Raw genomic sequence first — 57671 nt, 5'->3', positions numbered from 1 at the left:
TATGCAGATATTCATAAAATGGCACGGATTGGAGATGAAGGTGTTCTGGTACTGCTTTCTGAAAGTACGAATGCAGAACGGAGCGGGTTTACACCATCAGAACATATGGTAGGTAACCATATGGATGAAGCATTCTTTAAAGCGCGTGGCAAGATCTTCGTTTCCACTTTCGCTTCCAATGTGAATCGTGTACAGCAAGTGGTGGACTCTTCCATCAAGACGAATCGGAAGCTGGCATTATTAGGTCGAAGCATGATTAATGTAGTATCTGTTGCAATGGATCGGGGGTATTTGACGGTTCCTGAGGGCATGCTGATTGATGCAGGTGAAATCGATGCGTTACCTCCAGAAAAAGTAGCCATTTTATGTACAGGGAGTCAAGGGGAAGCCATGGCTGCCCTCGGCCGATTATCGACTGGAAACTTCCGTGGAGTATCCATCTATCCCGGTGATACGGTCATCCTTGCAGCTTCACCCATACCCGGTAACGAGAAAGAAGTCTCCCGCATCATTGATAACCTCTTTCAACTCGGTGCCCACGTTGTTTATGGGAGTGGAAGCTCAACAGGGATGCATGTTTCCGGTCATGGTTATCAGGAAGATTTAAAGCTCATGCTGACACTGATGAAACCAACTTACTTTATCCCCATTCACGGGGAATATCGAATGCTCCACCATCATCGTTTACTTGCTGAATCGGTGGGCGTGGAGAATGGGAATACATTTATCATCAAAAACGGGGAAGCCGTTGATATTAAGAATTCCATCGCTCGTCAAACCCGATCTCATCAAGCGGGTGATACCTATGTGGACGGCTTGAGTGTTGGAGATATCGGCTCAATTGTCCTGCGCGATCGCAAGCAGCTTTCAGAAGATGGGATGCTGATAATCGTCGTAACCCTCAGTAAATCTGATCATACCATTATCTCCGGTCCAGATACGATTTCAAGGGGATTTGTGTTTGTTCGTGATTCAGAAGATCTTCTTAAAGATATTAACCTTTTAGTCAAAAAAGTAGTAGATGAATTGACTGAAGCGAATATTCGGGATTGGAAAGAAATGAAACAAGCAATCAAAAAAGACGTTGGTCAATTTTTATTCAAGCAGTTAAGAAGAAAGCCTGTACTACTGCCGATCATTATTGAGATTTAGTAAAGGTGCATAATAAAAGCACCCAGCTCATGCCGGGTGCTTCTCAAACCATTATTTTTCTACTTTAGTTCCCTCATAAATCTTCACGTCTAACGGAGCCGCTAAATACTCAGGTGCCCTTCCAACGAATGAAGTGAAATGTTCGCTGGAATTATGGCTCTCGACAGCAGATGGATCTTTCCAAACCTCTACCATCGTATATACACTTTCTCTCTCCGTATCCTTCATTAAATCATAAGAAATATTGCCTTCCTCCGCTCTGGATGAAGCTACCAGAGGGCGGATCTCTTCTAAAAATGCCTGTTCTTTCACTGGGTTGATCTGAAATTCTGCATGTATAATAATCATGTCTATTCTCCTCGTTGATTTATTTCCATTCCGCAATGGATTCGATTGGTAATCTGACTGATTTGTATCCCGCATCGGCAGCTTTCCCGATGGAAATCAACATGACCGGGTAATAACGTTCTTTGTCCATGCCATATGCTTCGGCAATTTGATCTTTTTCATATCCACCTATCGGATTGGTATCATATCCGTGGGCACGTGCAGCAAGCATCAATTGCATGGATACTAATCCTGCATCAATAAGGTTCATTTCCCTGAACTGATCTTGAGGCATCGTTTCAAGTAAACCTTTAATGGCTGGCAGCTGTCTGTCCCTTACTTCTGCAGGCATATATCCTTCTTCGACCGCTTTGTTGTAAATTTCATCTGCATAATCAAGGCTGTTCATATCAACAAATACTGCGATGACTGCAGAAGATGTTTTCACCTGGTTTTGATTGAATTTGGCAAGTGGTGCAAGCGTTTCTTTTCCTTCTGCACTGTCGATGACAACAAAACGCCAAGGTTGCAGATTAACAGAAGACGGTGCAAGTGTTGCCTCTGTAAGAATTTCTGTCATTTCTTCTTTGCTGATTTTTACGGATGGGTCATAGTTTCGGATGGAACGACGACCTGTGATAATTTCATTGAAATCATTGATTTTTGTTGTATTCATGATGCATTCTCCTTTATGTGTTTTTATTTAGTATTCGATGTCTTGGACATTATCCTGAATTCTGTTCAGCATTCCAGATAAAATCGAACGTTCTTCTTCAGTGAAGGTCTTGAAGACTTTAGAGATGAAAATCTCTTTCTCTTCCCTGTAAGCTTCAATCTTCATTCTTCCTTCTTCTGTCAGTCGAACATAAGTAAAACGGTTATCCGCAGGATTCTTACGACGGGAAACCATTCCTTTTCCTTCAAGCTGTTTCAGGTGCCTGGTCACGGCGGCACTGTCTATATTCACTTCACGCTGAAGTGCGGTCTGACTGATTTCTTCCACTTCAAACAGTCTGTGCAGCAGGTCCAGGCGAGATTGACTGATCCCTGTACAACGCTCGAATTTCGGACTCATTTGCTTATATATATCATTGAGTTGAACAATGATTTTCTCTTCTTCACGGCACGAGTTGGACAAAGCATCCTCCTCCTTGTATATAATTGATAGGTCAATTGTTGACCCGTCAATTAATATAATATATTTCATCCTGATAGTCAATCATTTGGTTTCCGACGTAATAAAAGCCGGCTAAAAGGATTTCTCCTGAGCCAGCTTACTTCGTTCCTATAGTAATGTCATTATATACGAATGTCAATTCCCTCAACTTCCTAATGATTTCCTCTTCATAATCACCCGTAAGAGGGATTTGTTCATCGGCAAAGCTCGAAAGTCCTTCATGGTACCCTATCATGACAGAATGTTTTGCTTTTTGGAACATATTGATGTCATTAGCATCATTACCAAATGCAATAAAATCTCCTTCATCCACTCCAAATTCCGAAAGCGCGCTCCATTTATGAATATTGGAAGGGCTGATATCCACTACGTTTTCATTTGTATGGATATTTACGACGATATCCAAGTCTTGCAATTCATGTATTAATTCTTGAAAGTTAGATGCTGATAACAACAATATCTTCACAATAGAAGTCAGTGAAGCGACTGGATGCCTCTGGGCAAGATTGTCGGGATCAAGGAAATCGAGGATTGGATGGTCGAGAGGACCTGTATATGCGTAATCCCACTCGCTATCGATCAAATAGGTTGACTTATATTGCTCGATAAGGCCATAAATTTTTTTAAGGTCTTTTTCATGAAAAGAAGTTGAATGAATCACTTCACCTTTATGATAAAGAAGAGAACCGTTCCCACCAATTAAAGGAAAGGAATGCAATCGTGCATCCAGTACAGGGAGCATATCACGAATCGGTCTGGCAGATGCAAACAATACTTCGTGGCCATCCGATTTCAACTCAAGTAAACATTGGACGATTCTTGTTGAAATCGGCTTCCCTTTAAAGCAAATCGTCCCATCTAAGTCAAATACAAATTTCAAAATGAACACCCTCTCAAAATATGTTTGATCAAAGGTACATGCAAGGAACCATTTAACACAAAAAAAGACTTACTCCTTTGGTAAGTCCAGTGCCTGATACGCAGCCTGAAATTTCCCGCCATCCGCTACTTCTGAATGATACAGGGCTTTGAGGGCAAATGTTCTCTCTAAATTCATTTCTTCCATCAATACTTTCAATCTTCCTTGTAATTCTTTATTGTCCCTGACTAACAGTTTCATTTGTGATTTCATATATCTCATACGGCTTTTTTTTCCCCTTTTCAACATGCTCATTTCATCAATTATATCACTGATCTCTATAGTACTAAAGGGATTTCTATTTGAGCATCTATTTGTAAACCTTCCTATTCCTCACGCTTCCCTTATTCCAGAAACAACCCAGTTACAATGATCCCTATCCCATTCAAAGCAAAAAAAGCGCCATAAATCATCATGAGCATTCCTGTTCCAAATCCATATGGATCAAATGGGCTTACAGATAAACCGGTCAAGAAAAAAACCACAGGTGTGAGCAATATACAGAATATTCCTGACCAAATTCTCTTCTTTTTATTTTTACCTGAAATCTTCATAACCAAAATGTTTGTCAAGGACAAGATGGTCATAATGATCAGAAATAAGAGAAACAAAACTCCCCAGTCAGACAACGCATTTCCTCCTCATCATCTTTAATGATACGCCATATAAAATGAAATCCCCCAGCTTAGTACTAGAAACAAGAAACTTGCAATCAAATAAGGACTTTTATTAGAAGTACTTGCGGATTCATAGTCATACTTAAATTGGTTATTCGTGATGAACTTAGCGGCCGTTGACGCCTGATTGATTCCAGCACGTTTTGAAATATTGGTAAACCACCCCAGCGCAAAAAAGCAAAGACTTGAAATGAATGCCGTATCCATCAGCCTGAACCCTGTTAATGAACTGATCATCAACGTAGCGGATGTCATGAGTGTAAATAGTATCAAGATGATCGTAAGGGTTAATAATTTTTTGGGGATCCACTTCTCTAGTTGTTTACTGAAATGATCAATGAAAAACGCCACTCCAGTTCCGACGATAAGGATGATAATCGTTAACAAGAGATTATAATAGTAATACATCTAAAGATTCCTCCCCTCATAATTCTAATAAAAGACTAGAGTTTAAATCTTCCTCCACAATTCCTAACCAAAAAAAAATCCTTTCTGTCTGTTCTTATCTTCTAGTACGAAAAAACAGACAAAAAGGTTTCAAATTATTCTAAAATTATCATTTATTGGAAAAATGATTAACGAAGTATTTTCCTAAATATACACCGCTTGCCGCTGCCTGGGACAGGGAATGGGTTTCTCCCGAACAATCACCAATCAAAAACAGATTTGATATTTCTGTTTCAAAGTTCTCATCCGTCGGTAACTTCGGTTCATGAAATTTCGCATCCAACCCGTACAGAAGGGTATCGGGGTGGATCGGTTCCCCAATAAGAGTTTCAAGAGAACCTAAAAACTCAGTAAGGGCCATCCCATACAATTCCGGGACCTCTTCTCGCATATTTCCGCATTCCCCATTGAGGGACGGACCTATCAAATTCCCCTCCAAAGATTCAGTACGTCTTTGGAGTTTAAAGTCCTCCCATCGCTGTACGACAATCCTCCCTCGTCCTTGATTGATTCCACCTATGATCTCCCCTGCATACTTCATTGCCTCATCATGGGATTGAAAATAACGTGGAACAAATAAACTGAAGTTCAGGTTCGCACTCGGTGTATCCTCTTCACGGGCATTTTGTCCATCCGGCATCACTAATCCATGCTGGTGCTTCCGGATAATCCTCCCATGTGGATTCATACAGTAAGTTGTGGCACTGAATGTGTCCCTTTCGATTTGCAGCTTTGTTTCAAAGGTGTCCTGTAGGATGGATTGAAGCTGATCACCTTTCATTTCTACGCGAATTCCCATATCCAGTCGCGTCTTTCCCGGAAAAAGGCCAAGTGATGCTGCTTGTTCCTTAAGCCATTTGCTTCCACTCATGCCCGTACCGATCACCAATTTTTCTGTGGTGAAAGGACCGCTTGTCGATGTTAAGTGAAAGGTCCCGCCCTTTTTAGAAATGGTCTCGACACGTGTTTCAAAACTGAAAGTAACACGGGTTTTCAGTACTCTATACATCTTCTCGAAAATCTCGCTCGAAAGAAGTGTTCCCAAATGACGGACCTCCGTGGAAAGAACCTTCAAGCCCGCCTCACTGCCTCTACTTGAAATCCCTTCATTTTTCGTACTATAGGAGTGTATGCTATCACCTCCAAATTTACAGAGAATATTGTCTACTTCCCTCATCAAATCAAGAGTGTTTTGCGGTCCGATTTTCCTGCCAAGTTCCCCGCCAAAATCATTCGTATAATTAAATTTGCCCTCGGATTTCCCAAGACCTGCAAACCCTATGTATTTACTGCACACACCTTCACATGTACAGATTCCTCCCTCATCTAAACCGCATGTACGTTCACTCAGTTCCTTCCCGAGATCAATCATGTGGATGGAAACATGTTCATTTTGGTTCATCAAGGTATAAGCGAGAAAAATACTGCTTACTCCTGCACCGATGATGGTGATGTCATGGTGATTTGTTTGCATCCCTTTTCCCCTTTCTGAGTCCTTTTATTTCATAATGAATAAAACCTTCATGTCTATACCAATAATATGCTACTCCCATCCTACCATAATGAACGTATGAGGTCCGTCCCTCTACTGATCTTTTAAGCTATGATGCAGGTATGGTATGGAGGCGAGTGTCGAGATCGCTCCGGCAAGTACGATGGTGAGGCTGGTTCCCATTGCTTCTGCTAGTATCCCTGCCAGAAATGCGGCGATCGGCATGAGGACCCACGTCATGAGACGGCTCGTTGCCTGCACCCTCCCCAATAAGTGATCGGGGGACAGAGTTTGTCGGATCGTAATGATGCAGGGACTCATCATTGAAGCACAAAAGGTCCCTACTGCGTTCATGACCACGAGCCAGAAATACGATTCCATCAATCCGAAAGATAGAATCGAAAGTCCGCCGACCACAGAGGCCGTAAATAATATGCTTCTATAAGAAAACCATTTCCGAAAGCAGGTAGACGTCACCGCACCTATAATGGCACCCACTCCGCCAGCTGACAACAACCAGCCTATCATAACCGTATTCATATTCACGGAATCTTTCAAGTGAAACACTATTAATGTGAGGAACAACGTTGTTCCAAATACGGAAGATACCATGGCAAGGTTTGTATACAAAATCGGTTTGGTCTTTAGAACGAATTCAAATCCCTCCTTGATCTCCCCCCATACGGAAGCTCTCGATGAATCTCTCTCATTCCTCTTCATCCTGAGACTTGCAATGGCAAGAAATGAGACGAGAAAACTGACGCTGTTCACCAACAGGGCATACCCTGGATTAAAAAAAGAAATGATCAACCCACCTATACCAGGTGCTAAAAATAGAGCTGAATTAAACATCCCGGAATTCAATGAATTCACGGCTTGAAGGTCCTTTCTTCTTACCAGACCTGGAATTGAAGCAAATTGAGAAGTATTATAGATTTGACTTAATGATCCAATACCAAAGACCACTGGATATACCATCCACATCTCAAGCGTACCCTTTATAAATAGAATCCCGATGATCCCGACAAGTATGCACCGCCCTAAATCGCAAAAAAGCAGCAGACGCTTCCGGTTGAATCGATCGGACAAAACTCCTGCGAAAGGCTGCAACAAAATCGGTAATCTCTCAAGTGCCGCTACAATTCCCATGCTCACAGGTGACCCCGTTATAGATAAAACCATAAGTGGAATGGCAATGAAATAGATCTGATCTCCGAAAAATGAAATCAAATTTCCACCCATAAACCTGAAAACAGGATAATTTTTCTTTAAAGGTGGGAAATCGCCCCATTCACTAAGCTTGACCGCACGCTCTCCCATTCTGGACACCCCTTTATTCCTTTGTTAAATAGTGCTTCAATTCATTGGATAATGATTGAACGGCATTCTCTTTCAGGCGATACTTCCCATCAAGGGTTTCAACAAGCCTAGCCGACCTGAGAATTTTCAAATGGTGGTGGACCGTTGATTTTCCCATGCCCAGTTCATTGGTGATTTCCTGGAGCGTCCGTTCTGACCCCTTCAAGAATTTCACCATTCGCAAGCGGGCTTCATCCCCAAGTGCCTTATGCTTCTGGACGAGAAAATAACTTGGCATATCCTTGTCATCGGGATAGATACTTTCGTTTGCGACAGGATAATAAAACACCTTGACTCCTTCAATATCCCCTTCGACATTCCAAGGACGGTAAATGGACTGGGGAATGAGGAGTACTGTGTGGACAGCCGGCTCGGGTAAATAGGTGATGCCGCCGGTGGCCCATTCCACCAAAGCCTCGGGACTCAGCTTTTTACTCATCTCCACCTTTGACTGTCTGTCCCTTGTCAATATTGCAGATAGCGTTTCTTTTTCAGGTAGAATCACTTCTTCATACCATCTGGACATTACACCCATTAAGTGCGTCTTAAGTTTGTGGACATTCGTCGTGCAAATGAATTCAATATAGCCTGGATAATATGGGTTATCATCCGTCTGGTCCTTTAATCTGTTCCGTGATGGCACATCACCCTTTGATGCAAGCATTCGAAGTTCTTGAAATTTAAGCCCTATGTAGGGAATGCAGAGGTATTTAATTTCTTCATCTTCCAAATCATCTAAAAACGTGATGAACTCTTGTAATGAACCAAATCCTCTTTGATGCAATAACAGGAGAAGGGATTTCCAAGTATTATTCTTTTCTACATAATCTAACTCCCGGATCAGGGATTTAGATAGAGACTTTTTTAATTTATCCCATGATGCTTTGGGTTTTTCCAGCGTATCAATGAGCCTAGTGTTAGTGATGGCGGCAATCCCTAAAGCACTCTCCCATAGAAGGGATGATTCGATTCTCACCTCGTATGTTTCTCTCTTCCGACTGGTCATATGAAGTACATCCATATTCAAACACCCCTTTTCCAAAAATTTCTTTCTACATACATTCTATAATTATAGAATGTTAAATTCAATATTAATCGAACAAAAGTTTCAACTTTTTAAAATCATAAAAAAAAGCACATAAATCCCCATTAGGAATTCATGTGCTCCATATATACATATTACGATTTTACTTTATCCTTCTTGATTTGTTTACTTCTCAACTGACCACAGGCTGCGTCGATATCTGTCCCCTGCTCAACACGTACGCCACAGTTGATGCCATGTTCCAGTAAGGTACCATAGAATTCAACGATGGCTTCTTTCGTACTACGTTGATATTGATTGTGTTCGTCGACCGGATTGTAAGGAATCAGGTTGACGTATGAAAGATGACGCTTATTCTTCAACAGTTTCGCCAACTGGAGAGCTTCTTCCTTATGATCGTTCACATCACTCAACAAGATATATTCAAATGTTATGCGGCGATTTGTTTTTTCTAAATAGTAATCAATCGCTGGCATTAACTTCTCGAGCGGATACGCACGGTTGATCTTCATGATCCTTGTACGCAATTCGTTGTTTGGTGCGTGAAGAGATACGGCCAAGTTGATTTGAATATTCTCATCGGCAAATTTGTAAATTTTATCAGCCAGTCCACTTGTGGAAACGGTAATATGGCGCGCTCCGATGGAAAGACCCTTCTGATCATTCACGACACGGAAGAAGTCCATCATATTATCGTAGTTATCAAATGGTTCACCAATCCCCATCACCACGATGTGACTGACACGCTCTCCATTTCCTGCTTCATCTAAATGATGTTGAACATTCATGATCTGTTCGACAATCTCGCCGCTTGATAAATCACGGTTCTTCTTCAAGAGTCCACTTGCACAGAATGTACATCCGATGTTACAGCCCACTTGTGTCGTGACACACACACTCAAGCCATAGTTAAAACGCATCAGAACGGTCTCGATCAGATTACCATCTTCAAGTTTAAACAAGAATTTGATCGTACCGTCCTTCGATTCCTGTTTAACCTCTTGTGTAAGCGTGTGAAGATAGAAGTGATCGTCCAGTAGCTGAACACAGTCAGCGTTCAAATTCTTCATATCCGCAAAGTTTGTCACTCTCTTTTTATATAGCCAATCCCACACTTGAGCCGCACGGAATTTCTTTTGTCCATTTTCAACAAGCCAAGTTGTCAGTTGATCTAATGTTAATCCATATATGGATTTCTTTTCCATTTAAAACCCTCATTTCGAAACTCTACAATTTTCTACTTATCTATACTACTTAAAGTATGGGAATGTTTCAAGGGATTTATAAGTGTTGAGAAGAATTGGAATTCCGTAATATAGTATAAAGATAAAAAAACATATGCCGGGAACTTTACCCAGCGTATGGTCTTAATGATTGATCCGTTGGATAAAATCATCCAATTTCTCTTTATCTTTCAGCTTTTCATTACATTCAACACTATCCTGACAAATATAATTCCCCTTCTTTACAAAGGTTCCATGAGCAGACGTTTTGGATTCGGAAAGGTAAAAACCAACACTTCCAAACGTGTTACATATCGTACAAAGCCCTTTCTTGCTGCTGTTTTTGAATGTCCCTTTAAAGCCTCTCAACTTCCCTTCGAATTCAGCAACGATATATTTCCTTTCCTGACCGTAGTCGTTCCAGCCTAGATAGGAAATTTCTTTTAACTCTATTTCATCCAATGCAGGTGTTTTTAACTTTTTTACCTTTGGGAATAATTTTTTCACTGCGGAATCACTCAATGCAGGAAAAGGGATTACGAATGGCTTTAGTCCAATCAGAAAATCCTCTGCTTGCTCTGTATCACGGATAGTAACAATCGATTGGAGTTCCTTTTGCTGCAATGGGGATAGGTCTTCGAATAGATTCATCACCTTATCGTACACGAGTCCCCTCAATGCTTCGAGAACACCAAGATCATTAACGGTTGAATACCCGTTAATCAGCGCCTGTGTTTGATACTTAATGAAATTATATTGATCATTTCGAATAAATGGATCCATCGTTATCGCTCCTAAATCTAAAACATTTTGCACTTTTTTCTGCCACGCAGATACGAATGTGCTCTCTTATATACTATATACCCTTATATGCTTTCTGGATATGTAGAGTTTCACTTAGAACTAATCTATACACTGAAAAAAGCACCGATACAACTCAGTGCTTTTTGTAGACAATTTTCTTGATTGTTTCACTTGAAAGATAATATTCACAGGCCAATTCTTGGATCGGCTTTCCATTTGAGAAAGCGGCTTTGATTTTGGCATTTCGTTCATCAATGATCCTTCTACTTCCGGAACGGCTCCCCCACTTTCGGTGCTCCGCTTTCGGTTTCGGTATATAAAGGGTTTCCCCCTGTACATATTTTTGGATCTCTTTTACCAATGATTGAGGTAACACACTTTCCGCTTTTACATATTTCATTTCAGTCAGCTCCTTATCTTCTATCTGAATTCAGTCAATAAGGTGCAAAGCCGACTTACTAGAAATGAACTTTCAGGGCGATCAAATTAGATACCATCCCATGCAAAGTGTCGCCTTTCTAATAATAGGCTTTGCATGAGACGCTTGGGACTCTGGCAAGATCGATCTCATTACCATGTCACCACCTCCTTCAACTATTTTCTACTATTATAAAATAAATCCCCTTTATATCCATACATTTTGTTCTACGAATCAACAAACATGGTATAATTTTCTAAATATTATAAAGGAGATGTTTCCATGTTTTCATTTACAGTAGATAAAGAGATTTCAATCGAGCTATTTCAACAGCACCATAAGGAGGAATTATATGAACTGATTGATTCGAACCGGGATCATCTTCGTCCGTGGCTTCTGTGGGTCGATAAACGCCGATCACCAGAGGATCTAGAGCCGGTCATCCCTATCTGGATCCGGAATTATGCGGATAACAACGGATTTGATGCAGGGATACGTTATCATGGAAGGTTGGTCGGTATGATCGGGTTGCATTATATCGATTGGAAAAATCGGAGCACGAGCATCGGATATCTCCTTACAGAAGAAGCACAAGGAAAAGGAATCATCACACGTTCTGTTTCTTCCCTGTTAAACTATTTATTTAACGAATTGGATCTGAACAGGGTGGAAATCCAATGTGCCCTCAACAATGGGAAAAGCATAGGGATTCCAGCCCGTTTAGGTTTTACAAAAGAAGGGATCACACGGGATGGGCAGTGGTTATATGATCATTATGAAGACATTGTAACCTATAGTATGTTAAAAAAAGATTGGCCGGTTTCATAAAATCAACGGAATAAAACAACCGGATTTTTTGAAGAAAACCGGTTGTTTTTATGTTCTATCCGCTTTAATCAATCCATATGCCTCGTTACCTCTTCCCCGATCATGTTCATGACTTTATCCAAAGCAGCTCATTTAACAGATGCATCCTCACAGTGAACCAACCCGTTCAATATCGGTTTAATTTCATGTCTTAAACCAAGTACCTTCCAAGGCGCTTACGTAACGTTGGGCAGACTCCTGCACTCTTTCATGTGCATTTTCCTTAACAATCCGATGGAAGGCATTATATAAACGGGCGAACTTCATTTCATCCACTTTTAACGCGATCTCTTTTACTTTTGAAGCCGGAAGGGGAATAAGGTTGGGATAACTGTACATGAAGCTGACCCACTCCCGGTCTGCGACTACCTGGATAATGTCCCCTGTTAGTAGGATGCCTTTACCATTGAAACCTGATTCCCATTCCAGGACGGAACCTCCTTTGAAGTGCCCACCAAGTCGATGGATGGTGAGTCCGTTATGTATATGAATAGATTCACCTGACCAATAAACGATGTGATCACTTTTCCTCATCACCCATTCCCGGTCATCCTCGTGAATATAGATGGGTACGTCAAAAACTTCCGCCCACTCTATTTGAGTAGAATAATAATGTGGGTGGGATAATGCAATGGCGTCCAACCCTCCCAATCTAGTGAACTCACTGATTGTTTCTTCATCAAGATATGAAATGCAGTCCCATAATAAGTTGAATCCTTCGTGTTGAACGAGATAAGCAGTCTGTCCGATCGCAAAATCCGGGGATGTTTTCACACTGTATAGACCAGTTTCTTCCAGAATGATCTTATTTCTGAAAGATTCAGCCTTCATGTTTTCCAATGTGGTCCAGGATTGACCAGTCGGGTTGACATATTGCCTCTCTTCCTCACAAATCATACAATGCTCTGGGATTTCAGACGTTTTTTCATACTGAACTCCACATGTTTTACAGATGTATTGTTGCATATGAAAACCTCCTTTTTGAAATATTGGAAATTATTACATTACCATTCTATAAAACGGTCTTTGCATTTGCAAAGGCACTCCATCATGTCATTCTGCTTCCGGATATTTTCCCATACACACATGTATCCGTTAAACGTTCTCCATCGACTGACAGGTCTTCATTTCGAAGGATTCCTTCCAATTCATAGCCGAGTCTTTCAGGAACCGCCCTGCTTTTGTCATTCTTGGATTCACATCTTATCTCGACTCTTTTTCCATTCAGCTCATTCAGAGCCAATTCGGTTAGCTTCCCGACCGCTTCAGCCATATATCCATTTCCACTCATCCTGGTGTCGATCCAATATCCGATTTCAAATTTCCGAACACTCCAATCAATATTGTGAAAACCTGTAGAACCGACGAATTCATCGGTATCTTTCAAAAAGATCAAATACCTTAGGCTTTCCCTGGTAATGAACTTGGCGTGTGCTTCACGGGTGTTCGTCTCCGTTTCTTCAACAGATGGGTTACTTCGGGCGAAGCCCAGCCACGGCTGTAATTCTGTTAAGGAAGCCTTGATCGCTGCATTGACTGCACGACCGTCACCCGGTTGAGGCATCCTTAGTTCCAGTCTTTCTGTTTCTATCATTGTAGGAACATCAATTAATACGGTATTCATTTCAAAACACTCCCCTGAATTAAATAAAAAACCCTCCTCCTAAAAGAACTGAATCTTACGGACGAGAGTCACCACCTCAGTTATCTTCATTGTACGATCCCAACCTTAATGGATTTTACTACACAACAGCTGCATAGACCATATTTTTACAATACATTGTTCGAATCGAATAAATTGGAAATATTATAAATTATTGAAATTATATGGTAAAATCTACTTCTTTGTCAATATACCTGGTATACTATTATTCACCTATACTAAATAGGCATAATACTCTATACTAAAGGAAAAAGATTCAACTGGAGGATGAAAATGACTCATCATACAATCACCACTTCCATTGGGGATCAATTGTTTGAAAGAAAATGGGAAATCGCCAACTCGATCTTCTCTGAACTTGCAACATCGTACCCCGACCTATATATAGAGGAAAGAAGAAATGACAGTCTGCCATATTTTGTTCAGCTCATTGAACTCATTGGGAATGGATTACTGAAAGGGGAAAGCTTTGAGAGTCATTCAAGGAACTGGGGAAAAGAGGTTGGAGGACTTGCTTGCGGTCAAGGAATCCCTCTCAATATGTCAATAAGTAAAGTCTCTTTGTATAAAAAAGCGATATTGGAAGATGTAATTCTTCAAAATGATGACACTCTGACAAAAGAGATCCTTCTGGAGATTACACATGATATCGACGAATCGTTCACAACGATGATTTCCGCTTTTTGTGAAGCGTATAGTGAATATGCAGATGAGCAGTTGAAGATCTCTGAGGAAAAATATCTTTCCTTATCTACGCCGGTCGTCCCCATCTTCTCAGACTTGGCTGTACTGCCATTAATAGGTCAAGTCGATGAAGTTCGTGGAGAAATGATGGCAGAGCATGTTCTTCTTGAGTGCAAAAAGCTTTCCATACAACAATTGATCATTGACCTTTCCGGTGTGTATGAAGTGAATCCGTTATTTCAACAAGGGGTCATGAAACTGATTGACAGCCTTAAATTACTTGGAATTGAACCAATTTTATCAGGCATGCGCCCCGAAATGAGTATCGAATTTGTGCAAATGGGAATTAATATTTCAACAATTAAAGTCTATCAAACACTTAATAAAGCAGTAGAAGCACATTAATTGCTTCTATTAACATGAAAAAGGACATCACAAGCTGAAGTCCTTTTTTATATGTATATGAGATACTTATCACAAGTTTATTAGCCGATCAGCCTGTTTTCCTTGATTTCAAAATAAGAAATGACGGCCTTCGTTCTTCATTTTTCAAACTTGGCATTAGATCGATCCCTTCCTTAGTGGGCAGGGGCTCCAGCATCTTTTCCAACATGAAACCATGATCGGTTAGCCCGTTAACCAAGGTCGGTATTGCCCTGTGATATTTGATCACTCCGTCTACATACCAATGCTGTTCCCGTTTCCCTTCTTCCCGGTAATGATCAAGTGCCCAGTGCAGCCGGTCCCCTTCTGCATTTTCCCACCAATTTTTCATGTCCTTTCGGGCGGTTACGACCGGGTGCTCAGTTGAGTAGATCAACAACCCGCCAGGCTTTAAAAAGGAATGGAGATTTTGGATCAAAGATTCATAGTCTTCTATATAATGGATCGCAAGTGAACTTACAATCAAATCGAAAAGTTCTGATGGAAGGGATAGATCTTCAATCTGACTGCAAACGTATGTAATATTCTCGTCTCTATTTTCTACTAATGCCCTGGAGATCATCTTTTCAGAAATATCCACCCCTACGACAGCTGATGCACCCATTTCAATACAGTATTTCGACATCCCGCCGGTTCCGCATCCAAGATCCATTACCCTTCTCCCTTTCAGATCTGGAAGCGTATCTTTCATTGCAGGCTGTTCAAGGAAATCATTATAGGTCATTTTGGAATCGCGCAAATTCATATAACCTTCAAAAAATGTGGGATTGTCATAAATATTTTGCTTCATGGTTCTCCTTCTTTCTTTTATTTAATCATTGGCATTCAAATACATCGACCAGGTTCAATAACCCGCTTCATCTGATTCCTATCAAAAGTATGGGCGGGCTTAGTACCCAGTATTTCCATTTTGCCACTCTGGATTTTCAGACCGGTCTCTTCACTCAGGGCTATGACAGGCTTACGGTATGCCTGAATAAATTGATGGATCAACGGGTCATTTTCTTCCTCGTAATGAAACCAAATCGAAAAGTCATCTAGAAAAGACAATCCAGCTCTCGTCTTGAGGTGGACATCATTATCATCCATATGGGTGCAAGTTGCTATATGACTGCCCATGACAATCGCACCTGCACTGCCGCCGTAAATCATGCCGCCTTCTTCTTTGAAAGCGGACAAGTGAACGTGGAAATCCGATTGAAGAATGGTATGCATTAAACTGAACGTGTTTCCACCCCCTATATACACTGCAGAGTATCTCTTAAGGTCTTCCATAGTCTTCCCCTTAAAATCCACCCACATCGTAATGTCTTGAACCCCCAAAGGTGCAAACACACTCTTAATCCACTCATAACACGCCTCATACGAGATATCACCCGGGTCCATAGCCATCGGCAAATATAATAACGACTTCCCCCCGGCCAACTCACCAGCAAACTCCCTATCAATCGCCAACGTCTGCTCCCTATCCCCACCGCCAGAAAGATACAAAGCACCCAATATAACCACCTCTTCCTATTGGAGGGACGGACCTCCAATTTTCCCCACCTGATTCCCTTAATGATAGCCATAATCAGGGTTCGTTCCATCATCTATCATTAATTTGGAGGTCCGTCCCTCTTAATCCTTGAACAAGTATTCAAAAATCATCGGCACCCTTTCTCTCCATGCGATTTCGTTGTGCTCCGCACCATCAATTATTTCAAAGCGGCAGTCCTGAACTTTTTCTTTGAGTATACGGTAGACATCCCTGCTTGAATCGATGTAGGTCAAATCATCAATGGTTTCTGTATTTTCTTTTGTGCCGATATCCATGTAAAAACGTTCCACCTGTGATAGGTCACTTTCTTTGATCAAGTCCTCGATTTCCAATTGATTGAACCAATAAGCAGATGAAATGGATGCTGCTTTTCTAAAAATATGAGGATACATGCACGCGGCATAGGTCGATATCAGTCCACCCATGGAACTTCCAGCCATACTTGTTTCTTCAGGATTCGTCCGGTACGTACGATCGATGAGGGGCTTTAATTCATTTACGATAAATTCGATATACTCCTTGCCCTCTCCCCCTATCGACGTGCGATCTGCTGAAAACACATCAGTCATTTCCGTACTTTCCCACGGCCCATATTCGTCCAACCTTTTTAATCCATCATTGCAGTCAATCCCTACTACAATAAGATCCATCTTTTCCTTATCTAGATACTCTCCGATTCTCCATGCCATTCCATATCCAGCATCTTCGTCCCGGTAAAGATTTTGCCCATCATGCATGTAAAGTACTTTGTACCTTTTGTTTTCCATTTCATGATAATCATCTGGTAAATACACACGCACTTTTCTCTTGCGATTGAAAGGTGTTATGTTTACTTCAAAATGCTCATACATACGTTTATCTCCTCTAATGCTTTTTATGTAAAGTGTACCATGAATAGTAGAATATGGGTCTATGTATTTTGGAATGGAAAAAGAGAAAGGGAATGAAGTAGTCAGATCATTCATGTCCAATCCATTAAAAAGGTGCATCTTCTCTAAAGAAGTGCACCCGATAACCATTCCTTATTCACTTTCACTTCGATTATATGAGCTTTCAGGGAGCGTATCCCAGAAAGATGTATCCACCTCTTCAATGGAGCCATCAGCAATCGCCTTTGCCGTCGCCTCTAAACTAATGACCGCCTGCTTTATAAGATATCCATTGCTCTTCTGCCCGAGGACATAATCCTCTCTATAGTGATCAGCCATCCCCCTCATCTCAAAAAGGAGGGTCGCAATCCCGTATTCAGCCGCAAGTCCATTTCGGCTAATCGTTTGAGCGGAACCGCCAATGTATTTAGAGAGGGTCCCGAATCCGCGGCTTTCAACCGTGTTATATAAGACTGCACCAAGCTGCTTTGATTTTTCTACGACTTCGGGATCTACTTCTTCATTAGTCGGATATAAAATGGAACCGGAGACAAGCTCGTCTGTATCTCCGAGAGTGGTTTCTGCACCTTGATGATGAAGGTCAATCATGTAATCAGGCATATATTCTTGGAGGACGTTTTCATGAAGAGCCCTCGTTTCAGGCTGATTTCGATCGACATGATCACGATTCAAATCCACCCCATTCGCATTGTATCGTGTGTGAGTGCCCGCCACATAATCATCCAACGAAAAATCCACGTCTCCTTCTGCCCCATCTACATTTAAGCGGGGAACAACCAAAATGTTCACGTTTTCAAGCAATTCGTTCACTTCTTTTGAGTTCGATGTCAGCTGCTTGATAAACTGAAGAGCTCCTTCAGTCGTCAAGGTTTCATTTCCGTGCTGCTGAGTTAAATAAAGGACTGTCGGATTATCCTCATTGTTCCCGAATTTTGCCAGGTAAAGATCTCTGCCTTTGACAGACTGTCCGAACACTTCCAGTGAAAGAGCATCTGATTTCTGATCCAGATGTTGCAGCATGTCCGCCATTTCCTCGTAACTATGAAGACGCTCGTTTTTAATCGTCTCGTTTCCTTTATAATCTGGGCCATCCGCAAGAACCGATACTCCCGGGGCAGTGTAGGATATTCCTGACGCCACCAACACACTTGAAAGAGCACCAATCATTAGTTTCTTCTTCATTATGTATTCCTCCTCATATATTTCGTCTCTCTCATATAATTAGAGGTTAAAAGATCGAAACCCTTTTCCAATTATTAAAATGAAACAATGGGACCGAGTTCCGGAATGATGTATAGATAATCAGCCCTATCATTTTCAAAAAATGTTTACTTTTGTCAAACTATTGAAGCGAGACGAATGGTTCAGTATCTCTTTGTCTGTATTCCACAAAAAAAGAGAAGCCCACTATCAGCAGCTTCTCTAAACTCCTATTCTCCCTTTTCACTGAGCAAACACCTTACCTGTTGAATCGACATAAATCGTCTTGATGATAGTTCGATTAAACTTATTTTTGTTCTTTTTCCCATCTAAATCAATGGTTATATTATAAACCCCTTCTCCGAGCTCCGGCAGTTTTAACGAGCCATTTTTGGCTTTCACATTATGCTCTTTCAACTTTCCATTTTTATAGTATTCCAGTGTCATATCGTGAATCAGATCAACCTTTTTGTCCTTTTTATTCAAAATGATTTCATCCTGGACTATTTTCACTTCTACGCTATCATTCAATACACTGTCAAAGGAAACGACCATAAGGTATTTTTCAGGTGATGAAGGGTGTGATTCCAAGATCCACTCACCAGATGCGGGTTTTTGGATCGTAATGGTGTGATGATAAGCCCCATTGAAATATTCACTGTCGTCTTTTTTCACTTGGAAAGAAGAAGACATTTCCCCTGAGGGATCTTTCAAAGCCAATTGAGAGGAAGAGCTATCGCTGATCCAGTCAAAGGTGACCGACTCTGCACCAGCTTCAACCATGACTTTTTCTACTTTCTTTCCACTGGTTTCCCCTCCTTTGATATACGAACCTGCCTCAGTGTTGAAGGACTCCTTACTTAGAGTATTTGAACCCGTTGAATTTATGGTGGTTTCATTCAAGTAATCCTTAAATAGATTGAATGTAGACGATCCCTCCTTGATATTGAAATGATTCCAGTCCCCAACCCTCAATTCTGTGGCATAAGACAGTCTTGAACTATTGACCGTAACCGCCCCGTCATTGCTTCCATAAGGTCTCAGATATAATCCACCCCAGTACAAGGAACTTCCAAAGCTCCCCCACTTCGTCCCTCCGAACGTATAGATCGGATTTTTATTGACATTAACATGCTGATCGGTTTCGGAGCGGAAATAAGCCATATACCCTGTTTGTAATGAGTAGGTGGCATCATTCTTATTGCCAAGGATGCCAGCAAGCCAACCCGCCCAACTGCTATAAGCCAAGTCCGCCAATTGGGAGCCGTGATGAGGTGTAGAAAGGGTGATCACTCTTGACACATAAGGAAAGGCACCATAGTGAACGAGAGCAGATTGAGTATCGATTCCTCCTTTACTGTGGGCGACAACCACAACCTTCTCTCCGTAGTAATTGTAAATCTCTCGTATTTTTTGCGCCAGGAGCGCGCCGTTGTCCCACATATTCTTTGTAGGATACAAATCGATAAAAGCGGTTTCATATCCATTTTGGTAGGCAGTGTCGTACATATTGTTTTCGTTCCACCATGTATTGGAAGAGCTGTTTAAACCATGAACAAAAAGGATCGGTTGCTTAGATGGAGCCACATATGAAGGGGTTGTACCTACATACCACTGCCCCGGAACTCCAGAAGGATCATCATTTCCGAAAGATCCCGCCTGACTCCAGGATGGCAGGAGTAAAAACAGTGCCAAAATCGTCATACTAATCTTTTTGATCATATCCTCTCTCCTTTACCGCTGAACTAAACCTGTAAAGTATATCGACACGAATCAGAAGATATGCCCGGTTTAAGGAATATGTGAAGAAAGATCTAAAAGGTGGTGGGAGATTAGTAAGAATGACTCAGATGGATAATTTAACTATTTGATAGGCAACCATTCCACTCATATTAAGCTTGTGTAAATGTGTATGTTCATTCTTTTATTATCGGAAAACCTATGCTATAGTATGAGCAATTGATATCGAATATCGATATCGAATATCGATATTAAGCGGAGGTGTTTCAGTGGAAGATAAAGTATTACGGAAACTATTCCTCGGTTTCATTCAAATACACATTCTTCATCATGCCAAAGAGGAGCCCATTTATGGGACATGGATGCTGGAGGAACTGAGAGAGCATGGTTATAGCATCAGCTCGGGTACTTTGTATCCGATCCTGCATTCGATGGAAACCGACGGACTGTTAATAAGAGAAGACAAAAACGTGGACGGAAAAATCAGGAAGTACTATTCCACAACTGACAAAGGAAGTGCAGTTCTGATTGAGGCCCGTAACAAAGCGTTCGAGCTTTTTAAAGAAATCAAAGATTGATAAGAAGGTGAATAATCATGAAATCAGCATTGAATCTTAAAACACTATTGGAAATTCTTATTATTTCAACCAGACTTGGCTTCACCTCATTTGGAGGACCGGTTGCCCATCTTGGTTATTTCCATGAAGAATATGTTCGCAGAAGGAAATGGATGGACGAAAAAAGCTATGCCGATCTCGTTGCCCTTTGTCAGTTCCTGCCTGGACCGGCAAGCAGTCAGGTGGGGATGGGTATAGGCATTATGCGCGCAGGGGTGCTTGGGGGTATGGTTTCTTTTCTTGGATTCACTCTTCCTTCGGTCGTTGCATTAGTACTCTTTGCCCTCTTCCTTCAGGGGCTGGGGGTAACGGATGCCGGGTGGATACACGGATTGAAAATCGTTGCAGTTGCAGTAGTCGGTCATGCGATCTTAGGAATGGCACAAAAGTTGACGCCGGATTTAAAGAGAAAAGCCATTGCTCTATTCGCTCTGGTTGTCATTTTGATGTGGCAGACCGCCTTCTCCCAAGTGGTCGTGATCCTTTTGTCTGCTCTTATCGGCTTCCTACTTTATAAACATCATTCTTCAGATCAGGAAGCAAGAGTGAAGATCCCGATTTCCCGCAGATTAGCGGTGATTTGCTTATCGATATTCTTTGGATTATTGATTCTCCTTCCGATTATCCGGGAAGCAACCACATTGGAATGGGTGGCTCTCTTTGATAGTTTCTATAGATCCGGGGCTCTGGTCTTTGGTGGAGGGCATGTTGTATTACCGTTGTTGGAACGTGAATTTGTCCCGACAGGGTGGCTGACTGAAGAACAGTTCCTAGCAGGGTATGGCGCAGCCCAGGCAGTTCCGGGTCCCCTTTTCACCTTTGCCGCTTATATTGGGGCTGTTATTAACGGATGGAAAGGTGGGATGCTTGCGACGGTTGCCATTTTCCTTCCTGCATTCCTGTTGATTACAGGGGCCTTGCCGTTCTGGGATTCCCTTCGCCAGAATCCAAAGATAAAAGGCGCATTGATGGGGGTGAATGCAGCAGTCGTCGGGATTCTGATAGCGGCTTTCTATCACCCGATCTGGACATCCTCGATCCTTGCTCCTGTCGATTTTGCTTTAGCGGCTATTCTGTTCAGTATGTTGGTGTTCTGGAAGCTGCCGCCTTGGATGGTGGTAGTTACAGGGGCACTAGGTGGTCTTGTAATCAAGATGATGTAGTAAAATACAGAAATGAGCCAGGCAATCAACGCCTGGCTCATTTCTTCTGTCTTTCCCACGTAAGAGAAACTTATCTTTTAATAAACCGGTACGCCAGATAAGCAATATATAAAGGCGTTGCAATGTAAATTAAATAAGGAAATTCTTCATATGTCCCCTTGAAGATGACATACAATAATGCCCCTATAAAGATTGTCACAATCGTCCCGTACTTAGGTAATGGAACTTCTTTCAGACTCGGTATCCTGATCCTGCTCACCATCAGAAAGCACATCGCCGTAAAAATGACTGTTGTCACGATATTAGGAATCCAGTTACCGAACAACGTTAGAATCGCTAGGATTCCACCCGCAGCGGTTATAGGGACTCCCACAAAATAGTGAAGAGATGATTTCGGCGGACTTGTGTTGAATCGTGCGAGACGGTACGCACCGAATAAAGGGAATAAACCAGCCACTATGAACCCCAATAGTCCAAATTGAAAAAAGTATGTATAATACACAAGAAATGATGGTGCAACCCCGAAGGTCACGATGTCCGCTAATGAATCCAACTCCTTACCAAGAACACTGTCTGCATTTAGCATCCTCGCAAGCCTGCCGTCCATACTGTCGAGCATCATGCCTATAATGATTAAAACTGCTGCATTTTTAAATTGCCCATTTGCTGCAAATCCTATGGATAAGAATCCGCAATATAAGTTCCCCAAGGTCACCATGTTGGGGATTTTTTTCGTTAGTTTCATTTTTTGTCCTCGCTCTGCCAAATATTCTATTAGTATTAGAATACCATTTTATTCATCTTCATAAAGCCGTGTCATAAAAAAAGTTCAATAATTCCTATAAAATACCCCATTTTCAATTTACAAACTTCAAAATTAGACATACTATAAACAAGGATGATAATAACACAATTATATGAATTGCATTCTAATATTATATGGTGATGATCAAATGATTAGAAAAAAACTAAGAGAATTAAAATGCCTGACTTTAAAACTATTGAGGCTTAAGGATAATGCTCATAGCATCGCTTTGGGGTTCACGGTTGGCTTATTGATTAATTTCGTGCCTTCCTTCGGTATCGGTCCTATCATTTCTACAGCAGGGGCAAAGATATTCAAAGGAAACCCGTTCGCCGGTTTAGTTGGCGGGGTCTCTTTAATTTGGGCTTTCCCTTTCTTCTTTTACTTGAACCTTGTGGTAGGACATCTCTTCTTTCCGCTTGATTCCTCGGGTGATGCAGTAGGGGTCGGATTGCAAATAGGAAAAGCCTTCTTTACAGGTATGATGATCAATATTCCCTTATGCGGGATCCTGACCTATGCCATCATGAATTCTGCCGTTAAAAAATACCGGGGGACATTGCTGACATTTGTTCAAAGAAAGTGGAACGTATAACCTTCCCTCTTTTGCAGATTCAGGTGTCAATTCCACTCTATTACTTTCAAATATTTGAAACTCTTTCACGGATTCATTCGTATATATTTTTATAATGTATTCTTACTTATGAATACCACATTTTATTCTATTTCATCTCGCACTTTGTTATAATTTAACTATCACAAGTCGAGCATAAAATGAGAAAGAGGAGGATTGAAATGACTGGAACCATAGCTGTAATCATGATTTTTTCCATCCCCATCCTTGGTATCATTACAGACCATTTCCAAAAACAATCCAAGCTGAAACAAAAAATGATAGAAGATGAACTCGAACTTGAAAAACTCAAACATGAAAATTTTGTCATAGAAACCCAAAAAATGAGGCTTGAATTAGAAAAAATGAACCTCGAAGATCCCAAGGAGAAGACGCATACGATTTGAAGATATGCAGTGAAAGAGCCGGTCACATAGTGGCTGGCTCTTTTCCATGATTATGTTAAATATTCCTCATCAAGGGATGGGTTGAGATACCTGGCCATTCCCGTCTTCAAACTTTTCATGCCGTGCTTTCTATAAAAAGCTTCATTGCCCGTAGTCGAGATCAATAAGACACAAGACACATCCGCCAGTTGTTCTAATAAGTCCTTCATAATATGAGATGCAATCCCCTTGCGTTGATAATCACTGTGGACGACCACATCATAGATCGTTGCATTGAAGACACCATCCGTCAAGGCTCTTCCCACTCCCACAATACGCCCTTCTAAAATGGCCAAAGATACGATATCACTTCTGTGAAATATTTTGTATATCACCTTGTTTGTATGCTTTTTCCAGCCTACCGAATGGTAAACCTCTTTCATTTCATCCAGCCTATCCGGTTCGAATCGGTTCAGGATTCTAACTTCCACCGTCAACTCCCCTTTATTTTCTGTTATTACTTGACTGTTTCCTTTTTAAAACACGAGTAGGAATTCCTTCACTGCCCCATTTCCGCTTTCAATTTTTGAATGACATCACTCACTTGAAGTACTCCCACGTTACCCTCCTTCCTTTTTCTGAGTGACACCGATTGTTGCTGGATTTCTTTATCCCCTATCACCATCATATAAGGAACTTTCTGCATCTCGGCTTCCCTGATTTTCAGCCCCATTTTCTGAACGCGATCGTCCATTTCCACCCTGAATCCTTCTCTTTCAAGCTGTGATTTCACTTCTTGGGCATACGGGATATGAGCTTCAGCTATAGGAAGGATCTTCACTTGATGGGGAGCCAACCAAAGGGGGAAATCTCCTCCGAAATGCTCAATGATAATGGCCATGAACCGTTCGATCGATCCATAAATGGCCCGATGAATCATGATCGGTCTCTCTACCCGGTTATCTTCACCGATATATTCACACTGGAATTTTTCAGGCATTTGAAAATCAAGTTGAACCGTTCCGCACTGCCAGCTTCTACCCAGACAATCCAGTATGTGAAAGTCGATCTTCGGTCCGTAGAAGGCTCCATCTCCATGATTGATATGATAATCGACGCCCCTTTCTTCTAATACTCCTTCCAGGTCCCCTTCCGCTTGATTCCATAGGTCAACTGACCCCATAAAATCTTCCGGTCGAGTTGATAGTTCGACTTTGTATTCGAACCCGAATTTTCCATAAAAACGATCTATGAGATCGAGAACTTTATGGAGCTCTGCACGAATCTGATCTTCCCTTACAAACAGATGGGCATCATCTTGAGTGAATGAACGGACCCTCAGTAATCCGCTTAACGACCCTGAAAGCTCATGACGATGAACCAACCCAAGCTCTCCATAACGAATAGGTAATTCCCGATAGCTTCGCCGCTTACTTTTATAAATCAGGACAGCTCCAGGACAGCTCATTGGCTTAATGGCATATTTCTGATCATCCACCTCTGAGAAATACATGTTTTCATGATAATGATCCCAGTGACCCGACTTCTCCCATAATTCCTGTTTCATCATGATGGGTGTCCTGATTTCCTGATACCCTGCCTTCAGGTGCTCCTTTTTCCAAAATTCCTCCAGCTCATTCCGCAAGAGCATCCCTTTTGGTAAAAAAAACGGCATCCCTGGTGCTTCTTCCATGGAGATGAATAATTCCAGCTCTTGACCCAATTTCCTGTGATTTCTTTTTTCCACCTCTGATTGAATAGACATGTCTTTTCCTCCTTGAAATTTTGTATATAAAAAACCGCACCCATCCCTAACCAAGGGACGAATGCGGTCGTGGTACCACCCTAATTCCGAAGGCCAAAATTCAATTGGTCCTTCGCTCAAAGTTGATAACGGTTTTCCCGATTATGGATACTGTCATTTCCCCATAATAGCTCCGAGGTGGTAAGTCATTTTCCTTTCTTCAGGGCTTGCAGCCAGGTGACCCTGTTCTCTGGTAAGAAAGTGGAAATGATTCGTGTCCTCTTCATAGCGCACAGCTTCATTCAATTAAAAAAACCGCACTCATCCCTAACCAAGGGACGAGTGCGGTCGTGGTTCCACCCTAATTTCGAAGTGTAAATAAAACGCTTCGCTTAAGAAAGATAACGGTTTTCCCGATCATGGATACTGACTTTCCCCATGATAGCTCCGAGGTGGTAAGACATTCAATCCTCTTCAGGGCTCTCAGCCGGTGACCCTGTTCTCTGATCAAGAAAATAGTGAATGAATCATGTCCTCTTCTTTGCTTTCGTATAGTATATTCTCATTCTGATAAAAGTGTTATTGAAATTATATGGGAGTATTTTCTACCTGTCAAGGATTCATTATACAAAAATCAGTAAAATAATGGCCACAAGAACCAGACGGTAAATGGCAAATGGGATTAACCTGACTTTATTGATCACTTTTAAGAAAAAGCGGATTGATAAATAAGCAAATAGGAACGCGCTGATGAATCCAACAAGTAAGAAAGGCATGAATTCAGCATTAAAATACATCCAGTTTTTCATAAGGGAAAGAGCGCTTGCACCCAACATGATCGGTACAGCCATAATAAAAGTAAAATCAGAAGCTGCACGGTAGCTTAATCCAAGCAATACACCACCTGATATGGTAGAACCAGACCTTGAAAAGCCCGGCCATAACGACAGACATTGTATCAGGCCGATCAATAACGCTTTCTTGTGGGTGATCTCATCAACGGTCTCCTCCGCCTGTACCTTTGGCCGGAACACATCGGCAGCGATCATAAGGAAAGCGCCTATGGCTAACCCTGCAAGTACCGTATTTAGTGAAAAAAGATGTTCATCGATGTAGTCTTCAAATAGTAAGCCAAGGATGACTGCCGGGAGCAATCCGACCAATATATGTGATAGTTTTAGTTTTGATGATCTTTTTTCTTTACGGGAACTCAGTCCCAGTAAATCCATGAATCTGTCCCGAAACACGATGACTACCGCAAGAATGGATCCAAGTTGAATCACTACTTTAAACGTATTGGCAGGATACTTCCCCAACACTTCTTTGGATTTGATCAAGAGGTCGTCCACTACGATCATATGGCCTGTAGAGGATACAGGAGCAAACTCCGTCAACCCTTCTACCATACCGAGAATAAAGGCTTTAATCAGTATTACAAGTTCCATGAATATGTTCTCCTCTATTGAAGATGATATTTTTTACTGACTCGCTGGAAGATTCCTCATTGAATGTTCTGAATCTAATTAAAACGAGTACTTTCTTCCTCGCAATCTAGATAATAGTACTACAAGGATATGTAGACGACAATAAGTATATATACATAACCCAGTACAGAAAGGATACAAAAAAGCACAGAACCGGGAATGATTCCGAGTCTGTGCAACTTACATGGAGCTTTCATATCACTTTAGGTCAATGAATGTCTTTTTTCTTAAACCTCCCACCCCTTACCTCTGCGATATCCGCTATCGCCAGAAACGCGGAGGGATCATGCTCAGCCACGATGTCCTTCAACTTTGCCTCCTCAAGTCGTGTGATGACACAGAATATAACCTTTTTGTCGTCTCCTGAAAAGGCACCTTCCCCTTTTAAATACGTTACACCCCTGCCTAACCGATGAAGGAGTGCGTCTCCAATCTCTTCGTAATTCTCACTGATGATCCAGACGGATTTAGATTCATCCAGTCCTTTTATCGTAATATCTATAAGTTTAAATGCAACATAATAAGCCAATAGAGAATACATGGCCCTATCCCAGCTGAATACAAATCCTGCACTGGCTAAAATGAATAGATTCACAAACATGATGATTTCCCCAACAGAGAAGGGAAGCCTTTTACTTGATAGGATAGCAAGGATTTCAGTTCCGTCCAGGGAACCCCCGTATCGGATGACCATCCCCACCCCTATGCCGAGAACGATGCCTCCAAATAAGGATGCTAACAGAATATCTTGTGTAAATGCTGCAACCGGATGTAGGAAGGTTGTAGAAATCGAAAGAATGATAATGCCATAAAGCGTAGAAAATGCGAAGGTTTTACCGATTTGTTTATAACCGATGAAGAAAAAGGGGATGTTCAGGATAAAGATAAAAAGTCCCAGCTTAATGCCCGTTATGTGGGATAGCATAATGGAAACGCCGACAATCCCTCCATCGATGACCTGGTTGGGAACAAGGAAAATCTCAAGACCGACAGCCATGATCATAGCTCCTATAGTAATCAGGAACGCTCTCTTCACCACTTCTTTTAATGGGATTTTCTTATGCATGACCTTCACCTGCTGCCGTTGATGCAAGACCTGTCCTTCCATCATCTTCACTCCTCCTCATGGGGATACTCTATCAGAACGGCCGAACTACCCTATGCACTTGGCAACACCCACCTATGTATCATACCCCTTCATCCACTTCCCGACAAATAAGCCTCTATAACCTATATATTCGATTCTCCCTGCTAAAATACCTGCTTATAGAGAGGGACGGACCTCGGAATAAGTCACATTTAGGACCTCAAACTTGCTTGTAACATGCTTCACCACTACATTTCATCATCATGATTGCTTAAAAATTCAAGGGATTTAAAGGTCCGTCCCTGAAATTTGACTAATATGGAGAAATAAAGTATTTTTAATATTTGTATGTTCGTGTGTTATCAGACAGGGAGCCTTTGGTGTTCCTTTAGTCAATTAGTTTTGGGGGCTTTTCTTTGATTACATTAATCAAAACTTTATTGGTCAATATTACGATATTATTTTCTTTTACCTATAATGCAAATGTTCTATTTCCCTTTAAAGAAAAACAGGATTCTATTTTCAAACATAAAATCACATATGGGTTAGTTGGATCATTTGGAGCACTTTTGTGCATGTTGTATCCCATCGAAACGCTTGGGGCCACCCACTTTGATTTACGAATGATTGCAATCCTGATTTCAACCATCTATGCAGGTTTATTATCAGGTTCCATCGTTCTCGGGTGTGTCATCATTGTCCGTTATTTAATCGGAGGTCCGTACGTTGGAGTGGGTATCGCCGTTTCAGTATTGGCTCTCCTGATGGGAATGATCTTTCGTAAGATGTTGTTGAAGACACAGTACAAATTTTTAGGAAGCACACTTATCTTTCTGATCCACTCCATTTTATACATCACGATTATTAACGTGTATATTCCAATTCTGCATTTGCCGTTTTATATTATTTATTTTTCTGTATTTTATTTTACTTTTCTCTCCCTAGTGTTTATTATCGAGCACTTGATTCGAACGAATAAACAGATTGAAGAAATGGTATATCTTGACAAACTGAATATGGTTGGACAGATGGCGGCTTCGATCGCTCATGAAATCCGTAATCCCCTTGCAACAGTAAGAGGTTTCATACAGCATCTAAGCGAGGATTCACAGGATAAGAGGTTAAAAAGGTACTCCCCCCTCATCCTTAATGAATTGGATCGAACGAACAAAATTATCACAGACTACCTGAGCGTAGCAAAACCAAGCGGGTTTCAACTGTCAAAGCTTAACATTGAAGAGGTCATCGGGGATTGTGTGGATCTGTTAAGACCTTTTGCAGCCTACTCCAACACTTCCATCGTATTTCACAGAAACGGCTCCCATCATATTAAAGGTGATGAAGACCATTTGAAGCAAGCCATCATGAACGTTATTAAAAATGGAATCGAATCCATTGAGAATCAAGGTGAAATTTCAATCACACTAAAAGAAGACCCCTTCTCCCGCTCTATTTATATCAGAATCTCGGATAACGGAAAGGGGATGACCCCGGATGAGTTAAAGAAAATCGGCTTACCCTTTTATACAACGAAAACCAAAGGAACAGGATTGGGTAGTATGGTGACAAATAAACTTATCCGTGAAATGGGCGGAATGATTGAATATGAAAGTGAAGTGAAAAAGGGGACTGTGGTAAGAATCAAACTGCCCCTTCTTCCTTAAATATGAAACTTTGAAAAGAGCCTGGGCCCCAAGCTCTTTTCTTATGGTGTTTTTCACCCTTCTCCCGCAAACTGTGATAAACTGATTTTATCAGTATTTTCCAACACTTATTTGAAAGAAGGAATCGAACAATGAACAAAAGATGGACGTTTCTTTTTGTCATGGCTGTAATCGTTGCATTTAGTATTGTTACGATTCTCAACAGACCAACGGAAAAAGATTTTGAAAGATGGCTTCAGGATGAGTATATGATCGATTGCAACGAAGATTGTTCTATCATCGAAATGAAAAGTGTGAATGGAGATATAACAGAGAGGATTAAATCCGATGATATAAGAGGCACCTATTCCCCCGGTCTGTTCACTTTACGTATAAGCAGACAGTATAAGAGCCTCGACGATCCCTTGCATATCATACATATCGATGTGATTGGTTTCAATGGTAGATTTTATCCCCTTCATACTGACGATGGAAGATAAATAAAGAATCACATATTTTGTTTACATAATAAAATTATAGTCATTATATATTGATTTTCATATCAAAAACCCCCCCGGCACCACTTCAGCCGGGGGGTTACATTGCTTCTATTCCAGAAATCTCAATAAGTCCCCATACAAAATGTCATCTGACAACCTCAACTCTTTTCTAACCGTTTGCTTAAATGGATCGCACAAGGTGTCACTGACAGACTCTTCACTCTTTTTATTGTAGCAGACATTATCCTGGAAAATGTACTTTTCTGTAATGAAATCCCCATCCCGGAAAATAACGGGATGATTTTCCTTTCGTGTGAATAGGCTATGACCAAATGAGAGAGCATTCTTTGTGTCTATGCCCATCAAATGAAGGACTGTTGCCCGGATATCGATCTCCCCTCCAATGGTGTCGATCGTCCTTGGGTCTTCTCCCGGAACATGGATGATCAGGGGAACCTGCTGAAGCTTGGCATGGTTGACAGGGGTATCCTTCTGCCCCAATAGCTCAAATACACCCGGTTCGTATTTCTCGGAAATCCCATAATGATCCCCATAAAGGACCACGACCGTATTCTTATACATCCCATTAGCCTTAAGCTTTTCAAATAATGTTTTGATTGCTTCATCCTCATAGCGGACCGTTGTGACATAGCGGTTTACAACATCTTCACCCGTAGAAGCTGTATCAATGAATTGATCATCTTCTTCCAATAAAAAAGGGAAGTGATTCGTCAGTGTAATGAGACGCGTATAAAAGGGCTGTGGAATCTTTTCGAGATGGGAAATGGTCTGCTCAAAAAAAGGAATGTCCTTTATCCCGTAATTGATCGAATTGTCTTCCGTTACCGAATAATCCCGCTTTGAAAAATAACGGTCGTACCCCAGGGAATCATACATCATTTCCCGGTTCCAAAATGTCCGATTATTCCCATGAAAAACGGCTGCATAGTAATCTTTCTTCCTTTTCAGCATATGTGGAAGGCTAGCGTAGGTATTATCCGGTTTTCTCACAAAAGCTGATCCGCTTGATAATGGGTACAGCCCGGTATCGATCATGAACTCGGCATCCGACGTTTTCCCTTGTGCCGTCTGATCGTATATATTACTGAAGTAAAAACTGTCCTTTATCAGGGAATTCAAAAATGGGGTAATTTCTTCTCCATTCACTTTTGTATTGATAACGAAGTTCTGGGTGGATTCCATGCTGACTAAGATCAGGTTTTTCCCCTCAGCAACCCCATATAAGTCAGAAGGATCTTGCTTTGTTGATTGAGTATACTCCATGGATGCCTTGGTGTCGGATTTGCTCGCAAGCAGATGGGAGAATGGGTTCGTTGCGGCAATTCCGATGTCAAACATATGATAATTATAAGGGCCAACGGATTTAACCATTTGTTCCCTATCATAGGACTCGGCAAATAAATAGGGGGACTTAAGTAATCCCATTCCGATGGAGAGCACCAATAGGGAGAGACTCATTACGATATATGTCAACTTCCATCTACGGGACAATGTGTCAGAAGCTGCCCTGCCTTTCTTCATCATCCATCCTGCAATGATGATATCGACCAATAAGAGGAAATCCCACGGACTCATCAATTCAAACGTGCTTGGTCCGATGCCCCCAACATTCTTAAATTGAAAAAGAATGGGGACCGTTACGAAATCAGAATAAAATCGAAAGTAAAGAAGATCGCCATAAAGGAGACCGGTCGCAATCCCCATAAAAAGGACAACAAGGATTGTCTTGATCCTCTTAAAGAAAAAAAAGCTGAATCCGATCAATATCATTATGGAACCAACCGGATTCAATAATATGAGCAATACGTCCAGAAATGTCTCTACGTGAAGATTGAACCCTATCAGGGAGACCAGAACGGTTTTGATCCATAGGGAAAGCAGGGCAAACCCAACCAGTTTATTTGTCTTAAAAAGCAAAAAGAAATATTTCATCTTACTCATTTCACTACCTTTGTTCCGATCATACTGTTATATTCTCTGATGAGCATTGTCATGGCATTCAAAACCTCTCGTTCATTGTGTTCACCCATGAGTGCCACCTGCACCCAATTCCTTTTGATCAAATATTCACTTTCATAACTTAATAAGATACCCCTCCTTTTGCAGGCATCGCCGAATTGTCTACTACACTGTTCCCTATTTAGTGCAATGGTAATCACACCGGGGGTATAATCTTCACCCCCGAGAATTTGAAAGCCTCCATCGATCAACAATCGCCTTACAGCTTGAGAAGTGTTAAACATGCCAGGATAGTCAATCAACTGGAGGGCTTCTTTTAAAGCGACCAGTAGATTTGAAGAATGCGTATAAGGAACACTTCCATTCAAAGCATACATACCCACATCCAGATATCTGGGAATTGAATCATTTGGTTCGATTATTTCACGGTGAAAAATCAGGGCGAGTCCCGGATACGAGCCAAGTCCTTTTCCGCTGACCGAGGTGGCGAGAAACACGTTATTAAAATCGACTGGAATCGTTCCGACTGAACTGCAGGCATCGATACAAAGTTCTACATTGTATTTTTGACAGAGTGAAAGAATTTCTTCTATATTAAATAAATAACCTGTTGATGTCTCGCAATGAACCGTCCAAAGCCATTTTATATCGGGATCACATTGAAGGACGGTTTCGATTTCTTCCATCGTTATGTGTTCATTCCACTCCTTTTCGAGTGTGTGATAGGATAAATCGAATCGTTTACCATGATCCATCAATCTGCTGCCAAATTCTCCATTTGAAAGAATCAAACCTTTTCCCGGAATCCTTTTCAACTGAGCTGCCACCATATCATTCGCTAACGTTCCCGTTCCCACTGCCACCTGTACATGATTCGCACACGTCATATCACGTAAACTCTTTCTTACTACTTCCATTTCGTGAAGAAAGGAGCTGCTTCTATGAGAAGTTGGGTCCCTCTTGAATGCAGCCTCCACTTTTGAATGCCGCGGTACTGGACCTGGCAGGAAAGACCGGGTTCTTAGTCCACCGGTTTTACGGTTCATCAAGCGCTGAAATGCTTTTGTTGAATTCTCGAAGCTGTCACGTGTCAGGTACATAGGTTGAAACCTTGCTTCCTCTTCTCCCACAAGTTCAGCAAACGGAAGAAAGCCGATCCGCTTATAAAGTTTAAGCTGGCGCACCGTGCCGGAAATCAGTGCCAAAGTGAAGCCCTGCTCCAAACAATAGGACACGAGGCGGTCACATAATTGATAAAAGACCCTTGTACTTCTATACTCTTCCTTAACTGAAAGGAGCCTGACTTCACAAGGGACGGCCTGATCAGATAGATACTCATCCAAATTGCCCAGCTTTTGATCCAACGAAAAGGGCCGTTTCGACCTTACGGCAATCATCCCGACGACTTCCTCATCAGCTTTTGCAATCACATATGTATTCTCATCGTGAAATTTATCCACCAACATACAAGTATCATTTTCTTCGTGCTGAGGGATTTCTTCCACGAACGTTTGATAATTTAATGCGTATATTTGTTGAAATTCATTCGCTTCGCATGCAATTTTATATTGTAGAGTATCATTATTCATTCTCGTACCTCCTATGTTTCGACTGAATGATGAAATGATCGGTTATGGAACAATAGGACAATTATAAATAAAGCCCCGAGGCCTATAGATTTTGTGAATGAACCTTCAATCACAAAGGCAGTCAGCGGGATGGTACCCATTGAAAGAAAACCTGAGAATGTGTATCTCCTAGTGATGAGGTATGATCCGCCCATCATCATAGCGAAAACACCAATACTTAACGGACAGAGAAATAATGCTGAAGCCAAATAGGCTACAACCCCCTTTCCTCCGTGAAATCCGAGTTGAAGGGGAAACAGGTGTCCAATCATGATCGATAACGAGCTTATGATTAAATAGCCCTCCCCATCCGTCAGTATCGACGTGAAGGAAAGTGCCACTAAGACTTTACCTGCGTCTATAAGGAGAGTCAGTAAAAACCCTTTCTTCCCTGCCACTCTGCCTGCATTCGTTGCACCTACGTTGCCGCTTCCGATCTTACGAATATCCTTACCAGTAAACCATCTCACTACATAATAAGCGCCTGTGATGCTTCCCAAACCGTAAGAAACCAAAACGACCACACTTAAGATAATTAGTTGACTCATCAAACCTGCTCCCTGCTTTATATGTTAATAGACGAATGAAGACAAAGGAAAGTTTCATCTAATTACCTTTCACTCTTCCGATTCTTTTTAAAAAGATAAAAAGGAGCATAAAGAAGTAAAAATAATAAAAGACTCACCCCTTCGAGTGAAAGGAGATACCAGGGATACTCCCCTAAATAATCGATCGGGCTTGCGTTATACGGTTTATGCATGAGAAACATGTAATTAGCTCCAACCACTTTGTTAACTGCATACGCTATGACTGCGATTCCATTCAATGCTGCAAACGCCCTCATCAGGGACCCGAATGTCAATCTGTACCCTTCTATCCAAACCATGTACAAACATGATAGAACAATAGACAAATGGGCGAGAAAGAATTGAAAATACCGAAAATGGGGAAATCCAAAAAATAATTCAGGGGTGATAATGGCAATAAATGCCCCTGACATACTGGAAAAAAAACTAATTTCAAATATTCTATAATTGTTGCTGATAAGCATAATGGTACAAAGATATAAAGATAAAGAGCATAATTGAAAAGGTAAATTTATCGTTACATCCCACTGATCATTCAAACCATACCAAAACTGGAAAGACACTTCGCTTAATACGAGCAAAATAACCAGCAACCATTTCAACCAACTCTTCGCCATGCCCTCTAGACGATTTCTAAAGATAAATAAGCCCGCCATGCATCCTACAGAAAAAATGATCGCTGCCAAATGAGAACCTGAAAACAACTCAAACGGATACTCCTCATACCTGAAATTCAAAACCTCACGAATCAAAACCTCAAATCCCCCCAACCTACACCCATCTATACTATATTCTCCCAACACGCCTCCATTTCCTTTAAAGGGACGGACCTTGATTTTACCCCTTACTTTCCTGATCTAACGCCTTTTATAAGCCCTTCTTAAGGGACGGACCTTTCAACCCTATTACCCAGCATTCGGTATGTCTATTCCATCAACTTATCCTATTCCAAAAAAAGGAACAAAAAATCTCCCATTTCGATTATGAAATGGGAGATGCAAATTATTGAACCTTCTGCAGAAGGACCTGTTTATTATGAATAAAATCAAGCGCCAGCCGATTAAATTCAGTCGGCCTTTCAACATTGCAGACATGTCCGCAACCGTCAAGGAATACCTTCAAAGCTGAAGGATCTCCTTTTGTATCTTCATCAAGTGAACGGACAAACAAATGATCTTCTTTTCCTGTAATGTACAGTTTGGGGATATGTGAGGCCCTTTCCTGTACAGATGCATAGGTCGATTTCACATACGGAGTAAGCTGGTACCACCCAAGAAAATCTTTCCGTTTCATTTTCTTTGCTTCTCGAATAAATAACTTTCTTGAAATTCTATGATTTCTTTTGGGCATCATGACGTATGCGAATAATTTATATAACCACATGAATGGAATCATGCCTTTAATCGCATGTCCCGCCTGCAGCAATGTGTTTGATAATAAATTAAAACGAGTGATGCAGCCTCCAAGAACAGCCGTTTGCACCCTATCTGGAACTTGTTGCATCAATTCATGAATAACCACTGAACCAAGAGATATCCCGATAAAATGAGCTTGTCGAACCCCAATTTCATCCAGAACTTTTACGATCTCACGAACAATTAAATTGATTGTGAACGGCTCATTATAACTATCAACTCCTGGTGAATTCCCATGACCAGGCAAGTGAACCGTCACGACGTTATAATGTTTTTTAAAGGTTTCCATTTGTTTGCAGAAGATACTTGAGGTTCCTCCGATTCCATGAAGGAAAACCACATACTCTCTGCCGACTCCCTGATGTACGTTGTATTCTAGCATCCATTTCTCCTTATAAACAGCACAACCTACCAAAAACCTGGAATGAATCAGGTAATCGATCAAGCACCGTCTTCCTCTTCTTACATTCTCTCTAATAGGAAAACCGTATTTCCCAATCGAATCACATGATACTCTCAACGCTTTTGAAGCCTTACCTTAATGTTTCTTATATTCTATCCTATCCAGACGTTCTTTGTCATATAGAAACAAAAGAAATTCCGAACATTTTGTGATGAATGAAGGGTTACCGGTGGCCCTTATTTACTCAAGTCTTTCCGGTCATCCTGCTGTGGTGGCTGCTCCATCCACCCCCGCTCAATTAAAAGCTTGAGACCCGTCGCCCCATATTTCATGATTTCGGTCACAAACAGCATGTAATGAACGGATAAGTCCTTTCTCGTCGACATCGTGATGGCATGACACAATGTAGAAAGGCCGACTGAATTGGAAGATGAAATGAAAAACAACATTAGTTTTTCCGAAAACGGCGCGATAGTGGAGTCTGTCACTTCCATAGAGACAGGATAAGTGGGAAACGCGTCATCTTTTACTAGTACGTTATTGAATGTTGAAATTTGCTTTTCACTTAGTTTTTTCCCTTTTTTAAGATACTCTTTTACTTCTTTGTCTCTGGACGTTTGGATGAACCCCTTCAATAATATGATGCCAATACAATTCCGCTCAATCACAAAGAATAATTCGCTTAGTTCCAATGCATTAAGAGGTCTTGTTTCCCCTAGCCAGCTTTCTAATAAAGAAGGCTGATGGTCAATATATTCAATGGACTTGGGATAATTTATCTTTGGCGGACGATCATAGATCCCCTTTTCCAACATCAGTTGAAGTGATCGTTTATACAGGGAGAGAGCTTTCGTCAAGCACTTTTCGAAAAAGTCATACACATCGGAACGGGCAACTGAGCTTAAGATGGTCGTAAAGTGGCTGCTTGTAACCTGTCCTCCCCGATAAACAAAGCTGAGTACAAATATATCCGTGTATAGAGGCGGCGCAGACGTATCCACATCCTTTTCCGTGAAACCTGTGGGAATGGGGAATCCCTCCGAAACACATAGATTCTCGATTTCCCTCATTATTTCAACATTGGTTTTCAAGCTGTCTTCAATGAGGGAAATAATACTCTCATCTCTCAGGTACGTAAGAAAGTGCGTATAAAAACAATTCAGTGCCGAGGATTTAATGTACGTCGTCCATAAAGCGGAGATTTCTGATGTAGTCAATCTGATATCCTGTTGCTCCATCTGACGGCTCCTTTTCTTTTTGTTATAGTGTTTTCCTAATGTTGTAAATTATTCTGGCATCTTTGGACATACGTCTTTCGCCTCAGCTGTCATATTCCATTCATATAATCTTCACATACCCTTTTCATTCTTCTCCATTTCCATTCACATTCATTTTATATCCTTTAGATGAGCTTATATCAGAAGGGAAAAGATAAAATGAATACACTGGTTAGAAATATTTGTTTATCAGCAGCAATGATTGGAATCGGGGCCGGTACGGTTCAGACTGCCTCTGCACAATCAGGCCACCCACCGATGAATGACAACAAATTTCTGAACATAGCACACAGAGGGGGATCAGGTTACGCCCCAGAACACACGCTGCCATCCTATCAATTGGGTGACGAAATGGGCGGGGACTACATAGAACTTGATCTCCAAATGACGAAAGATGGCAAGTTGATTGCCATGCATGACGAAACACTTGATCGAACAACGAATGGGACCGGACTTGTTAAGGATTATACATTGGACCAAATCAAAGAATTGGATGCGGGTTCATGGTTCAATAGGATGTATCCGGATAAGGCTAAGTCAGAATATAACGGCCTTAAAGTACAGACTCTTGAAGAAGTCATACAACATTTCGGAAAAGACAAGCATTATTATATTGAAACAAAGTCACCTGACGTATATCCCGGCATGGAGGAAAAATTACTTAAGATATTGAAAGAATATAATCTGACTAGACAGAACGGCCCATCCAGCAGAGTGATCATCCAATCTTTTAGTGAAGCAAGCCTTCAAAAAGTTCATGACATGAATGCAAACATCCCTCTTGTCCAGTTAATTGATTATAAAAAGGATGCAACCATCACGGACGAGGAGCTTGACCATTATGAAGAATACGCCGTTGGTCTTGGAATGAGTTATAAAAAAATCGATGAAGCATATGTAGAAAAAGTACGGGAACATGATCTTCTTATCCATCCTTACACTGTCCTTGAAAAAGAAGATATGAAAAGGTTGATTGAGTGGGGAGTGACGGGAATGTTTACGAACTATCCTGATCGGTTAGAGGAAGTGTTAAAAGAAATGAAGAAGAAATAGTCAATGATTATAGAAGAGAGCTGCCATGATAGGCAGCTCTCTCTATTTATTTTTGCTTATATTCATATTTAACAAATAACGGAAGAAAAAGTGAAATAACAAACGCCATGAGAACGATAAGGCCGAATGTCAACGGCTTTGAAAGCCCTTGGGCAGGTGCGATTAATAAACCGAATACTACAGCAGGTACGATAATAAGGAGGGAAACAATGAACTTTGAAACAAAATTGATTGTATGCCTCTTTCCACAATGGCTGCACTCAATCGGTTTATAGGAACCCCAAATTGAAAACACTATCTCTTTCCACTTAAATTGATTACTACATACATTACATTTCTGCAAAACGTTGCCCCCTATATCAAACAACTACTTTTTCTCTAGTTTACCATTTTCAGCATGGGAGTAATAGATGATATTTGAGGTCCGTCCCTGGAAAAGATGTAGATACAAGCAGGGATTTTCACATTTTATTCGAATATTGTACTATAACACTAATTGGTAAGGAGTAACTGCGTTGATACAATCTTTCAAATTAAATGTTCAAACTTTTGGTCAAAAAATGCCCGTTTATATTTTTCAGGTCGATGACGTTCTTGTAGACACGGGGCCTTATAGTATGAAAAACGAAGTTCGTACCATTTTCAAAGAGCTTCCAATCAAGCGGGTCATCCACACCCATCACCATGAAGATCATACCGGCAATAGTGCTTGGATTGAACGATTTTATTCCCTTCCACAATGGATTCACCCCCTGGGAATCGATAAGTGCAATCATAGTACCAAATTGCCTTTCTACCGGGCGATGTTTTGGCATAACCGCCCTTCGTTTCATCCGAAGGCTCTTCAAGAGCCTACATTTGACACCGAGCACCATTCTTTTCAAATCGTTTATACTCCCGGGCATGCTGAAGATCATATTGTCCTGATCGATGAGGAAAAAGGGGTTTGCTTCTCCGGAGATTTATATTTATTTCATTCTCCCACATCTAATTTCTCGTTCGAATCGGTACCAGAACTGATTCGTTCCATAAACAAAGTCCTGACGTATTCCTTTGAAGAGGTGTATTGTTCTCATCAAGGCTACCTGAAGCACGGTAGAAAGCTGCTGGTAAAGAAAAGGGATTACCTTATCCGCCTCCAGGAATCTGTCACGAAAGCTCATCAGGAGGGGAAATCAGCCAAAGAAATACGGAAAAACCTTCTGCCGAAAAACAAACTGTTTCAATACATCTCTTTCTTTGAAAATTCTCCTACACATACCGTCAATTCGATCATCAAAGAAATATCCTAAATGAAAGGTCCGTCCCTCACAGAGGGACGGACCTTTCATTTACACATTTTCGATATGTGGAAGGCTTCGCCTGATATCAAACTTGTTGATGGTATCCACGATTCTTGTCGCGATGAATTGACACGCTATGGCGAATAGAATGATTTTCAGATCCACTACGATCCCTGTTAACAGTAATACACTGCCATTAATGGCGAATAACGTCTTCCCGGGTGAGTATCCTTTCAGCTTGGAAATGATTAAGGCTAAAATGTCCATGCCCCCGGAGGATGCACCCATCCTGAATAGGACTCCGACGCCAATTCCAAAAAGGATGCTTCCAATGAGAAGATCCACAAATACAAATGAAACAGTACCCGTCATCAATGGATCTGCCGCATCCACCACCACTGATGTGACTGTTACACAATACATGGTCCAGAAGGCATTTTCCTTCCCGAGCCACTTCACAGCTGCTCCCAGTAAACACGCGTTCATAACCCACAAAGTAACAGCAAACGGGACATGAAGTAAATAGTTTAATAGCACACTCACACTTGCTGCACCACCGGAAGGGATGAAGTGGGGAAACAAAAACACGGCCATAGCCAAACCTTGTATGGTTGATGCCAACCCTAAAATGACTGCTTTTCTCAACACACCCATATGTACATTGCTCCCAATTCTGTAAGAACTCTATTTCATAGTCTAGTAGCTCTTAAGAGAATCTGCAATACCTAATTACTCATGGAAGCATTGAATCTTGTACATATGAGAGAATAACTGCTTCATATCAATAACTGCCCTTCTTATCTGCCACCTTCCTTTCATGCTCAATCAACCATTTTTTCCGGTTAAGACCTCCCGCATATCCCGCAAGATCACCATTTGCCCTAATTACTCTGTGACAAGGTATGATGATGGCAAGTTGATTACATCCATTTGCCCTTGCCACTGCACGAACGGCGGCAGGGTGATCTATATTTTGGGCGACCTCGGTATAAGATCTTGTTTCTCCGATTGGAATTCTTTTCAGCTCCCTCCATACATTTCTTTGGAATGAAGATCCACTCATATGCACAGGAGTGGTAAACGCTGACAAGTTCCCGTTAAAGTAAGCATCCAGTTCCTTTTCAATGGAACGAAGTGGTTCTGATGAGCCCGGGATGATGGCTGACTTTGTTTTATGCCTCAACCTTTCCACTTCCCGTTCCAGTCCCCGTCTGTCAACAAACTCTAATAAATGAAGTTCCTTTTCATCAGAAATCCCGATCATCGGCCCAAGTTTGGTATCGATCCACGCTGTTTTCAACACAGTATTGCGTTCGGAGCAAGCCGGGGCTGAACCCATTATTTTTGAAAAAGCGTCTCTAAATCCGCTTGCTGATTCATAACCGGTTACATGTTGAGCGTCAATGACCTTGACACCAGATCTGATTTCTTTCATGGCCAGCCCCATCCTGCGGGCTCTCGCATATTCAACAAATGTCATACCAAATCTTTTCTTAAATTGGCGCCGGGCAGTGGATGCATCAACCGATAATTGTTGAAAATCTTTATCCTTCCAACGCTTTTCCGGATTTTCCTCAACAGCCTCCACTAACATTTTCACCACTTCCGATACACTATTCGGGTGAGATAATGGCTTACATCTCTTACAAGGACGATAAGATGAAAGCAATGCTTGTTCTGCTGTCTCAAAGAATTCACAGTTCTCAAATTTGGGTTTTCTGGCTGGACAAGAAGGTCGGCAAAACACTCCGGTTGTTTTCACTCCGACGAAAAATACACCTTCATAATCCGGTCTCTTGTCTACCAGTGCCTTATAATACTCTGTTTGCAATTTAAGCGAAATCACACTTGAGTTCCCCCCTACATCCATTTCATAATCCTATTATACATCCATCCAAATCCGATGCAGCCGAAAATCAGGCATCGATTTTTTTAGAGGGACGGACCTCTGAGTTTTTCACTTAATAAGCAGGGATTCTTCCTCCCAATCGTTAATCTATTACTATAACCAATTATTTAATATAAGGAGTTTTTCATATGAACCTTTCCCCCGGGCAATGGAAAAAGGCAAAAGATTATATCCTGCAGAATGCCAGGCCCCTTGAACAGAAGTTATTCAGCTTTCACTTTGAAGAAGGAAGTAAGGACGCAGCCATGCATGAGTTATCTTGCTATCAAAATGAGGACGGGGGATTCGGTCAGTCAATCGAACCTGACTTTCGACTGGACAGGTCCTCTCCACTTGCTACCACCATTGGGTTACAAAGAGCAAAGGAATTAAGACTCACCGGCAGTCATCCTATCGTTCAAAAGGCTATGAATTATTTACAGAATGAATACGATGGAAAAAACGAAGGTTGGAATGCTGTACCAGAAGAGGTCAATCTAGTGCCTCACGCACCATGGTGGCATTTCGATCATGAAAAAGGTCATTGCGGCGTCCAAACGACTTGGGCAAATCCAAATGCAGAAATCGTAGGATATTTCCATCGGTTTCAACCCGATCATCCCCGTCTTCAAGAATGGACGGAAAAGGCGATCAGAGAACTTACTGGATTGGTCGAGCCAATCGACATGCATGATTTCCTCTGTTACGAAAGGTTATTAAATGAAGTGGAAGGGAACACTTCATCCACTCTATTCAACATCCTCTCGACGAATGTGCGTAAAACGGTCTGCACGGATCCTGAGAGGTGGAATGAATATGTGGCAAAACCGCTTCAGGTAGCAAGTGAACCTTCATCACCCTTTTATGAGATATTGAAGGATGTCGTACAGGTACAATTGGTGAAGGAGTTAGAATCCCAACACCATTACGGGTTCTGGCAGCCCACTTGGTCATGGTTCGGGCACTACGAAGAAACATGGCCGGATGCGGAAACGGAATGGCGGGGAATTTTGACGCTGGAAATGTTAAAAGTCTTCAAGGCACATCAGATGATTGTAACCACTTAATAGATAGGGTTCTTCTATTGTAATCTACAAAAAAACTCCGAAAGACAACTGTCTTCCGGAGTTTTTTACCATCATTTAAAATTCTTTTCGAACCATTTCTTCGCTTCCTCCACCTCTTCCCGACGAAGCTCATGCCCTCCATCTGTCCAGAACTCCGTAACGGGAGAATGGGCCTTTTTCAGGTTTTCCACCAGTTCCTTTGTTTCATTCATGGGGATGAGGGGATCCCGCTTACCGGCACCAATAAAGACCGGGACACCAGATAAATCCGGCAGTTCGATCCCGCGTCTTGGTACCATGGCATGAAACAGGATACCGGCTTTCAATGATTCTTTTATATGGTACATCATACTTGCTGCTATGTTTGCTCCATTGGAATAGCCCAAGGCTACCACATTTCCTCGGTCAAATTCATAGTCAATCGCGCTTTCATCAATGAATTGCTTCAATTCATTCGTACGGAATACTAAATCCTCTTCATCAAAGACACCTTCACGTAGGCGGGCAAAAAAACGGGCCATTCCATTCTCGTCCACGTTCCCTTTCACGCTTAAAACAGAGGCTTCCGGTGCAATCATTTCGGCAAGGGGAAGTAAATCACGTTCATCTCCCCCTGTACCATGCAGCAATAAAAGTGTAGGGAGTTCATTGTTTCCTTGCTTAAAGATATGTTTCAAGAAATTTTCCTCCTTATTCTTTCGTATCCAATGGTTTTAACTTCGCTTCAATGGATTCTCTTTGGGCTTCGAAATATGGTGGAAGTGATAAATTTTGTCCTAACGTATCAAAGTCCTCATCCGTTTCAAAGCCTGGACCATCTGTTGCAAGTTCGAATAGAATACCATTTGGTTCACGGAAATAAAGTGAACGGAAATAGTAGCGCTCCACAAAACCTGAGTTCGGCAGGCGGTTTTCTGTAATCCAGTTTACCCATTTTTGCAACTCCGTTTCATCTTCAACCCGGAATGCTACATGGTGTACGCTACCTCTTCCAGGTCTTTCCACGGGAAGGTCATTTCTTTCTTCAAGATACACTTCTCCACCTGTTCCGCCTTCCCCTGTTTCAAATACCCGGATATCGGCCTGGCCTTCAACGTCAGAAGGAAAGCTTCCAGTTTCTTTAAAGCCGAGAACATCTTTGAGTACGGCCGCTGTGCTCTCCCCACGGGCGACGGTCAATGTGATAGGACCTAAACCGACAACCCCATGTTCAACTGGTACCGGACTCTTATCCCAAGGCTTCCCGCCAGGCACTCCTTCATTTGTTTCATCAGATACCAGCATGAGACGCTGACCTTCGAAATCACGGAAACGTAACGTAGATCGGCCGGTGTGATGAGATATATTATCATGGTCCACTCCTAACTCTTCAAAACGTTTCTTCCAATAAGACAGTGAGTCATCCGTCTTTACCCTTAATGCCGTCAATGAAATACTGTTCGTTCCTTTATATGTGTGTCCTGCATGTGGAATCTCAAAGAATGTAAGGTCCGTCCCTGGATTCCCTCTTTCATCTGCATAAAATAGGTGATATACAGAGGTGTCATCTTGATTGATGGATTTTTTCACTAATCTTAATCCCAGGGTTTTCGTGTAGAATTCATAGTTTTTCTTTGCATTTGCTGTTATGGCAGAAACATGATGCTGCCCTTTTAATGGTTTTAAGTTCATTTTATTTTCACTCCTTAAGAGATAGTATTTACCTTATAGTTGTATCATACACGATATTTATCTTTAATTCAAGATATTTTATTTCAGAGTTTTTACTTCTTCTTATGATCGTGAAATGGAACGCACTGAATGTAAAAAAAAACATCCATACACGATGTACGGATGCTTTTAGTCGGTTTGATCATATCTCATTGTTTTTGATTGTTAAAGCTTGTGACAATGTTGAGGTGATAGTGAGATGTTCGAAATTCAATCCAAGTTGAACGGCCGTTTGAGCGATTTCAGGTCGCAGCCCTGAAAGAATTGGTTTCACCCCAATCAATTGAAGTGCGTCGATCAGCTGGAAAATTTGATGAGCTACCATCGTATCGATTAATACGACACCGGATAAATCGATGAACAATTGGGAAACTTCCATATCTACACATTGAGCCAAGGCATTTTCTAAGATGAGCTCCGCCCTTGTAGGATCAATGTTCCCTACAAGTGGCAAAAGAGCCGTATGTGAATTCAGGGATATGACCGGCGAGCTGAGTTCATAAATAATTTCCTGCTGATTTTGGAGCTGTTGTTCCACAACTTCAGACTGTAACTCCACAAAACGTATCATGACCCGGTCGAATGCTTCAATAATCACCTTGCTCCATAAATTAAATTGATTAAATATACCCTCATCCAAATGAGAATCTGCAAATTCTTTCAAGAAATCCAGGTATTGATTTCTTACCCTCATAAATTCCTTAAGGATATGATGAGTGGGGGTATCTAAATGTTCCTTATCATTCGCAAGATTTAAGACCCATTCATCAATATTCTTTCTGAATGTTTCCCGATCCTCCGCAAATACATTGCAAAGGATTCCATGAAATTCAAAATTTTGCTTCTTTAAGGTTTCAATTACTTTCGGATCAGTTGAAGAATAAACGCCACTGGTAGCACTTTTATCCAGGGATTCATACCACTCATCTGTCAATTGACGAGCCTTCCCCAATAAAAATGTATGTACTTCTTTGTTTCTATGCATGTATGATTCCTCCTATAATATCCATCAAAATGTTCCGTTTCCTCTTCCCCTTCTGACGTTATGAGTAGTCTGGAAATCATACTCTTTTCAAGTAGAATGTTCAAAACTATCTTATCTCTCCTTCTATTATATAACACATTCATGCATCAATGTCATTTAGAGCCACCCCGGGAATGAATACAATATGAAATCGCAAGGTAAAAAAAGCGGCTCATGTGCTGGAAAAATAAAAAAGTATGAATAATAAGCATTTTCAAATAATATTACATTATTTTGTAAATAACCTCTACAATTCACAATATAAAGTGTATAATGGGGGCATTACCAGAGAAGCAGACAGCAAGGGTATGTCTCGATATACTATTTTGATGTATAGGGATCTCCTATTAGAAACCAACCTCTAATCTTAATATGATGTCGTATTCTTACTACTTAGTCATATGTCAAAATAGTTGGGAGCTGATGAGAGAATGAATAACAATCTGACAAGAAAGTGTATCGAAACGCTTGCTATCCAAAGTGCCTATCATTTTTGCGAGACTATCGGTCTTAAACCTAGCTTACTTAATTTAACAATGATCACAGGATTTTCTGAAGAAAAGATTCTCGAAATACTTGAAACCAAGTTTAGTAATCAAAGTGTAAAAACAGAAGATCACTCTTTCTAACTCTGTATTTCCCCTTTATTACTCTACAAGCAGATTTCCCTTCATCTCTAATGTTACGTTCTGCCATTGCCAACCTATCCATGAATAGCAGTCCACTTTCACTCATGACCATAAAGAAAAAGGCAGCTCCATTTCTGGAAGTTGCCTTTTTAATAGATGATCATAATACATTAAAATATCTTGCTTCCGGATGAGCGAAGACCATGGCCGTTACAGATGCTTCAGGTTCCATCATGCATCCGTCTGTTAGCTGGATTCCAATTTTTTCAGGCTCGAGAAGCTTAAACAGCTTCTTCTGATCCTCAAGCTCAGGACATGCGGGGTACCCAAATGAAAACCGTTGACCTTGATAATGGGTACGGAAACGGTCCTGCATCGTAAAGTCTACCGGATCCGGGAAACCCCATCTGCTTCGCATCATTTCATGAACTCTTTCAGCCAAGCCTTCTGCTGTTTCCAAGGCAATGGCCTGCAATGCATGACTTTCCAGGAACCGCCCTTCCTCTTTCAACTTCTTAGCCCACTGCCTGATTTTCACCCCGGCCGTTACGGCGAAGAATCCGACATAATCCATTTCCCCACTTTCAACCGATTTCAAGTAATCCGCTAAACACAGATGCTGATTCCCTGATTGCCTCGGAAAATGAAATCGTTCCACTTCGGTTGATGTATTTTCCGGGTGATAAATGACAACATCATCACCATCGGACTGAGCAGGAAAGAATTGATATCGTGCAGATGCATGGATCATTCCTTGCCTTTTTGCTTTTTGGAACAACTCATCCGTCACGGCTTTGAGACGAATCGTTCGTTCATCCCCTTCCTCCAGCAATCTTGAAATTTTCCCTTTAATGCCAAGGTGATGACCAAGAAGCATTTGCTGATTGATATATGGGTGGATTTGATCCAGTGAAAATTCCTTTATCGTATGAGGTATCAAGTCTGATGGAACATGAACCTTAACTTCCTTAGATACGGTAGAACGTGCTTTCACTGCAACGGATGATGTGGCTCGACTAGACCGTTCTTCATGTACTTCGAGTCGGCTTTGTTTCTCACGGCTTTCCTCTTCCAGTTGCACTCTTGTTTCTTCATGTTGAATTCCATTCATGATACTCAATCCATCCATTGCATCCTTGGCATAAAGCACCAGCCCGTCGTACTCCTTACCGATTTTGTTTGTAGTGAACTTTCGGGTGAGGGCAGCACCCCCAACTATAAGAGGAACTGAAATATCGGACTGCTTTAAATCCTGAGCCGTGATGACCATTTGTTGTGCAGACTTTACCAGGAGACCTGACAAACCTACGATGTCGGGCTTTTCTTCCCTTATGACTTGAATCAGTTCCTGCGGAGTTACTTTAATACCTAGATCAATCACTTCATACCCATTATTGCTGAGGATGATATCCACAAGATTTTTACCGATATCATGCACATCCCCCTTAACCGTAGCCAAAATCACTTTTCCCTTGGAAGAGGAACTTTCCGTTTGTTCCATATATGGTTCCAGATGAGCGACGGACGCTTTCATGACCTCGGCACTCTGTAACACCTCCGCAACGATCAGCTGATTATCATTAAATAATCTTCCAACTTCGCTCATTCCGTCCATAAGCGGGCCATTGATGATATCAAGGGGAGCCTCATATTTTTCCAAAGCCATGTTTAAATCAGCTATCAACCCCTCTTTCGTGCCTTCCACTACATAATGAGCCAAACGTTCTTCTAAGGTCATTGTGTTTACTGGAGCCTTTACTTCTTTCTTTTTCCCCCTATAAAATGCTGTAAATTCAGCAAGTGATTCATCCGTCGTTTCAAATAAAAGCTTCTCAGCCATTCGGACTTCTTCCTGAGGAATAGAGGCAAAGCGTTCTAACTTCTCCGTGTTGACTATGGCATAGTCGAGTCCAGCCTTTGTACAGTGATAAAGATACACTGCATTGAGGACTTCCCTTCCGACAGGGGGCAGCCCGAATGAAACATTGCTGACGCCAAGTATATGAGGGCAATCAGGCAAGGCTTCTTTAATCTTCTTGATCCCTTCCACCGTACTATTGGCTGATCCTATATATTGCTGATCCCCCGTACCGACCGGGAATACGAGAGGGTCAAAGATGATATCTTCAGAAGCAATCCCATATTTCTCGGTTAACAATCTATGTGAACGAAGAGCAATGTCCACCTTTCGCTCCACTGACACCCCCATTCCCTTCTCATCGATCGTCCCGACCACCACTGCCGCTCCGTAGGCTTTCATCAATTTAGCGACCTTGGCAAATCTTTCTTCTCCGTCTTCCAGGTTAATTGAATTAATGATCACTTTTCCTTGAGAAAATTTCAACGCGGCCTCAAGCACCTTCTCATCCGTTGAATCGATGACAAGTGGGACCTTAACTTTCTTCACCACTTCCTGGATAAAAACATTCATGTCCTCTACTTCTTCCCGGTCAGGGTCGGCAAGGCAGATATCGATTACCTGGGCACCGTTTTTCACCTGCGCCCTTGCAATCTCAGAAGCTTCTTCTATCTTATTCTCTGCAATCAATCGTTTGAATTTACGTGAACCGATGACATTCGTCCGTTCTCCGACCAGAATCGGTCTTCTGTCTTCATCCTCATAGATGAAGGCTTCAATTCCCGACACCGCATGGGGATGAGACACATTGGGTTTACGTGGCGGGAATCCCTTCACAACCTCTGAAAGGGCACGTATATGCTCCGGTGTCGTCCCGCAGCACCCTCCTACAAGATTCAGCCACCCTTTCTCAGCGAAACCTTTCATCTTTACACTCAGGGAATCAGCTGTCTCATTGTAGTTCCCTTCTTCATCCGGGAGACCGGCATTCGGATAACAGCTTACATAGGTAGTGGCCAAATCCGATAACGAACGGACGTGGTCACGCATGAATTCAGGTCCCGTTGCACAGTTAAGGCCAACGACCAAAGGGTTTAAATGTTCAAGGGATAAATAAAATGATTCAACCGTTTGACCGGCCAGTGTAGTGCCCATAGGCTCAATGGTTCCGGATAACAGAATCGGGATTTCTTTCCTTCTGGATTCAAAAGCCGTTCGAATGCCGATGTTCGCTGCTTTTACATTTAAAGCATCTTGACTCGTTTCAAGTAATAGCACATCAACTCCGCCATCGAGAAGGCCTTCTGCTTGGACACGGTAGTTATCTGCCATTTCATCAAAGCTGACTCCACCTGTCACGGATAACGTTTTCGTAGTAGGACCAAGCGATCCAGCAACGAACCTTGGCCATTCGGAAGTCGAGACATCTTCTACTGCTTTCCTGGCGATTTCAGCAGCTACTTTGTTGATTTCATATGCTTTATAGCCTAAATCATATTCGTCCAGAACGATAGGGGTTGCACCAAAGGTATTTGTTTCAATGACATCAGCCCCCGCTTTCAAATATTCCAGATGGATCTGATAGATTACCTCCGGCGCTGTCAATACAAGATTTTCATTACATCCTTCCAGTTCTTCCCCTCCGAAATCCTCCTGTGATAAATTTGCTTGTTGAAGCATCGTCCCCATTGCTCCATCAAGTACGAGTATTTTCTTTCTAAGCTGTTCTTCAAACAATGTGATGGCCATAGGGAACCTCTCTTTCCGTGTTGGTTTTCTCTTGTATATGATGAATCAGTTCAATGCTCATATCATATCTTACAAAAGGTGTGATCAGATAAATGCCATTAAACAGCTGGATTGCCGTATCCAGCAAGTCTTTGGCTATTTCCATTCCGACTGCTCCAGCTATGACGGGATCATTTCCTGCTTCCTTCATTCTTCGTCTCGTTTCCTCCGGCACATTGATTCCTGGTACTTCATGGTGAAGGAATTCTGCGTTTCTTGAGCTGATTAACGGCATAATTCCGATGAAGATCGGAACATCCAGATGCTTCGTTGCCTCATACACTTGAATCAGTTGTTCTTTCCCAAAGATCGGTTGAGAAATAAAATAGTCGGCTCCTGCTTTCTTTTTCTTTTCCAGTCTTTTCACAGAAGCGTCTAAATGACGGAAGTTCGGATTAAAGGCTGCCCCGACTGAAAATTGAGTCCGCTCCCGCAGTGACTTACCGGAAAACGATATTCCCTCATTATTTTGTTTAATGAGTTCTATAAGTTCCAGGGAAGAAAGGTCATATACGGATGCAGCACCTGGAAAGTCCCCGATTTTGGCAGGATCACCCGTTATCGCTAATAGGTTGTGTATCCCTAATGTGTGCAGGCCCATTAAATGGGATTGAAGTCCGATCAGGTTTCGATCCCGGCAAGTGATGTGAACGAGAGGTGTAAGATCGTATTTCGACTTTACCATGCTCCCGATTGCATCATTACTAATCCTTGGCGATGCCAGCGGATTGTCGGCAAGGGTGAGAGCGTCAATGCCGGCTTCCTTAAGCGCCGCCGCTCCTTGGAAAAACAGTTTCGTATCAAGATGCTTGGGTGGATCGAGTTCAACGATGACCGTTTTCTTTTCTCTCACTTGCTCATGCAGCAAGATTCCCTTGATGGATGGTGAAGATAACTGAACTACTTTTTTCTTTTTCACCTTTTTTTCCTTCACAGGCTCCCGGCTTTTTAATCTTGCAGCTACAGAACGAATGTGATCGGGTGTGGTTCCACAACATCCCCCAATGATTCTTGCACCCTGAAGACGCAGCTCATTGCTGATATCCCCAAAGTAATCTGGCTCAGCGGAGTAATAGAATCGACCTTCTTCATAGTTTGGGAGACTCGCGTTAGGATAGACGGATAGAAACGCCCTTTTCGGTAAGGGAACTTCCTCTAATGAATTCACCATATGAAATGGTCCCATCCTGCAATTGATGCCGACGACATCCGCTCCCAATAATTCCAATTGTTGAAGGGCATCTTTGATTTCCATTCCATTTTGAAGGACTCCTGTTTCATGAAGGGAAACCTGAGCAATGACGGGAATATCCGCTTCACGTTTAGCAATGTTCAGCACTGTGGTCAATTCCTCGAAATCATAATTGGTTTCCAGCAGAATACCATCTACACCCTCTAATAATAAACAGTAAAGCTGTTCACGAAAGCTTCTTTTGATTTCTTCGAGGGACACATTTTGTTTAATGCCCCTGATTCCCCCGATCGTGCCTAGAATATAGGTGTTCTCTCCCGCTGCTTTTCTAGCCAGACGCACTGCAGCTGTATTAATTTCTTTAACCGAATCCTCCAATCCGTATCTGGAAAGCTTTTGATAATTGGCCCCGTACGTATTGGTCTGTATGATATCGGCTCCGGCATCGATATACTCTTTATGGACTTTCAACACTTCATTTGGGTGAGAAAGATTCAGTTCTTCAAAGCATCTGTCCACTCCATATGAATACAACAATGTTCCGATGGCTCCATCTGCAATCAAGATTCTCTCTTTCAATGCCTCCAGCAATGGCATCATGTCCCATCCTCCCCCTTTACAAATTGATCACGTTGTTTCGATTGATTTTTTGTATACTATCTAAACCATTTTGAAGATCCTTTATTAATTCATCCGCGTTTTCAAGACCAACGGATAAGCGCAATAACCCATCTGTAATCCCTCTTCTTTCTCTTTCAGCTTTAGGCATGGAAGCATGTGACATTCTTGATGGATAGGATAGAATCGATTCGACAGCTCCTAAACTGACGGCGAATACAGGAATGTTTACATGTTTGATGAGTTGCTTCACTTCCTCTTCCCCTTTTAACCGGAAAGATAGTACCGCCCCGGGACCCTCTGCCTGCCGGACTTGAATTTCACGACCGGGATGATAGCTCAAGCCCGGGTAATACACTTCTTCTACTTCCTTTCTGCTTTCCAGGAAGCTTGCAATCTTATAAGCCGACTCCGATGATTCCTTCAATCGGACATGCAATGTTTTCAGCCCCCTTAAGAGCAGCCAGCAATCCTGTACCCCGAGTACCGCCCCAAACGAATTCTGCAGGAAAGCAAGTTTCCCCGCAATCTCTTCATCTCCCGTTACCGCAAGTCCTGCTAAGACGTCACTATGTCCGGCAAGAAACTTCGTTGCACTGTGCAGTACAACATCCACCCCTAGACTGATTGGCCTTTGCAGCAATGGCGTCATGAATGTATTATCCAGAAATGTTAAGCAGTCATTTGCCTTGGCAAGCTTCACGACCCCTTCAATATCTGTGATATTCAATAAGGGGTTCGACGGGGTTTCCATATAAATCACCCTCGTATTGTGCTTAATTGCACAAGCCACCTCATGAAGATCTTTCATATTCACAAAGGAGTATTCTATATCAAATTTAGTAAGGACTTCCGTGATCATCCTGTATGTCCCCCCATATACTTCCTCCGAGACGAGTACGTGATCCCCACTCGACAATAATAGAAAGCTTGTTGAGATGGCAGCCATACCGGATGAAAAGGCAAAACCCCTTACCCCGCCTTCTAATTCCGCTATCGTTTCTTCGACTGTTTCCCTTGTTGGATTCCCCGAACGGCTGTAGTCATACGTACCATACTGATCAAAATCCTGTTGATGAAAGGTTGTAGCATGATGAATCGGTGTAGAAACAGCTCCTGTCTCTTTATCAAATCCGCGGGAATGGATGAGTGACGTCTGAAGTGAAAATGGTTTTTTACTCATACGTTAACACCTCTTTTTCCAATTGTTGAAAAACATTCTCCAAGTCTTCGATCAGGTCGTCGATAAATTCTATTCCTACAGAAAACCTGAGCAATCTGTTACAGATGCCAAGTCTATTCCTTTCTTCTTCAGGAATGTCGGCATGGGTCTGGGTGGCAGGATAGGTGATAAAGCTTTCAACCCCTCCTAAACTTTCAGCAAACGTTATGACCTTTAGATGTTGGAGGAATGGACCGACCCATTCTTCCTTGGCAATGCGAAAGGAAAGCATGCCCCCTTTCCCGGGATATAAGACGTCCGCTACACAGTCATGCCCTTTAAGATACTGGGCTAATTTTCGTGCATTCTTTTCATGCTGGGCCATTCTGAGACTAAGGGTCTTCAACCCTCTTATTAAGAGCCAACAATCAAATGGTGCAAGGACTGCGCCGATTGAATTTTGAATCGTATAGATCCTTTCAGCCAAGTCCTCTGTGTTGACTATGACAACTCCGGCCAGAACGTCATTATGGCCCCCTAAGTATTTGGTAGCGCTGTGAATGACCAGGTCTGCTCCCTCTTTGAGCGGTTTTTGCAGAACTGGTGTATAAAAGGTATTATCGACGATTAAAAGTAATCCACTCGCCTTTGAAATGGCTGCGACCTCAGAAATATTTGCTTCATTCATTAATGGATTGGTTGGTGTTTCAAGAAAAATAGCCTTCGTCCTCTTCGATATGTGCTCTTCTATAGAATGAGTATCACTTGTATCAACAAAATGAAATTTGATATTATATTGGGCTTCATACTGAACGAATAAGCGGTAGCTTCCTCCGTAAAGATCCTTCGATACAATCAATTCATCCCCACTTGAGAATAAACCCAGAATTGCCTGAATCGCAGCCATTCCCGAACTGAATGCAAATCCTCTATGCCCCTCTTCCAATTGAGTCAGTAATTCTTCAAGGGTCGCCCTGGTTGGGTTTCCTGTTCTCGTATAATCATAACCGGTTGATTCACCGATTCCTCTATGTTCATATGCTGTCGATAAATGAATGGGCAGACTTACGGCACCAGTAGCTGGATCCTTCCGATTGCCTGCCTGGACAAGCAAAGTATCAATATGTTTTTTCAACATCCTTCTCTCCTTTTCGTCCCTAGAAAATGAAAAGGGGAAAAAACAAAAAACCTTCTTATGAAAATAAGAAGGTTTTATACGTTCGTTCTCCCTCTTATCGTCCAAGTTGACATCAACTTGCTGGAATTAGCACCATACCTGTTACTGTGGCTGGTTGCTGAGGTGTCTTCGGGCCAGTCCCTCTACCTCTCTTGATAAGAAACAATATGAAATTGTTAAAATGCTTTCTCATAACTTATAACAAAGACATACAAATGTCAATGACAATTATGAATTATCTGAAAAACATCATGATCATTTTATTCTATTTTAATGATACATTCCTATTTTCCTTTTGATCTCTTTCATGAATGGGATTGTTTTTTTTCGTGCTTTTATGGCTCCATTCAGTAAGATGGCATCCAGTCTATCCCGATTGTTCAATAGGTCTTCATATTCCGACCTTGGTACTTCGATGAATGAATTCATTACATCGAAAAGTTCTTTCTTCGCTTCCCCCCAGCCTATTCCTTGTTGAAATCTCCTTTTCATTTCTTCCGATTGATCAGTGGTTGCAAATTCTTTGTAAAGACCAAAAATGATTGAATCGTCAGGATCCTTAGGCTCTTCAGGAAGTGAAGAATCCGTTTTGATTTTATTGATCAATTTTTGAAGCTTTTTTGGTTCTTCAAATAAAGGAATGGTGTTATTATAACTTTTACTCATCTTGCGGCCGTCCAGTCCCGGTAGAACGGCCGTTTCTTCCTGGATGACGTATTCAGGGATGACAAATGTTTCTCCATATTGATTGTTAAAGCTTTCAGCTATGTCTCTGGCAATTTCCACATGCTGTATTTGATCTTTTCCGACAGGGACCAACTCGGTTTGAAAAAGGAGGATATCCGCAGCCATTAAAATGGGATACGTAAATAATCCCATATTGACTCCAGCATCAACATTTCTCCCGCTTTCTTTATTTTCTTCAACCATTGATTTATATGCGTGAGAGCGGTTTAATAATCCTTTTGGTGCAAAACAAGAAAGGATCCAGCTCAGCTCAAAGATTTCAGGCACATCAGATTGACGGTAAAAAATCGCTGAATCAGGATTCAACCCTAATGCTAACCACGCTGCCGCCACCCCATAAGAAAGCTCCTTCATTTCAATGGGATCATGGATTTTTGTTAAACCATGATAATCCGCAACAAAATAAGCAGTGTTATATGATTGGTTCTCCGCCAATCCCAATGCCGGTTTAATCGCCCCAATATAATTCCCCAAATGTATACGGCCAGTTGGCTTGATACCAGTCAGAACTTGTTTTTTCATCCCCATCATACCCTCCGTTGAAAATAATCAGAAAACACAAAAAGGGCTTCCCGTCCTCTAAAAAAGGACGGGAAACCCGTGGTGCCACCTTCATTCGTTTACACTTCAATAAACGCACTCACCTGTACAGAAGTAACGTTCTATACATCGTCCCTTTTATCGGTGAGACCTTCCGCCAGAACCTACTTCTTTTCAGCCTGGATGCTCAAAAGCCCATTCAACGATTCCCCATACTGATTCTCACCATCCATCAGCTCTCTTAAATGTTTCGATCGTCTACTCTTCTTCTTCATCGCATTTAACCATTTATTGTGTTCCCATTATTTTAATGGATAGGTAAATAATGGTCAAGTGGGTATAAACACATTTTACATTTCTTTTGACGAAAGAGGAAGGAAGAGCTTTATGCCTCTCTTATTAAAAGGGAGAAACTTCATATCCGCGATCAAATGACTCGCATATCCGATGACACATGCTTCAAATACTCCATCAATCAGGATAGAAGTCTCGAGATAACGAGCGATGATAGCATAGTATATTAACCCCATTACAGAGTGGGTATAACTGCGATGTGACACGAAGGAAGCAATAAATATATAGATGCCCAGTAACCATAACCATATTTCATTTAATTGCCATCCACATGCCGTCACACCTATGCCGGTAATCATCAGCATTCTTCTCTGGGTGATGAAGCTTGTGAATAACATCATTCCTGCCCCATAGCCAATCCCAAGCCACCGTTCTTTCCCAATGCCTTCCAGGTAGCTGTACACCATCATGAGAAAGCCGATGATTTGCGCCACCGACCTGATCATTTGGGGGGAGAAAGTAACTTTGTTACTAAGCTTTCCATCAATATCCAAATCAGGTATGAGTCCGGATATCCCGCCGATTGCTACAAGTGCGGCTGTCGCACCTGGGCCGGATCCAAATGAGTTCGCCACGATAAAACCTGTTGCTGCTCCAATTGCCATGTGCGCTGTGCCGTTCAATGTTTCTCCTACTCTCTTTCACAGTATGTATGTACCAAATATTCATGATAGCCTTCATCATCCATTCCCGCTATGGGAAAGAGGAATTATTTTCTTACATTTTCTGTTCTATTCGATCGATGATTTCGATAAGGTAGGGCCTTTCATGAGGGACGAAATGATGATAACCGGCCTTTTTGCTGATATAGTTCTTCACCCCGCTCTTGGTGACAACAAATCCTTCCAGTTCGATTTCTGCTTTATCATGTTGAATAAGCGATTTGAAATCGGACAGGCTTGAACGTAAAATACCTGAAACTTCCTCCGTCTGAAGCTGAAATTCCTCGTATGAGACCGGCTTGATATAGAGGAATACATTGGTATGCTCCCTGTCTATCATATTTTCTTGAATGAGTTCCCCTTTTACCACCCCCAGATCCTCCAATTCCTCAAACTTGAGCTTGATTCCCAACTCTTCATGGACTTCCCTCACACCGTCTTCAATCTTCTCATCGGACAAAATATGTCCGGCGGCCGTAATATCCAAAAGACCGGGAAAATCCTTCTTATCGTCACTTCTTAACTGAAAATAGATGAAGGTTTCCTTCAAATTGTCGTCATAATGAACAAACCAGCAGTGAAAGGTCTCATGCCAGTAACCCTTTGTGTGCACCTCCGAACGGCTCGTGACCCCTAACCTATCTCCATTCTCATTCAAAATGGCCAGTTTTTCCTCCTCCACTCGATCACTCCTCTCTCTTATTTCATTTCACGTTCTCTAAATATTCTCTGATTTCAATCAAGTCACCGACCACGATGTCTGCTTCTTGTAACTCATTTTCCTGAGAAAAATCAAAAGCACATCCGATGGAGAGGAACTCATTCGCCTCGGCTCCTTTAAAGTCAGATCGTCTGTCTCCGATCACAATTCCGTGACTGAGATCATGATCCACCTTCACTTTCCGAATGAGTTCACCCTTATCCTCAGATTCAATATCCTCAATACTATAGCAGGATAAGATCCATCGATCCAACCCGTAATATTCCACGATTGCCTCGAGATAACGTGGATAGCCGTTACTTGCCACAAAAATCGGAAATCCCCTATCGGCCAAATAGGCTAAGAGGTCCTCTGTATGGGGATAGAGGGCGCCCATTCCATCCAGTATGTTTTGAATCAATTTATCCTGAAATACTTCATTTACTCTTTCATGTGTATGAAAGGGATGCAGGGGCAATAGGGTCCTCCACACATCAGAAAGGGGGACACCCATTATTTCTCTATATTTTTCGAGAGGTGTATCCCCCTCCCACATTTCTTCATCTCTAAGTAATTGGAAGGTATCGTGAAGTGAAGCCTCAAGAATGCGGTGTGTTTGAAATAATGTACCATCCATATCAAAAATCATTGCTGCTTTCATCTATATTCTCCTTTATTGCCATACGCACAGTCAGTATCCATGATGATTCGATCTTTCCACGAGCACTAAGCCATATCTAATCATATCAAATTTCCGCCCACTGTGAGGCAAACAATCTATAAGTAGGATTTGGTCCACCATCCTCAGACATAAAAAAA

The 57671-nt window shown here is 41.7% G+C and carries 57 protein-coding genes, 1 riboswitch and 2 other annotated features (1 of these 60 running past the window's edge); of the genes, 13 read left to right on the top strand and 44 right to left on the bottom strand.

Features of this window, described 5'->3' with window-relative positions; genetic code table 11:
* Nucleotides 1-1152: the 3' portion of a ribonuclease J gene (locus tag BVI01S_RS11845; RefSeq protein WP_061810272.1), read on the top strand. 522 nt of this gene lie to the left of the window's left edge; the window shows 1152 of its 1674 coding nt (coding positions 523-1674); its start codon lies off the left edge, out of view; the stop codon is at nucleotides 1150-1152.
* Between the two features lie 51 nt (nucleotides 1153-1203).
* Here BVI01S_RS11845 and BVI01S_RS11840 read toward each other — a convergent pair whose 3' ends face one another.
* The 12 genes from BVI01S_RS11840 to BVI01S_RS11780 form a co-directional block, all read right to left on the bottom strand.
* Complete coding sequence (locus BVI01S_RS11840; RefSeq protein ID WP_034759722.1) at nucleotides 1204-1500, bottom strand: putative quinol monooxygenase; 297 nt, start codon at nucleotides 1498-1500, stop codon at nucleotides 1204-1206.
* 19 nt (nucleotides 1501-1519) lie between these two features.
* Nucleotides 1520-2155, bottom strand: a complete 636-nt coding sequence (locus BVI01S_RS11835; protein WP_034759725.1) for a nitroreductase family protein — start codon at nucleotides 2153-2155, stop codon at nucleotides 1520-1522.
* Between the two features lie 27 nt (nucleotides 2156-2182).
* Complete coding sequence (locus BVI01S_RS11830; RefSeq protein ID WP_061810271.1) at nucleotides 2183-2617, bottom strand: MarR family winged helix-turn-helix transcriptional regulator; 435 nt, start codon at nucleotides 2615-2617, stop codon at nucleotides 2183-2185.
* A gap of 136 nt (nucleotides 2618-2753) precedes the next feature.
* The gene (locus BVI01S_RS11825; RefSeq protein ID WP_061810270.1) at nucleotides 2754-3536 is read right to left on the bottom strand and encodes an HAD-IIB family hydrolase; all 783 of its coding nucleotides are present in this window, start codon (nucleotides 3534-3536) and stop codon (nucleotides 2754-2756) included.
* Between the two features lie 69 nt (nucleotides 3537-3605).
* Complete coding sequence (locus BVI01S_RS11820) at nucleotides 3606-3797, bottom strand: hypothetical protein (RefSeq protein ID WP_034759734.1); 192 nt, start codon at nucleotides 3795-3797, stop codon at nucleotides 3606-3608.
* A gap of 428 nt (nucleotides 3798-4225) precedes the next feature.
* Nucleotides 4226-4660, bottom strand: a complete 435-nt coding sequence (locus BVI01S_RS11810) for a hypothetical protein (RefSeq protein WP_061810269.1) — start codon at nucleotides 4658-4660, stop codon at nucleotides 4226-4228.
* A 148-nt stretch (nucleotides 4661-4808) separates the two neighbouring features.
* Complete coding sequence (locus BVI01S_RS11805) at nucleotides 4809-6173, bottom strand: hypothetical protein (RefSeq protein ID WP_061810268.1); 1365 nt, start codon at nucleotides 6171-6173, stop codon at nucleotides 4809-4811.
* A 111-nt stretch (nucleotides 6174-6284) separates the two neighbouring features.
* The gene (locus BVI01S_RS11800) at nucleotides 6285-7511 is read right to left on the bottom strand and encodes an MFS transporter (protein WP_061810267.1); all 1227 of its coding nucleotides are present in this window, start codon (nucleotides 7509-7511) and stop codon (nucleotides 6285-6287) included.
* Between the two features lie 13 nt (nucleotides 7512-7524).
* Complete coding sequence (locus tag BVI01S_RS11795; protein WP_061810266.1) at nucleotides 7525-8571, bottom strand: ArsR/SmtB family transcription factor; 1047 nt, start codon at nucleotides 8569-8571, stop codon at nucleotides 7525-7527.
* 158 nt (nucleotides 8572-8729) lie between these two features.
* The gene (gene rlmN / locus BVI01S_RS11790; protein WP_034759748.1) at nucleotides 8730-9800 is read right to left on the bottom strand and encodes a dual-specificity RNA methyltransferase RlmN; all 1071 of its coding nucleotides are present in this window, start codon (nucleotides 9798-9800) and stop codon (nucleotides 8730-8732) included.
* A 162-nt stretch (nucleotides 9801-9962) separates the two neighbouring features.
* A complete protein-coding gene (locus BVI01S_RS11785) occupies nucleotides 9963-10601 on the bottom strand; it encodes a FusB/FusC family EF-G-binding protein (protein WP_061810265.1) in 639 nt (212 codons plus the stop codon).
* Nucleotides 10602-10755: 154 nt separating this feature from the next.
* Nucleotides 10756-11022 (bottom strand): CD3324 family protein, encoded by a 267-nt coding sequence (locus BVI01S_RS11780; protein WP_061810264.1) that lies wholly within the window; start codon nucleotides 11020-11022, stop codon nucleotides 10756-10758.
* 300 nt (nucleotides 11023-11322) lie between these two features.
* Here BVI01S_RS11780 and BVI01S_RS11775 point away from each other — a divergent pair, with 300 nt between their 5' ends.
* Nucleotides 11323-11868, top strand: coding sequence for a GNAT family N-acetyltransferase (locus BVI01S_RS11775; protein ID WP_061810263.1), 546 nt, complete (start codon nucleotides 11323-11325; stop codon nucleotides 11866-11868).
* A 183-nt stretch (nucleotides 11869-12051) separates the two neighbouring features.
* Here BVI01S_RS11775 and BVI01S_RS11770 read toward each other — a convergent pair whose 3' ends face one another.
* Together BVI01S_RS11770 and BVI01S_RS11765 are read right to left on the bottom strand one after the other, a co-directional pair.
* A complete protein-coding gene (locus tag BVI01S_RS11770; protein ID WP_061810262.1) occupies nucleotides 12052-12873 on the bottom strand; it encodes an MBL fold metallo-hydrolase in 822 nt (273 codons plus the stop codon).
* 82 nt (nucleotides 12874-12955) lie between these two features.
* A complete protein-coding gene (locus tag BVI01S_RS11765) occupies nucleotides 12956-13531 on the bottom strand; it encodes a GNAT family N-acetyltransferase (RefSeq protein ID WP_061810261.1) in 576 nt (191 codons plus the stop codon).
* Nucleotides 13532-13843: 312 nt separating this feature from the next.
* On the opposite strand from BVI01S_RS11765, the gene BVI01S_RS11760 reads away from it, so the two are divergent.
* A complete protein-coding gene (locus BVI01S_RS11760) occupies nucleotides 13844-14659 on the top strand; it encodes an STAS domain-containing protein (RefSeq protein ID WP_034759767.1) in 816 nt (271 codons plus the stop codon).
* Between the two features lie 88 nt (nucleotides 14660-14747).
* Here the strand turns inward: BVI01S_RS11760 and BVI01S_RS11755 are convergent, their stop codons facing one another.
* The 5 genes from BVI01S_RS11755 to BVI01S_RS11735 form a co-directional block, all read right to left on the bottom strand.
* A complete protein-coding gene (locus BVI01S_RS11755; protein WP_061810260.1) occupies nucleotides 14748-15488 on the bottom strand; it encodes a class I SAM-dependent methyltransferase in 741 nt (246 codons plus the stop codon).
* Between the two features lie 35 nt (nucleotides 15489-15523).
* On the bottom strand, nucleotides 15524-16198 hold the full coding sequence (locus BVI01S_RS11750; protein WP_061810259.1) for a Type 1 glutamine amidotransferase-like domain-containing protein: 675 nt from the start codon (nucleotides 16196-16198) through the stop codon (nucleotides 15524-15526).
* A 120-nt stretch (nucleotides 16199-16318) separates the two neighbouring features.
* Nucleotides 16319-17089, bottom strand: a complete 771-nt coding sequence (locus BVI01S_RS11745; protein ID WP_034759775.1) for an alpha/beta hydrolase — start codon at nucleotides 17087-17089, stop codon at nucleotides 16319-16321.
* Between the two features lie 171 nt (nucleotides 17090-17260).
* The gene (locus BVI01S_RS11740) at nucleotides 17261-18310 is read right to left on the bottom strand and encodes a M14 family metallopeptidase (protein ID WP_061810258.1); all 1050 of its coding nucleotides are present in this window, start codon (nucleotides 18308-18310) and stop codon (nucleotides 17261-17263) included.
* 261 nt (nucleotides 18311-18571) lie between these two features.
* The gene (locus BVI01S_RS11735) at nucleotides 18572-20050 is read right to left on the bottom strand and encodes a lipase family alpha/beta hydrolase (protein WP_061810257.1); all 1479 of its coding nucleotides are present in this window, start codon (nucleotides 20048-20050) and stop codon (nucleotides 18572-18574) included.
* 287 nt (nucleotides 20051-20337) lie between these two features.
* Between BVI01S_RS11735 and BVI01S_RS11730 the strand changes: the two genes are divergently transcribed.
* Nucleotides 20338-20646 (top strand): PadR family transcriptional regulator, encoded by a 309-nt coding sequence (locus BVI01S_RS11730; RefSeq protein ID WP_034759782.1) that lies wholly within the window; start codon nucleotides 20338-20340, stop codon nucleotides 20644-20646.
* 17 nt (nucleotides 20647-20663) lie between these two features.
* Nucleotides 20664-21848: a chromate transporter gene (locus BVI01S_RS11725; RefSeq protein WP_034759785.1), complete on the top strand. Its 1185-nt coding sequence runs from the start codon at nucleotides 20664-20666 to the stop codon at nucleotides 21846-21848.
* Between the two features lie 70 nt (nucleotides 21849-21918).
* On the opposite strand, the gene pssA is transcribed toward BVI01S_RS11725, so the two are convergent.
* Nucleotides 21919-22593: a CDP-diacylglycerol--serine O-phosphatidyltransferase gene (pssA, locus tag BVI01S_RS11720; RefSeq protein WP_061810256.1), complete on the bottom strand. Its 675-nt coding sequence runs from the start codon at nucleotides 22591-22593 to the stop codon at nucleotides 21919-21921.
* 208 nt (nucleotides 22594-22801) lie between these two features.
* Between pssA and BVI01S_RS11715 the strand changes: the two genes are divergently transcribed.
* Both BVI01S_RS11715 and BVI01S_RS11710 read left to right on the top strand, forming a co-directional pair.
* Complete coding sequence (locus BVI01S_RS11715; protein WP_061810255.1) at nucleotides 22802-23248, top strand: DUF2062 domain-containing protein; 447 nt, start codon at nucleotides 22802-22804, stop codon at nucleotides 23246-23248.
* Nucleotides 23249-23448: 200 nt separating this feature from the next.
* Nucleotides 23449-23673, top strand: coding sequence for a hypothetical protein (locus BVI01S_RS11710; RefSeq protein WP_034759793.1), 225 nt, complete (start codon nucleotides 23449-23451; stop codon nucleotides 23671-23673).
* Nucleotides 23674-23723: 50 nt separating this feature from the next.
* On the opposite strand, the gene BVI01S_RS11705 is transcribed toward BVI01S_RS11710, so the two are convergent.
* From BVI01S_RS11705 to BVI01S_RS11690, 4 genes are all read right to left on the bottom strand, one after another.
* Entirely contained in the window at nucleotides 23724-24143 is a 420-nt protein-coding gene (locus tag BVI01S_RS11705) for a GNAT family N-acetyltransferase (protein ID WP_439951108.1), read from the bottom strand.
* A 68-nt stretch (nucleotides 24144-24211) separates the two neighbouring features.
* The gene (thrS, locus tag BVI01S_RS11700) at nucleotides 24212-25417 is read right to left on the bottom strand and encodes a threonine--tRNA ligase (protein ID WP_061810254.1); all 1206 of its coding nucleotides are present in this window, start codon (nucleotides 25415-25417) and stop codon (nucleotides 24212-24214) included.
* Between the two features lie 50 nt (nucleotides 25418-25467).
* Nucleotides 25468-25692 (bottom strand) — a binding site (T-box leader).
* Between the two features lie 327 nt (nucleotides 25693-26019).
* Nucleotides 26020-26841, bottom strand: coding sequence for an undecaprenyl-diphosphate phosphatase (locus BVI01S_RS11695; RefSeq protein ID WP_061810253.1), 822 nt, complete (start codon nucleotides 26839-26841; stop codon nucleotides 26020-26022).
* Nucleotides 26842-27088: 247 nt separating this feature from the next.
* Entirely contained in the window at nucleotides 27089-27946 is an 858-nt protein-coding gene (locus tag BVI01S_RS11690; RefSeq protein WP_439951109.1) for a YitT family protein, read from the bottom strand.
* Between the two features lie 437 nt (nucleotides 27947-28383).
* Here BVI01S_RS11690 and BVI01S_RS11685 point away from each other — a divergent pair, with 437 nt between their 5' ends.
* Together BVI01S_RS11685 and BVI01S_RS11680 are read left to right on the top strand one after the other, a co-directional pair.
* Nucleotides 28384-29631 (top strand): ATP-binding protein, encoded by a 1248-nt coding sequence (locus tag BVI01S_RS11685; RefSeq protein WP_061810252.1) that lies wholly within the window; start codon nucleotides 28384-28386, stop codon nucleotides 29629-29631.
* Nucleotides 29632-29762: 131 nt separating this feature from the next.
* Entirely contained in the window at nucleotides 29763-30110 is a 348-nt protein-coding gene (locus BVI01S_RS11680; RefSeq protein WP_061810251.1) for a hypothetical protein, read from the top strand.
* Between the two features lie 108 nt (nucleotides 30111-30218).
* On the opposite strand, the gene BVI01S_RS11675 is transcribed toward BVI01S_RS11680, so the two are convergent.
* The 6 genes from BVI01S_RS11675 to BVI01S_RS11650 form a co-directional block, all read right to left on the bottom strand.
* Complete coding sequence (locus tag BVI01S_RS11675; RefSeq protein ID WP_244886930.1) at nucleotides 30219-32072, bottom strand: LTA synthase family protein; 1854 nt, start codon at nucleotides 32070-32072, stop codon at nucleotides 30219-30221.
* Complete coding sequence (locus BVI01S_RS11670) at nucleotides 32069-33679, bottom strand: aminotransferase class V-fold PLP-dependent enzyme (RefSeq protein WP_061810250.1); 1611 nt, start codon at nucleotides 33677-33679, stop codon at nucleotides 32069-32071. The genes BVI01S_RS11675 and BVI01S_RS11670 overlap by 4 nt, the downstream gene beginning before the upstream one ends.
* Before the next feature lie 11 nt (nucleotides 33680-33690).
* Entirely contained in the window at nucleotides 33691-34266 is a 576-nt protein-coding gene (locus BVI01S_RS11665; protein ID WP_231479965.1) for a glycerol-3-phosphate acyltransferase, read from the bottom strand.
* 62 nt (nucleotides 34267-34328) lie between these two features.
* Entirely contained in the window at nucleotides 34329-35108 is a 780-nt protein-coding gene (locus BVI01S_RS11660) for a YwaF family protein (protein ID WP_269146693.1), read from the bottom strand.
* Between the two features lie 199 nt (nucleotides 35109-35307).
* On the bottom strand, nucleotides 35308-36102 hold the full coding sequence (locus BVI01S_RS11655) for an alpha/beta fold hydrolase (RefSeq protein WP_082804722.1): 795 nt from the start codon (nucleotides 36100-36102) through the stop codon (nucleotides 35308-35310).
* A 257-nt stretch (nucleotides 36103-36359) separates the two neighbouring features.
* Nucleotides 36360-37361, bottom strand: a complete 1002-nt coding sequence (locus BVI01S_RS11650; protein WP_034759808.1) for a DUF3231 family protein — start codon at nucleotides 37359-37361, stop codon at nucleotides 36360-36362.
* Nucleotides 37362-37559: 198 nt separating this feature from the next.
* Here BVI01S_RS11650 and BVI01S_RS11645 point away from each other — a divergent pair, with 198 nt between their 5' ends.
* Nucleotides 37560-38453, top strand: a complete 894-nt coding sequence (locus BVI01S_RS11645; RefSeq protein ID WP_061810248.1) for a glycerophosphodiester phosphodiesterase — start codon at nucleotides 37560-37562, stop codon at nucleotides 38451-38453.
* A 46-nt stretch (nucleotides 38454-38499) separates the two neighbouring features.
* On the opposite strand, the gene BVI01S_RS11640 is transcribed toward BVI01S_RS11645, so the two are convergent.
* The gene (locus tag BVI01S_RS11640) at nucleotides 38500-38796 is read right to left on the bottom strand and encodes a TIGR04104 family putative zinc finger protein (RefSeq protein ID WP_034759813.1); all 297 of its coding nucleotides are present in this window, start codon (nucleotides 38794-38796) and stop codon (nucleotides 38500-38502) included.
* Nucleotides 38797-39013: 217 nt separating this feature from the next.
* Here BVI01S_RS11640 and BVI01S_RS11635 point away from each other — a divergent pair, with 217 nt between their 5' ends.
* The gene (locus tag BVI01S_RS11635; protein ID WP_280512995.1) at nucleotides 39014-39745 is read left to right on the top strand and encodes an MBL fold metallo-hydrolase; all 732 of its coding nucleotides are present in this window, start codon (nucleotides 39014-39016) and stop codon (nucleotides 39743-39745) included.
* A gap of 39 nt (nucleotides 39746-39784) precedes the next feature.
* Here BVI01S_RS11635 and BVI01S_RS11630 read toward each other — a convergent pair whose 3' ends face one another.
* Together BVI01S_RS11630 and BVI01S_RS11625 are read right to left on the bottom strand one after the other, a co-directional pair.
* Entirely contained in the window at nucleotides 39785-40390 is a 606-nt protein-coding gene (locus BVI01S_RS11630) for a YitT family protein (RefSeq protein WP_061810246.1), read from the bottom strand.
* Between the two features lie 127 nt (nucleotides 40391-40517).
* Nucleotides 40518-41582 carry a bifunctional transcriptional activator/DNA repair enzyme AdaA gene (locus BVI01S_RS11625; protein WP_034759819.1) on the bottom strand — a complete coding sequence of 355 codons (1065 nt, stop codon included), beginning with the start codon at nucleotides 41580-41582 and terminating at the stop codon, nucleotides 40518-40520.
* Between the two features lie 191 nt (nucleotides 41583-41773).
* On the opposite strand from BVI01S_RS11625, the gene BVI01S_RS11620 reads away from it, so the two are divergent.
* Nucleotides 41774-42691 (top strand): hypothetical protein, encoded by a 918-nt coding sequence (locus BVI01S_RS11620; RefSeq protein WP_061810245.1) that lies wholly within the window; start codon nucleotides 41774-41776, stop codon nucleotides 42689-42691.
* Nucleotides 42692-42762: 71 nt separating this feature from the next.
* Here BVI01S_RS11620 and BVI01S_RS11615 read toward each other — a convergent pair whose 3' ends face one another.
* From BVI01S_RS11615 to BVI01S_RS11605, 3 genes are all read right to left on the bottom strand, one after another.
* A complete protein-coding gene (locus tag BVI01S_RS11615) occupies nucleotides 42763-43368 on the bottom strand; it encodes an alpha/beta hydrolase (protein WP_034759824.1) in 606 nt (201 codons plus the stop codon).
* A 13-nt stretch (nucleotides 43369-43381) separates the two neighbouring features.
* Complete coding sequence (locus tag BVI01S_RS11610; protein WP_061810244.1) at nucleotides 43382-44362, bottom strand: ring-cleaving dioxygenase; 981 nt, start codon at nucleotides 44360-44362, stop codon at nucleotides 43382-43384.
* 181 nt (nucleotides 44363-44543) lie between these two features.
* The gene (locus tag BVI01S_RS11605) at nucleotides 44544-45386 is read right to left on the bottom strand and encodes an STAS domain-containing protein (RefSeq protein WP_061810243.1); all 843 of its coding nucleotides are present in this window, start codon (nucleotides 45384-45386) and stop codon (nucleotides 44544-44546) included.
* A 470-nt stretch (nucleotides 45387-45856) separates the two neighbouring features.
* On the opposite strand from BVI01S_RS11605, the gene BVI01S_RS11600 reads away from it, so the two are divergent.
* The gene (locus tag BVI01S_RS11600) at nucleotides 45857-46054 is read left to right on the top strand and encodes a hypothetical protein (RefSeq protein ID WP_061810242.1); all 198 of its coding nucleotides are present in this window, start codon (nucleotides 45857-45859) and stop codon (nucleotides 46052-46054) included.
* 160 nt (nucleotides 46055-46214) lie between these two features.
* Here BVI01S_RS11600 and metH read toward each other — a convergent pair whose 3' ends face one another.
* The 8 genes from metH to BVI01S_RS11560 form a co-directional block, all read right to left on the bottom strand.
* Nucleotides 46215-49661, bottom strand: a complete 3447-nt coding sequence (metH, locus tag BVI01S_RS11595) for a methionine synthase (protein WP_061810241.1) — start codon at nucleotides 49659-49661, stop codon at nucleotides 46215-46217.
* Nucleotides 49642-51489: a bifunctional homocysteine S-methyltransferase/methylenetetrahydrofolate reductase gene (locus BVI01S_RS11590; protein WP_061810283.1), complete on the bottom strand. Its 1848-nt coding sequence runs from the start codon at nucleotides 51487-51489 to the stop codon at nucleotides 49642-49644. Before BVI01S_RS11590 ends, metH begins: the two co-directional genes overlap by 20 nt.
* Before the next feature lie 19 nt (nucleotides 51490-51508).
* Nucleotides 51509-52693, bottom strand: coding sequence for a cystathionine beta-lyase (metC, locus tag BVI01S_RS11585; RefSeq protein WP_061810240.1), 1185 nt, complete (start codon nucleotides 52691-52693; stop codon nucleotides 51509-51511).
* Nucleotides 52686-53810 (bottom strand): methionine biosynthesis PLP-dependent protein, encoded by a 1125-nt coding sequence (locus tag BVI01S_RS11580; protein ID WP_034759838.1) that lies wholly within the window; start codon nucleotides 53808-53810, stop codon nucleotides 52686-52688. The genes metC and BVI01S_RS11580 overlap by 8 nt, the downstream gene beginning before the upstream one ends.
* A gap of 91 nt (nucleotides 53811-53901) precedes the next feature.
* Nucleotides 53902-54011: riboswitch (SAM riboswitch) on the bottom strand.
* Between the two features lie 108 nt (nucleotides 54012-54119).
* On the bottom strand, nucleotides 54120-55118 hold the full coding sequence (locus BVI01S_RS11575) for a tryptophan--tRNA ligase (protein WP_061810282.1): 999 nt from the start codon (nucleotides 55116-55118) through the stop codon (nucleotides 54120-54122).
* A gap of 60 nt (nucleotides 55119-55178) precedes the next feature.
* Nucleotides 55179-55420: a binding site (T-box leader), on the bottom strand.
* Nucleotides 55421-55486: 66 nt separating this feature from the next.
* On the bottom strand, nucleotides 55487-56113 hold the full coding sequence (locus BVI01S_RS11570; protein WP_034759841.1) for a metal-dependent hydrolase: 627 nt from the start codon (nucleotides 56111-56113) through the stop codon (nucleotides 55487-55489).
* Nucleotides 56114-56207: 94 nt separating this feature from the next.
* Nucleotides 56208-56834: an NUDIX hydrolase gene (locus BVI01S_RS11565; protein WP_061810239.1), complete on the bottom strand. Its 627-nt coding sequence runs from the start codon at nucleotides 56832-56834 to the stop codon at nucleotides 56208-56210.
* Between the two features lie 22 nt (nucleotides 56835-56856).
* A complete protein-coding gene (locus tag BVI01S_RS11560) occupies nucleotides 56857-57513 on the bottom strand; it encodes an HAD family hydrolase (protein ID WP_061810238.1) in 657 nt (218 codons plus the stop codon).
* Between the last annotated feature and the right edge of the window lie 158 nt (nucleotides 57514-57671).

It is taken from the genome of Rossellomorea vietnamensis NBRC 101237 (genome assembly GCF_001591825.1).
GTDB lineage: Bacteria > Bacillota > Bacilli > Bacillales > Bacillaceae_B > Rossellomorea > Rossellomorea vietnamensis.
This window is presented reverse-complemented; position numbering and strand designations above follow the sequence as displayed.

Coding starts and splice junctions, on each gene's coding strand:
- BVI01S_RS11840 (WP_034759722.1), bottom strand. CDS start 1,500: ATGATTATTATACATGCAGAATTTCAGATCAACCCAGTGAAAGAACAG.
- BVI01S_RS11835 (WP_034759725.1), bottom strand. CDS start 2,155: ATGAATACAACAAAAATCAATGATTTCAATGAAATTATCACAGGTCGT.
- BVI01S_RS11820 (WP_034759734.1), bottom strand. CDS start 3,797: ATGAGATATATGAAATCACAAATGAAACTGTTAGTCAGGGACAATAAA.
- BVI01S_RS11810 (WP_061810269.1), bottom strand. CDS start 4,660: ATGTATTACTATTATAATCTCTTGTTAACGATTATCATCCTTATCGTC.
- BVI01S_RS11805 (WP_061810268.1), bottom strand. CDS start 6,173: ATGCAAACAAATCACCATGACATCACCATCATCGGTGCAGGAGTAAGC.
- BVI01S_RS11800 (WP_061810267.1), bottom strand. CDS start 7,511: ATGGGAGAGCGTGCGGTCAAGCTTAGTGAATGGGGCGATTTCCCACCT.
- BVI01S_RS11795 (WP_061810266.1), bottom strand. CDS start 8,571: ATGGATGTACTTCATATGACCAGTCGGAAGAGAGAAACATACGAGGTG.
- rlmN (WP_034759748.1), bottom strand. CDS start 9,800: ATGGAAAAGAAATCCATATATGGATTAACATTAGATCAACTGACAACT.
- BVI01S_RS11785 (WP_061810265.1), bottom strand. CDS start 10,601: ATGGATCCATTTATTCGAAATGATCAATATAATTTCATTAAGTATCAA.
- BVI01S_RS11780 (WP_061810264.1), bottom strand. CDS start 11,022: ATGAAATATGTAAAAGCGGAAAGTGTGTTACCTCAATCATTGGTAAAA.
- BVI01S_RS11775 (WP_061810263.1), top strand. CDS start 11,323: ATGTTTTCATTTACAGTAGATAAAGAGATTTCAATCGAGCTATTTCAA.
- BVI01S_RS11770 (WP_061810262.1), bottom strand. CDS start 12,873: ATGCAACAATACATCTGTAAAACATGTGGAGTTCAGTATGAAAAAACG.
- BVI01S_RS11765 (WP_061810261.1), bottom strand. CDS start 13,531: ATGAATACCGTATTAATTGATGTTCCTACAATGATAGAAACAGAAAGA.
- BVI01S_RS11760 (WP_034759767.1), top strand. CDS start 13,844: ATGACTCATCATACAATCACCACTTCCATTGGGGATCAATTGTTTGAA.
- BVI01S_RS11755 (WP_061810260.1), bottom strand. CDS start 15,488: ATGAAGCAAAATATTTATGACAATCCCACATTTTTTGAAGGTTATATG.
- BVI01S_RS11745 (WP_034759775.1), bottom strand. CDS start 17,089: ATGTATGAGCATTTTGAAGTAAACATAACACCTTTCAATCGCAAGAGA.
- BVI01S_RS11740 (WP_061810258.1), bottom strand. CDS start 18,310: ATGAAGAAGAAACTAATGATTGGTGCTCTTTCAAGTGTGTTGGTGGCG.
- BVI01S_RS11735 (WP_061810257.1), bottom strand. CDS start 20,050: ATGATCAAAAAGATTAGTATGACGATTTTGGCACTGTTTTTACTCCTG.
- BVI01S_RS11725 (WP_034759785.1), top strand. CDS start 20,664: ATGAAATCAGCATTGAATCTTAAAACACTATTGGAAATTCTTATTATT.
- pssA (WP_061810256.1), bottom strand. CDS start 22,593: ATGAAACTAACGAAAAAAATCCCCAACATGGTGACCTTGGGGAACTTA.
- BVI01S_RS11715 (WP_061810255.1), top strand. CDS start 22,802: ATGATTAGAAAAAAACTAAGAGAATTAAAATGCCTGACTTTAAAACTA.
- BVI01S_RS11710 (WP_034759793.1), top strand. CDS start 23,449: ATGACTGGAACCATAGCTGTAATCATGATTTTTTCCATCCCCATCCTT.
- thrS (WP_061810254.1), bottom strand. CDS start 25,417: ATGTCTATTCAATCAGAGGTGGAAAAAAGAAATCACAGGAAATTGGGT.
- BVI01S_RS11695 (WP_061810253.1), bottom strand. CDS start 26,841: ATGGAACTTGTAATACTGATTAAAGCCTTTATTCTCGGTATGGTAGAA.
- BVI01S_RS11690 (WP_439951109.1), bottom strand. CDS start 27,946: ATGCATAAGAAAATCCCATTAAAAGAAGTGGTGAAGAGAGCGTTCCTG.
- BVI01S_RS11680 (WP_061810251.1), top strand. CDS start 29,763: ATGAACAAAAGATGGACGTTTCTTTTTGTCATGGCTGTAATCGTTGCA.
- BVI01S_RS11675 (WP_244886930.1), bottom strand. CDS start 32,072: ATGAGTAAGATGAAATATTTCTTTTTGCTTTTTAAGACAAATAAACTG.
- BVI01S_RS11670 (WP_061810250.1), bottom strand. CDS start 33,679: ATGAATAATGATACTCTACAATATAAAATTGCATGCGAAGCGAATGAA.
- BVI01S_RS11665 (WP_231479965.1), bottom strand. CDS start 34,266: ATGAGTCAACTAATTATCTTAAGTGTGGTCGTTTTGGTTTCTTACGGT.
- BVI01S_RS11655 (WP_082804722.1), bottom strand. CDS start 36,102: ATGCTAGAATACAACGTACATCAGGGAGTCGGCAGAGAGTATGTGGTT.
- BVI01S_RS11650 (WP_034759808.1), bottom strand. CDS start 37,361: ATGGAGCAACAGGATATCAGATTGACTACATCAGAAATCTCCGCTTTA.
- BVI01S_RS11645 (WP_061810248.1), top strand. CDS start 37,560: ATGAATACACTGGTTAGAAATATTTGTTTATCAGCAGCAATGATTGGA.
- BVI01S_RS11635 (WP_280512995.1), top strand. CDS start 39,014: ATGCCCGTTTATATTTTTCAGGTCGATGACGTTCTTGTAGACACGGGG.
- BVI01S_RS11630 (WP_061810246.1), bottom strand. CDS start 40,390: ATGGGTGTGTTGAGAAAAGCAGTCATTTTAGGGTTGGCATCAACCATA.
- BVI01S_RS11620 (WP_061810245.1), top strand. CDS start 41,774: ATGAACCTTTCCCCCGGGCAATGGAAAAAGGCAAAAGATTATATCCTG.
- BVI01S_RS11610 (WP_061810244.1), bottom strand. CDS start 44,362: ATGAACTTAAAACCATTAAAAGGGCAGCATCATGTTTCTGCCATAACA.
- BVI01S_RS11605 (WP_061810243.1), bottom strand. CDS start 45,386: ATGCATAGAAACAAAGAAGTACATACATTTTTATTGGGGAAGGCTCGT.
- BVI01S_RS11600 (WP_061810242.1), top strand. CDS start 45,857: ATGAATAACAATCTGACAAGAAAGTGTATCGAAACGCTTGCTATCCAA.
- metH (WP_061810241.1), bottom strand. CDS start 49,661: ATGGCCATCACATTGTTTGAAGAACAGCTTAGAAAGAAAATACTCGTA.
- BVI01S_RS11590 (WP_061810283.1), bottom strand. CDS start 51,489: ATGCCATTGCTGGAGGCATTGAAAGAGAGAATCTTGATTGCAGATGGA.
- metC (WP_061810240.1), bottom strand. CDS start 52,693: ATGAGTAAAAAACCATTTTCACTTCAGACGTCACTCATCCATTCCCGC.
- BVI01S_RS11580 (WP_034759838.1), bottom strand. CDS start 53,810: ATGTTGAAAAAACATATTGATACTTTGCTTGTCCAGGCAGGCAATCGG.
- BVI01S_RS11575 (WP_061810282.1), bottom strand. CDS start 55,118: ATGAAAAAACAAGTTCTGACTGGTATCAAGCCAACTGGCCGTATACAT.
- BVI01S_RS11560 (WP_061810238.1), bottom strand. CDS start 57,513: ATGAAAGCAGCAATGATTTTTGATATGGATGGTACATTATTTCAAACA.